The organism is Xenorhabdus sp. TS4, from assembly GCF_014467265.1.
Taxonomy (GTDB): Bacteria; Pseudomonadota; Gammaproteobacteria; order Enterobacterales; family Enterobacteriaceae; genus Xenorhabdus; species Xenorhabdus ehlersii.
In genome coordinates, this window is sequence record NZ_NKHQ01000004.1 from 1 (window position 1) to 57671 (window position 57671).

Genomic DNA, 57671 nt, shown 5'->3' on the forward strand with positions numbered 1-57671 from the left:
TAAACGCACGACAAGCGGGGCAGGTTACATCAATCTTTGCCATTTGAATGTTCTCCAAATAGAAAGATTATACATGATCAATAAATTGATATCACAACCTGCTGTTCGAATGACTAATGCCACTCCGCGGCATCATTTAACGCCCACGTAATGGGGGGCGGGGTGGACAAAAGAAGCGCCTGGTAAATGTAGTCCCATGATTTCTATCACCATTTGGTTGGAATTGGCGGTGCCGTAAAAAGAGCAGGTTCTTACACTGTGATAGGAGGCTGCTTCAGCTTCCAGTAGCGTTTGGCGGTCAACTTTACCTTCAACATAAAGCTGGCGAATACGAACTTTTTCTTTGTTTGGCAGCCCACTGGTCATTGGCCCAGCGGGAACAAAACAAATCAGCTTTTTAGCCGGGATCTTAGCAAAAATTACTTAATTCCACCGTATTCTCGGCTAATTGCTTTTGCTGCCCGCATAACAAGAGCACCAAGTTCAGTTACTCGATCATTAGAGATACGTGATACTGGGCCGGAGATGGAAATAGCGGCAAAGGCTTCATGATGTTCATCATAGATACAGGCAGCAATACAGCGCAATCCTAACGCATGTTCTTCATCATCAAATGAAAAACCTTGCTTGCGGATCTGTTGGAGATTTTCTGTTAATGCTGCGGCGGTGGTACAGGTATGTTGGGTATAAGCGTGCATCCCTTTTTTATGTAGCAATTGGAGGAGTTTTTGTTCAGATAGGGTAGACAATAAAGCTTTTCCAGCGCCGGAAGCGTGCATCGGTAGCTTACCGCCAATAGGCGCGGACATTCTCATCAGCGCATTACACTGCACTTGATCGACAATCACGGCTTCATATTCATCAAGATTTAGGATGGCTAGGTTGACGGTTTCACCGGAATCTTCCATTAATTGACGTAATATTGGATGAACCAGCACCATCAGATTACGGCTCTGTAAGAAACTACTACCAACGACAAAAGCATGGGAAGCGATCACCCATAACCCTAAATCACCTATCTGGCGGACAAAACCATGTTGCTGCAAGGTGGTCAAAAGACGGTGAGTAGTGGAGTTGGGTAGACCGGCTTGTATCGCCAGATCAGTCAAGGTAACACCAACAGGCGAATCGGAAATATATTCCAAAAGTGTCAGCCCTCGGCTTAAAGATTGAACCTGACCGTTTGCAGCGGTACTGTTTGTCGTCATCTTAGTCTTTTTTGTGCGTTTGCTAGCAACGGCTGTGCTCATAAGATTCCCTCTGAGTAATAGTCTGTTTGCAGCAATAGGAGCTGCGATAGACACAAAATGGAATTTATTTTCGTTTTCTTATTATGGCTGATAAAGAGGGGAAAAACACATCCGATGTGTTGTGGGTTGCTTAACTATCCTCTTTGCAAGATCAAGAAAACCCGCTTCTTATACGGGTTTTCTGGCACGATGTTTGACTTTATTTTGTTATTCTTCGAACAAACTCTGATGCAATGTCTGAATGACTTGTTCCGCATCGTTACCAGGAACGAGCAGACAGACATTATGGCTGCTTGCACCACAGCTAATCATACGAATATTAAATGGTTCCAACACGCCAAAAATCCCTTTTCCCAAGCCTTTTGCCCGTGAAAGTTCATTACCGATAATCGCCACCAAAGCCATATCTTCTTCGACTTCCACACGGCACAATTTAGAAAGTTCAGTTAGTAACGCATTGGTCAGCAGGTTGCCATTAGTGCTGGTGGAACCTTTGGTATCCAGCGTCAGGGCGATACTGACTTCTGATGTGGTAATCAAATCTACTGAAATATTGTGGCGTGACAGTAGGGTAAAAACTTCTGCCAGAAAGCCCCTGGCATGTAGCATTTTTAGGCTATGTAATGTCAGTAAAGTTTGTTTGCGGCGCAAGGCCAATGCACGAAACAGTGGGGGATTTCCTGTTTTATCACAGACTACTGTACCGCCTGCCTGTGGTTCTTTGCTGGAGCCGACAAATACCGGAATACCACAGCGAACAGCCGGTAGTAGTGTGGCAGGATGGAGGATTTTGGCACCGAAGGTTGCCATTTCTGCTGCTTCATCAAAAGCAATTTTATTGATGCGTTTGGCTGTAGGAACAATACGGGGATCAGTAGTGTAGATGCCTGGAACATCTGTCCAGATATCCACACGCTGTAAACCAAGTGCTTCACCCAGTAAGGCTGCGGTATAATCACTGCCACCTCGCCCCAGCGTAGTTGTACGACCTTTTTCTTCTCTGCCAATAAACCCCTGAGTGATGACGATTGTATCGTTCAGGCGAGGATGAAGGTGTTCCATTGTCAAAGTATGGATCTGGAGTATATTTGGCTCTGCCCGCCCAAAGTTATCATTGGTTCGCATGATCCGACGAATATCAAACCATTCGGCGCCCATATTGCGTTGACGTAGCAACTCTACAAACAATAAGGTGGACATGACTTCGCCATGGCTAACCAATTCATCTGTTAATGCTTCTGAAGTAGCGAGCGATGCTGCTTCTGACAGCATCTCAATATTTTCCAGCAGACGATCAATTTCCTCACGGATCACATCGGCTTCATTCAATCGGTCAATAATGGCGTATTGAATGTCACGGATCTGTTTTAGGTAGTTCTCCCGTTTGTCACTCTCGCAGCCAGCTGCTAATGCAACCAGCAAATTGGTTACGCCCGCGGACGCTGACAGAACGATCACACGGACATTTGTGTCCGCCAAAATAATGTCGGCGCAATTATTCATGGCATCAAAATCTGCCACACTAGTACCACCAAATTTTGCTACTACATACTGCGAGTTAGGAGATGAAACAGCACACATGGATGATAACCTTTTGTTCGGAGAATAGTTCAGAGAATAGGCTTTTAGAAATATCGGGTTAGGCGTACGGAGTCAATGTTTGACGATGAAGCATAAATAATTTTCATGATGGAAAGGAAATTATCGTTTTTGCCTATCTCAACAATTAAGACTGGAAATCATGAACTATTTTGACCAATATCAGTAATTACAAGGAAAAGGAGATTAATCACAGAATTAAGCCGTTACAATCTGTGCATTCCTATTGTTATTGACAGTTGATAGAGAGCATTATTCATGAAAAGCATCAACCCCAGCCAGACCGAAGCCTGGAAAGCATTGCAACAGCATTTTGAGCAAATGAAAAATGTGCATTTGCGGGATCTGTTTGAACAGGATAAAAAACGATTTACGGCATTTTCTGCGACATTTGATCAGCAAATTCTGGTGGATTACGCCAAAAACCGCATTACCGCAGAAACACTGGAGAAATTACAAGCATTGGCGCAAGAAACTGATTTAGCCAGCGCAATTCGCAGTATGTTCTCTGGTGAGAAAATCAATCGTACTGAAGATCGTGCGGTGCTGCATATTGCCCTACGTAACCGTAGTAATACCCCGATTATGGTGGATGGGGAAGATGTGATGCCGCAAGTCAATGCGGTGCTGGCGAAAATGAAATCATTCAGTGAACGTATCATCGGTGGCGAGTGGAGAGGCTATACAGGCAAAGCCATTACAGATGTCGTCAATATTGGCATTGGTGGCTCTGATCTTGGCCCTTATATGGTGACTGAGGCACTGAAAGCGTATAAGAATCACCTGAATATGCATTTTGTTTCTAATGTTGATGGAACCCACATTGCCGAAACGCTAAAGAACTTGGATCCAGAAACTACCTTGTTCTTGGTTGCTTCTAAGACGTTTACTACGCAAGAAACGATGACTAACGCGCATTCTGCCCGTCATTGGTTCCTGCAAAGTGCTATTGATGAAGCGCATATCGCGAAACATTTTGCGGCATTATCTACCAATGAACATGAAGTGAAAAAATTTGGTATCGATACCCAAAACATGTTTGAGTTTTGGGATTGGGTAGGGGGACGCTATTCGCTCTGGTCTGCAATTGGCTTATCTATTGCGCTTTCCATTGGTTATGAAAATTTCGAACAGCTGCTGAGCGGCGCTCATGCAATGGATAAACATTTTGAGCAAACTACCTTCGAGCAGAACATACCTGTTTTGCTGGCACTGATCGGCATCTGGTACAACAATTTCTTTGGTGCAGAAACTGAAGCGATTCTGCCCTATGATCAATACATGCACCGTTTTGCAGCCTACTTCCAACAAGGCAACATGGAATCAAATGGTAAGTACGTCGATCGTGATGGCAATCCGGTAAATTACCAGACAGGACCGATTATCTGGGGTGAGCCTGGCACCAATGGTCAACATGCGTTCTACCAGCTTATCCATCAGGGAACTAAATTGATCCCGTGTGATTTTATTGCACCAGCAATGAGCCATAATCCAGTGAGCGATCACCATAGCAAACTGCTCTCCAACTTCTTTGCACAAACGGAAGCATTGGCATTTGGTAAAACACAGGCTCAAGTGGAAGCTGAATTTGCACAAGCAGGAAAAAATGCTGAAGACGTGGCGAATGTTGTGCCATTCAAAGTGTTTGAAGGTAATCGCCCGACCAACTCCATTTTATTACGTGAAATTACCCCATTCAGTCTGGGAGCATTAATTGCGATGTATGAACATAAAATCTTTGTTCAAGGCGCCATTCTGAATATCTTCTCATTTGATCAGTGGGGCGTAGAATTGGGCAAACAATTGGCGAACCGCATCCTGCCTGAACTGCACGACGCAGAAGCTGTAACTAGCCATGACAGCTCCACAAATGGCCTGATTAATCAATTCAAAGCGTGGCGTTAATCTGAACTTTCATATTATCTAATCTTTTCTCACCTTAATAACTGTTGTTATTAAGGTGAGTTTTTTTGTGATTTACATAATTTGTTATCAACTTTTAATTTTATTGGTCTGCAACATGATATCCTCACTCCCCATTCGTTGTGCTGTCGGGGAAATTGATATTCCCCGCAATGGGAAAATGATATGGCAGATGACACAATATTAAATTCAACCCCCATCCACTGGTTATCATCAAATGAGACTGACCTTCTGCCTGAATCTGTTTTAGGTTGGCTGATGGAAGTAGGCTCAATGACACGTCGCTTTGAACAACATTGTCAGCAGGTATCGGTTGCTCCTTTCCGGGAAGGTTTTATCACTCTGGCAGAGTTAAATGATGAAAGTGAGCACTTACCTGTAAGTGAAAAATATTGGTTACGTGAAATTGTCTTGTATGGGGATAATATCCCGTGGCTTTTGGGACATACAGTTATTCCTGGGGAAACACTCACTGGCCCAGATAGAAAATTGGTTGATGTAGGCACTGTTCCACTTGGACGTTATCTTTTTAGTGGTAATAATTTAACACGGGATTATATTCAAATAGGCCGACAGGGGGATCGTTGGGCACGCCGTTCTTTATTGAGGTTGTCGGGTAAGCCACTGCTGCTCACAGAGGTTTTTTTACTGAATTCACCTGTATATAAATAGAATTAAGATCAACAGAACTAAAGGGGAGAAATAGATTGAAGGTCAGTATGACGCGGGATAAATGGCATGCTTATTGCCGTTTAATGCGTATCGATAAACCCATTGGCACATTATTACTATTATGGCCAACATATTGGGCATTGTGGATTGCCGCAAAAGGTATGCCAGATTTGCACATAGGGTTAGTATTTACTCTCGGTGTGTTTTTTATGCGTGCTGCGGGATGTTGCATTAATGATTTCGCAGACAGAAAATTTGATGGGTATGTAGAACGGACAAAATCTCGTCCTCTTCCCAGTGGCGATATTACCGAAAAAGAAAGCAAAATCTTGTTTGCCACACTGATACTCATTTCTTTCGCACTGGTTCTGACACTGAATAAAATGACGATTGCATTGTCAGTCGTTGGGCTGGCACTGGCGTGGGTTTACCCTTTTGTCAAGCGCGTTAGTCACTTGCCACAAGTTGTGTTAGGTGCTGCTTACGGCTGGTCAATTCCTATGGCGTTTGCCGCAGTCAGTGAATCTTTACCTTTAGAATGCTGGCTATTATTTTTAGCCAACATCATTTGGTCTGTAATTTATGATACGCAGTATGCAATGGTTGATCGTGACGATGACTTGAAAATCGGGGTGAAATCGACAGCCGTACTTTTCGGACGTTTTGATAAACTAATCATTGGCATTCTGCAATTCATCATGCTGGGCATTTTGGTTTTAGTTGGCGGGATGGTGAATCTGGGGGGAATATATTATTGGACGGTATTATTGGCAACAGCACTATTCGTTTATCAGCATAAATTGCTCACAAATAGGGAAAGGTCTGGCTGTTTTCAAGCGTTTATGAACAACAACTATGTCGGTTTAGTTCTATTCCTCGGCGTTTTTTTTAGCTATGTCTAATAGGGTGTAGCTTTAATATAACGGGCGGTAATCCGCCCGTTAATTTCTGACCTGTTTGGTGTCGTTATTGCTGTTCTTGTGTTACCTGTGCAGGTTCATTTTGTTCTGGTGGCATACTAACACTTTCAATCGTCAAGCGAATTTCAGGTGACATCAGCTCACTCAATACATGATAGAGTTCCTGGGCACTGGTTGTAATCATATCGCCGCTGTCTTGAATATAACTTTCTTCGCGCAGCGTATTGACCGAACAAGCAAAAACTGCCTTGTCGAAGAACTCCGGCGCATTGATGCCATGCAGAACTGACAGACGTTGTGCCAGCATCCGGCTCTCTTTTTCCAGTACACCACGGCTGATTTCAGGTGTGGCATTCAACAAAGAGAGTGTAATGGCATAACGTTGCAGCGTTTCCCTGATGCCAGCTGCCAGCAATTGCAGTGGGCGAATACGCGCAGGATTTAGCACCAGCATTCCTTGCTCTTTGTTGCAGATAAGGCCTTGGCGTGCCAGCTCATCAATCAAGGTATTGACGACGTCAGGGAGTGTTTCTTTGCTGTAACGCATGAAAAGTTCCTGCTTGATCAGCGGATAAATCAACGCTACCTGTCTGAGCAATTCACTGCGACTAATGCGGCGGTGATGCATAATAATACTGGTAATCAGGGATGGCAGGATCAATAAGTGCTGGATATTATTACGATAATAAGTCATCAATACCGCGCTTTCACGTGGCAGGATAATAATATCTCCCAGACTATCTTTCTCGACTTCAAACTTATTCATCATAAGAGCATGATCTAACAACTCTTCTGCGGTTTGGTTTGGCACTGTGATATCGTCAGTGTAAGGCACATTACGCAGTAATTGCAGATAGCAATCCAACTGCTCAATAAGTTGTTCACGAGTAAGTGCTCGCTGACGTGATGACAACAATGCTGTAGTGCATAAATTAATAGCATTAGCGGCGGCAGCATTATTGATATTGACCATAATATTGTCAGCCAGTTTACTGACTGTTGGCGTCAGCCATGTTGGACGCTGAGATTCTATTGGATCAATGGAATCACGCCACTCTGGTACATGCTGATTCAGGTATTGTGTCAACGGGATCGGTTCACCAAAATTCACGTAACCTTGTCCCAGATTACGTAATTTGCGCAACCCTCGAACCATCTGGAAAAAGCCTTCTTTTTCCTTGGTTGCACCGCGCAGCTCTTTGGCATATGTTGCCACTTCCATCACATGTTCATAACCGATATAGATCGGCACAATCGTGATTGGACGAGATTCTCCCCGCAGCATAGCTTGCAAGGTCATGGAGAGCGTCCCCGTTTTGGGATCAAGCAAACGACCAGTACGGGAGCGTCCTCCTTCGACAAAGTATTCAACCGAATAACCGCGGGTAAACAACTCACCGAGGTATTCACGAAAGATGGTTGAATAGAGCTTATTGCCTTTAAACGTACGGCGGATAAAGAACGCACCAAGACGACGGAATATCGGACCAGCAGGCCAGAAATTCAGGTTAATGCCCGCAGCAATGTGTGGTGGAACCAGCCCTTGGTGATAGAGCACATAAGAGAGCAGAAGATAGTCCATATGGCTGCGATGGCATGGAACATAAACCAGTTCATGACCATCCTGTGCCAACTGGCGAACTCGTTCGGCGTTATGAACATTGATGCCTTGATACAAACGGTTCCAGGTCCAACTTAAAACCCGATCGGTCAAGCGTACGGTTTCATAGGAGAAATTTGCAGCAATCTCTTCCAACATATTGATGGCGTTCTGCTTTGCCTTTTCGGGAGAGATTTTCTTGCTACGGGCTTCATCAGCAATCGCTTTTTCTATTGCTTTTGATGTCAGTAACTTGTTGAACAGATCCTGTCTGGCAGGCAAACGAGGCCCAACCGCCGCAAGACGCTGGCGGGAATAGTGCATCCGAGCCACACGGGCGAGTTTATTGGCGATGATATTATCTGTACCATGCTCGTCGGCCATACGGCGTAAAGACACAGGTGTGGAGAAACGGACAAAACTATCCCGTCCAAGCCATAAGATCGCAAAAAACTTCTGCACGCCATTTAGCAAGCGTAATTGTGGGGTTGTATGCCCTTCTTGCCCTTCGCGTCCTGGGGAACGGCCAAACATGACGGAAACGGGCACCATCTGGATATCCAGATCGGGATTATTGTGATGCAAGTCCAGATAAGAGTGGAAAATTCTCACAGATTCATGTTTTGGCGCATAACAACGGAACACACGTGGACCATTATCGATAAAGACACAACTGGGAAGCTGTGTATCACCAATTTCCAAAGGGTTCAACGGATCGGGCAGATCTTGCGCCAGACATTGTTGACGTAGAGTCAATAAGTCTGTTTTTGATCGATACGGCAGTATATACAAAATAGGCCGAGTCGTATCAAGACGCAGTTCTGCAATAGGATCCGTAGGGATTAGTTTACTTTTTACTAATAATTTTAGTGGTAAATTCAATAACTTATAATATATTTTACGCCAACCTGACATAACTGCTTTAAGCCTCTTGTTAGCAATGCATCGCAAGGATACCAGAAACAAGTTTTGAGATCTGTGTAAATAAGACAATAATAAGAGCTAAAAGTTATATATCCATACAATCATGAAGTTCATTAAAGAAATTTTTATGGCAAATCAATCAACAGGTTTAAGCCGTATCATTAAAGCGGCTGGGTATTCGGTGAAAGGAATCAAGGCTGCATGGCAAAATGAAGCGGCATTTCGGCAGGAAGCAATTGCTGCCATACTTGCGATCATTATTGCATTTTCTTTAGATTTTGGCTTACATGAGAGACTCCTCCTGATTGGCTCTGTTATGCTGGTGGTCATTGTCGAAATCCTCAATAGTGCCATAGAAGCAGTCGTGGATCGCGTCGGTAGTGAATATCATGAATTATCAGGTCGAGCGAAAGATATGGGGTCTGCAGCTGTGTTGCTTACCATACTTTTGGCGTTGTTTATTTGGGGAATGATCTTTTGGTCGCATTTTATGCACTGAGGTAGTGTGTGTTTTCATCAGATACGTTATTTAGCTGCTTTTACATGCTGACAGGTTCCCAATTCGACTTTACCTGTATATACTCACAGTCTGACTGTATAAACAAACAGGGGGCGAAATGAAAGCATTAACTGCCAGGCAGCAGCAAGTCTATGACTTGGTGCGTGATCATATTTCGCAAACGGGTATGCCACCAACACGTGCTGAAATTGCAGCGCGACTTGGTTTTCGTTCACCTAACGCAGCAGAAGAGCATTTAAAGGCACTTGCGCGTAAAGGGGTGATAGAGATTATCTCTGGTGCGTCCAGAGGTATCCGTTTGCTGCTTGAAGAAGATGAAGGGGCAGGATTGCCGTTGATCGGTCGTGTTGCTGCTGGGGAACCACTACTGGCTCAGGAACACATCGAAAGTCACTATAAGGTTGATCCTGAATTATTCAAACCAAGCGCTGACTTTCTGTTACGTGTCAGTGGGATGTCCATGAAAGACATTGGGATTATGGACGGAGATTTACTGGCTGTACATAAAACACAGGATGTTCATAATGGGCAAGTCATTGTGGCGCGCATTGAAGATGAAGTCACAGTAAAACGCTTCAAACAAACAGGAAATAAAATTGAACTGATTGCTGAAAATCCGGAATTTAAACCCATTGTTGTTGATTTGAGCGAGCAGAATTTCACTATTGAAGGATTGGCAGTCGGCGTTATTCGTAGCGGGGACTGGTTCTGATTGTAAAGGCGGATAATTGCAGTTTGCCATTCTGGGGCGGTCATTTTTCCCAGAACCCGTTAAACTTAAGTTTAACGGGAACTTGAAAAATATAAGATTATATTAGCTATGACCGCCTCATTGCCCAATTTGGCTTCGAGTGTTTTTTCTTATTTCTTTTTATTTTCTTCAACCGAATGATTGTGCTGGCATATATCGCGCTCTGTACAGGATTCAATCTCATGGCAGGAAGAACACATGCCATGCACTTCTATCACGCTATTTCGCAAATGAAATCCCGTACCTTGCGCTAACTGTTGAATAGCTGATTCAATATCCTTTGCATCCTTTTCGGTTACTGAACCACAAAATTCACAGATAAACATTGCCGAAGTATGGTATGGCTCTTCAAAATGATGGCAAAGCACATAGCTATTTGTAGATTCTATTTTGTGAATAAAACCTTGTTCAAGCAGAAACTCCAATCCACGATAAACGGTTGGAGGCTTGGCTTGTGGCTCGACTTCACGCAATAAATCCAGCAAATCATAAGCGCTTATCGCGCTAGGCTGTTCAGTGATTAAACGAAGAATTTCAAGGCGTTGAGGTGTCAAACGAACCCCTCTTGACAGGCAGATTGTTTCAGCCTGTGCCAGTAACTTTTTTTGATTGATAGTTTTCATTACACCTCTCACACCTAACACGATGCTAATGACTTTAATGTTATCATGTTTTTTAACCTGAGAGTGGGATCGATATGATGTTCAGTTCTCGTCTGATGTGTAACATACCTGTGAAGAAAAGTGGTTAACTTGTCATGATGGGATACTTGAAAATAAAATTAATCCGTGGATAAGAACAATAAAATGGGCTGAAAAACGGAGAAAATAAAACTGAAAATATTGGATAATATCTGAGGGTTTAAGTTAATTTATCTGGATAATTATATTGAAAATTAAAATTATATGTTGTTTGAATATGTCACTCTTCATAATTAACACTGTAAATAGTATTCTCCATTACTAATATTAGGCATGGTTTATAATGATTAATAATAAAAGCAGTTTATTCTAATGGTTCTACTTAGGAAAGAAAAAGATTTTAACATTAAAGAATTCAAAATACATCTTACTTAATTAATGGATTAAAAATGAAAGAATTATTGCAAAACCACCCGAATAATAGAAGGTTTCCTGTTAATGGTTTTCGGATAATCAAAAATATCCTCAAGGAAAGAAAAAGTGTGACATTTCTTAAGCCTATTCAGGCAGTTGGTTTAAGTGCTCTTTATATTGCAACACTTTTGTTAGGGATATTATCGACCGGAATAACGATACTGATCTTTGATGATAATAACGTATCTTCAAAGGGATATATACTTTGGGCTAGCTTGATTGGCTTGAGCTTACTTGGTATATATCTCTCCACTTACAGTTTCCAACGCATCAAAAATCTCCCTATTACCGAACAGAAACGTTATTACTTACAGGCAAAGTATTCTGTTTTGCCGGAAGAAAAGCGTCAGGCATTGCGTTTGCATATCGTTAGTTGTTATTACGATGGTTTTTGGACAGAAACATTAGAACATTACCCTTTAAAAAGCCGTGTTTCTCGCGATAATTACCAATACCGTATCTTGCCCTTATCTGATGCAGAGCCTCATCAGTCTCAAGTCTATACAGATTGGGGAATACTTAATGAAAAAGATTATTGGAAAGTACTGCATGACTTATGGGCAGGAATGCACTCAGAGCGTTTTGCGGTTGATGCGGTTTTTACCGATGGAGAAATGTTTAAGGTACTTGGCAGTTTAATTGAAGAGCCAGAGGAATATGTACAGCAATGTTCTCGCTCAATTAATGAACGTCCGCCCGTTTTACTTTGGGGATTTGATCTCTGGCGAGCGATTGTTTTGAGCCGAAATTGTTTTGCTGCGGGCTATATTAGTGAAGAAACGGCGTGGAAAAATATACTAAAAACAGCCGATTATGTTTATGAAATTTTTGGCAGCTTCGATGAATTCCACACGAATTATCGGTTAGGTAATGCCTATTGGAGCCGGAATTTTGACACAGCGAAAGGACGCCTGAAAGCGTTTTGGTTTTATAAGGAACATTGTGACTGGCCGATGGCTCAATTACCTTGGCCAAACCCGAAAGGTATCTTTATGGAACAATATATGAAAGATGGTTTTGCTAATGCGGTCAATTCCATATTGCGCGATCAACAAATGGAAGATTCACTCGACGACGAAGTCATGGATGAGGATAGTAGCCATACTGCAATTCGTGTATTGCATTAATAACATGTAGGGATAGGTATGTATACTATATGGCACAAAGGAACGATTTAAAAAAATAATATGAGTACAAACATGGCAATATATGAATTAACACAGGATAGGTTAATAGAAGTTGAAATGACTTCATTTGAGGCAGAGAAGCTGAAAGAACGACAAGACATTCAGCGTCTTTTAAAATCACAAATTGGAGCCATTAGTCCAGATACATTAGTGATTGCAGAAGAATATAGTCATTTTGTTGGTTCTAATCGCCGCCTTGATTTACTTGGTATCGATAAGTCTGCCAATCTCGTCGTCATAGAGCTTAAGCGGGATGACGATGGTGGTCATATGGAACTTCAGGCGATTCGGTACGCAGCTATGGTTTCGAATCTAACGTGGGAGCAGGCTGTTAGTGCCTACAGGGAATTTTTGAGTCAAACGGGACAGGATATTGATGCTGAAAGTTCGTTGTTGGATTTTCTGGCCTGGGACTCTCCACAGCATAGTGATTTTGCTAAAGAAACACGTATCGTTTTAGCTGCTTTTGGTTTTTCTAAAGAGATTACGACATCGGTTTTGTGGATGAATGATATAGGAATGGATATAACTTGTGTTCGTCTTCAACCTTTTCGAGTAAATGAAAAACTTTTATTGAATGTTGAGCAAATTATTCCTCTTCCCGAAGCGGTAGATTACCAGATAAAGGTACGCCATAAAAATCGGGAAAAGAGAGTTGTTAGCAATGAAAAAGATCACTCATCACTTAATCTGTATGTTAATGGAATACCTTACCAGCAAGGATTCCGTAAGTCAGATATTGGTTTTTATACAGTTAAAGCACTTGAGGAGCATCAATTAATTGATGAGTCTGGTTTTAGCTATCTCCGAAATAATAAAGCTTGTTCGTTTCAATTGCTGAAAAAATATGAAGAAATTAAAGGAACTGGAGATAAATACAAAAAATATCGCACTCAGTTAGAGCCTGAGTTTGATTATCAAGGTGAGGGGTACTACATCGCTCGAAATTGGAGCCTTTCTAGTACAAATCGATTTATTAATGAAATTCAAGAGAAATTCTCGTCACTACACTTTGAATGGAGCTAATTCAAGTATTCATTTTTGGTTGAGTTTGAAGCGATCCTTTTCGCTCTGTATAATCGCTCGCCTTGGATAATTTGGGGGGAGTTTGTGCTCCCCCCTTAATATCTCCTAATGGCTGAATAAGCCGAAATAAACCAGAATATAAAGTGGCGATATCGGCGCTATCTTTTTGATTTTTAAACGAGGTTTGTGATATGCACCCATCATCCCGCTTCTCCGTTGCGCCCATGCTCGACTGGACTGACCGCCATTGTCGTTACTTTCATCGTTTATTGAGTAAGGAAGCGCTGCTTTACACGGAAATGGTTACAACGGGGGCGATTATTCATGGCAAAGGGGATTATCTGGCCTATAACGAGCAAGAGCATCCATTGGCACTGCAATTGGGGGGCAGTGATCCTCAGGCATTAGCACAGTGTGCTAGGATCGTGCAGGAAAGAGGCTATAATGAGATCAATCTGAATGTGGGTTGTCCTTCTGATCGTGTGCAGAATGGCCGTTTTGGTGCTTGCCTGATGGGAGAAGCAGCGCTGGTAGCTGATTGTATTAAAGCAATGCAGGATATAGTGGATATTCCTGTTACCGTTAAAACCCGCATCGGAATTGATGAACAGGATAGCTACGAGTTTCTGTGTGATTTCATTGATACTGTCGTGAAAAACAGCGATTGCGATAATTTTATTATCCATGCACGTAAAGCGTGGCTGTCTGGTTTAAGCCCGAAAGAAAACCGTGAAATTCCACCTTTAGATTACCCGCGAGTCTATCAATTGAAACGGGATTTCCCTCAATTGACGCTTTCAATTAATGGCGGCATTAAATCACTGGAAGAAGCCAAACAACATTTGCAGTATATGGATGGTGTGATGGTTGGGCGAGAGGCCTACCAAAATCCATCTATTCTGGCACATGTAGATCATGAATTGTTCGACCAAACAGTTCCAGTGACCAATACGGTTGAGGCCGTTAAAGCGTTTTATCCTTATATCGAACAAGAACTATCCAAAGGCACTTATTTAGGGCATATCACCCGCCATATTTTAGGCATTTTCCAGGGGATACCTGGGGCACGTCAGTGGCGTCGTCATTTAAGTGAAAACGCCCATAAGCAGGGCGCTGATATTATGGTTGTTGAAAAAGCGTTGAAAATGGTGACAGAGCGGATGTAAATCCGCTCAGGAATTTTGTCTGAAATTATGGAATCAATAAGTTGGAACCGTGGGTTGCACGGTTTTCCAGCGTCTGGTGTGCTCTTACTGCTTCTCTCAATGGAAATTTCTGGTTTTCTGGTACATCCACATTGATTTTGCCGCTGGCAATTAAAGCAAACAATGTCTTGCTGGCTTCTGCCAACTCTTCGCGGGTGGTGATATAGTCATTAAGAGAAGGGCGGGTGAGAAACAGTGAACCTTTCTGATTGAGGATACCCAAATTTACTCCAGTTACCGGCCCTGAAGCGTTACCAAAACTGACCATCAAACCTTGTCGTTTCAGGCAATCCAGTGAATCCAGCCATGTCTCTTTACCAACAGAATCGTATACGACACCAACTTTTTCTCCGCCAGTAATAGCCAGGACACGTTCCACAATATTCTCGCGACGATAGTTGATGGTTTGCCATGCTCCTGCTGCTTTGGCGAGTGCCGCTTTTTCGTCTGAACCTACTGTGCCAATCAATTTCGCACCCAATGCTTTTGCCCATTGGCAGGCAATCAAACCAACACCACCAGCGGCAGCATGAAATAGAATTGTTTCTCCTGCCAGGAGCTTATGTGTTAAATTGAACAGATAATAAACAGTCAGACCTTTTAAAAATGACGCAGCAGCTTGTTCGAACGAGATCTCATCCGGCAACAGCGCTAATTTACTTTCAGAAACGTTGTGTATTTCACTGTAAGCACCTAAGGCTGACTGGGCATAAACCACACGATCACCGACTTTAATTGATGTCACATTGGAGCCAACTTTAGTGACAATGCCTGCGGCTTCTGTTCCCAAGCCACAGGGCAGGCTGGCGGGTGGATATAAGCCACTGCGTATGTAGGTATCGATATAATTAATGCCGATAGCTTTGTTTGCGACTTGTACTTCATCGGGAGCAAGGTCAGCAGGTGTAAATTCACAATATCGGAGTACTTCTGGGCCGCCAATAGCGGATAATTCGATGTGTTTTGCCATGGTAACTCTCTCATTATGTTAGAAATATTGGGAACAGCCTCGCACGTTTGCAATGAAATAGCTGTAAATAGCGTTAATGTATCTGAAATCATTACAGACTATATATAATTACTCAAGGCTGTTTTCATGGCGTATACTGATACCCTATTTCGTTTTTTGTTTAGTGGATTGATGCGATATACATGGCTGGAAAAAAACCAACTAACAACAGTATGGCTGAACCAAAAGATCGCCAAGTGGAAGGGCTGAAACTTCCACCACACTCTTTGGAAGCAGAGCAATCCGTGTTAGGCGGTTTGATGCTGGATAATGAACGTTGGGATAGTGTATCCGAACGGGTTACCAGCAATGACTTTTTTAGCCGACCACACAGGCGTATTTTCTCTGAAATGCAGCGTTTGCTCGAAACAGGCAAACCTATCGACCTGATCACATTATCGGAATCTCTTGAACAGAATGGCGAACTCGATAATGTCGGAGGGTTTGCCTATCTTGCTGAATTGTCGAAAAATACCCCAAGTGCCGCGAATATCAATGCTTATGCTGATATTGTCCGAGAACGTGCGGTAGTACGCGATATGATCGCGGTAGCCAATGAAATTGCCGATGCAGGATATGATCCACAAGGGCGAACCAGCGAAGAGCTGTTGGATTTGGCTGAATCACGTGTATTCCAGATCGCAGAAAATCGGGCAAATAAAGACGAGGGCCCGAAAGGCATTGAACAGATCTTGGAAGAAACCGTTGAACGAATTGAGCAACTCTATCAGCGCCCGCATGATGGCGTAACAGGCGTTTCTACCGGCTATCAAGATCTGGATAAGAAAACAGCAGGATTGCAAAAATCAGATTTAGTTATCGTAGCGGCGCGTCCTTCAATGGGTAAAACGACTTTTGCGATGAACCTGTGTGAAAACGCGGCAATGATGCAGGATAAGCCTGTTTTGATTTTCAGCCTTGAGATGCCAGGCAATCAGATTATGATGCGTATGCTGGCGTCCCTGTCCCGCGTAGACCAAACACGTATTCGTACTGGTCAGCTTGATGATGAGGATTGGGCTCGAATTTCCAGCACGATGGGAATTTTGCTGGAAAAACGCAATATGTATATCGATGACTCATCCGGTTTGACGCCAACAGAAGTACGTTCCCGTGCGCGACGAGTTTTCCGCGAACACGGTGGGCTCAGTTTGATTATGATCGACTACCTGCAATTGATGCGAGTACCTTCTTTATCTGACAACCGAACACTGGAAATAGCGGAAATATCCCGCTCACTGAAAGCACTGGCAAAAGAACTTCAGGTGCCGGTTGTTGCGCTCTCCCAGCTTAACCGTAGTTTGGAACAGCGAGCCGATAAGCGTCCGGTTAACTCTGATCTGCGTGAATCAGGCTCTATCGAACAGGATGCTGATTTGATCATGTTTATCTATCGTGACGAGGTTTATCACGATAATAGTGAACTGAAAGGAGTGGCGGAAATCATTCTTGGTAAACAGCGTAACGGCCCTATAGGCACAGTAAGGCTGACATTTAATGGTCAATGGTCACGATTCGATAATTATGCTGGGCCGAGTTACAGTGACGAATAAATCCAAGTGCCTATCGTTCGTGTTCAAATGACTTCAATAATCAGCATCGAAGATAGGCTGTTATTATCAAACCTGACTGAAAAATTATAAAAAGGGGATGGAATGAAAGCGGCAACTGCTGTTATCGACCGCCGCGCTCTGCGACACAATTTGCAACAGGTGAGAGTACAAGCTCCTGATAGTAAACTAATTGCAGTTGTGAAAGCAAACGCCTATGGACATGGTTTATTAGAAACTGCGTACACAATGGAAGATGCTGATTGCTTTGGTGTCGCTCGTATTGGGGAAGCGTTTGCCCTGCGCAGTGGCGGGATCGTCAAGCCAATCTTGCTATTAGAAGGTTTTTTTGAAGCGGCGGATCTCCCCGTTTTAGTCGTCAATCATATTGAAACCGTGGTGCATAGCATTGAGCAGCTTGAAATATTGGAGCAGGCGGATTTGTCCCATCCGATTAAAGTGTGGATGAAACTCGATACAGGAATGCACCGTCTGGGTATCAGGATCGATGAAGCAGATGCATTTTATCAACGTCTGAGCCGCTGTCGTAATGTTGAGCAACCCGTTAATATCATCAGTCATTTTAGCCGTGCAGATGAGCCTACAATTGAAACGACCCAGCAACAAATTGAGCGCTTTATGGCATTTATTGTGGATAAAGCTGGCGAGAAATCCATCTCTGCATCAGGGGGGATTTTATTATGGCCAAAGGCGCATTTGGACTGGGTTCGTCCCGGCATCATGATGTATGGTGCTTCACCAATGGCAGATAAAACCGCTGCCGATTTTAATTTACTCCCTGCTATGACACTCAAATCCAGCTTAATCGCCGTACGTAAACACAAAGCGGGGGAAGCGGTAGGATATGGAGGTACGTGGAGCAGTGAACGAGACACATGTCTTGGCGTTGTGGCAATGGGATATGGTGATGGCTATCCCCGCAGTGCACCTGTCGGTACGCCAGTATTTATCAATGGTCGGGAAGTGCCACTTGTTGGTCGTGTATCTATGGATATGATTACTGTGGATCTGGGACCAACATGCCAGGATAAAGTTGGGGATGAAGTTATCCTTTGGGGGAATGCCCTGCCAGTTGAAAAAATTGCGGAGCATTCGGGGATCAGCGCATATGAGCTGATTACGAAACTGACCTCACGTGTTGCGATGGAATATCTAGACGAATAATCAGGGTAAGTTATATTGTCTTTTATCTCATCTTTTGTATCACTTGTAGCAGGGAATATAACGTCATGTTTCAAAATGTTGATGCGTACGCGGGCGATCCTATCCTGTCGTTAATGGAAGAATTTAAAAACGATCCCCGCACAGAAAAAATTAATTTGGGCATCGGGCTGTATTACGATGAACAGGGAATAACCCCAAAATTGCAGGCTGTTGCAACTGCTGAAGAACAAATGAAGGCTTTGCCACAGTCTGCTTCTCTTTACCTCCCAATGGAAGGATTGCTTGCCTATCGCACGGCAGTTCAGGAATTGCTGTTTGGCAAAGAGCACTCACTGTTAAATCAGCAACGTATTGCCACCATTCAAACATTGGGTGGCTCCGGCGCATTAAAAGTAGGGGCTGATTTTTTACACCGTTATTTCCCTGATTCTGAAGTATGGTGCAGTGATCCGACGTGGGAAAATCATGCCGCTATTTTTGCCGGAGCAGGCATCAAAGTGAATTATTACCCTTATTTTGATGATAAAACCAAAGGGGTAAAATTTGACGAAATGCTGGCAACATTCAAGCAATTACCAACAAAAAGTATTATTTTGATGCATCCTTGTTGCCATAACCCAACGGGTTCTGATCTCACCAATGACCAATGGGATCAGGTGGTTCAGGTTGCGAAAGAGCGGGAATTGCTTCCTTTCCTTGATATCGCTTATCAGGGATTTGCCGATGGCATGGAAGAAGATGCTTACGCAATCCGTGCAATGGCAAATGCGGGGCTGCCTTGTTTGGTCAGCAACTCATTCTCGAAAATTTTCTCGCTGTATGGTGAGCGCGTTGGTGGTTTATCGGTTATCTGTGATGATGCAAAAGTAACTGAGTGTGTCTTGGGACAATTGAAAGCAGCGGTGCGCCGCATTTACTCCAGCCCTCCAAATTTTGGGGCGCAGATTGTTGCTAGGGTGTTAAGTAACCCCGAATTAAAAAACCAATGGTTGGATGAGGTTGAACGGATGCGCTTGCGTATTCTGGAAATGCGGACAGTATTGGTAAATGCCCTACAACAGGCACTGCCAGAGAAGAACTTTGATCATTTACTGAAACAGCGTGGAATGTTCAGTTATACCGGATTCAGTCAGGCACAAGTTGATAGATTACGTGAAGAATTTGGTGTCTATCTGGTCGGTTCTGGCCGCGTTTGCATGGCTGGCGTGAATTATCACAACGTGCAACGCATTGCGGAGGCGTTTGCTGCGGTGAGTCAGTAATTTTATTGCCTGCACGCAAAGAAAATTAGAAAAACGATTGATAATTACAATTGTTAACCATTCCAAGCCGTTCAGTGAGCGGCTTTATAGAATATCTCGTATAATGAGATGAAGTGGTCTGCCATATTACAGTTATGGCTACTGTAGCCAAAAATAGAAGATTTTTATTGGTTATTTGTGGTCCAAGCCTGTTCGTTGTGTCAATTTATTACAGATTCATATACAGTAGCCACCTGAAATTTTAATACTTTCCTGTGACTTCAATATTAAACTCAATCGAATATCTAACTTAACTTTTTCCCATGAAAAGGTTAACTGAATGGAAATAAATAAAATGTAATACCAACTCTTGAACTCTTTCATCAGTTATTCAGATGAATATTAATCTGTAAAAGCACTATTGTTTTTATTGGGATAATTATCAAAAGAGTTAACGCATTATGGATATGCAATCAAGAAAGTATGGTAGAACGTTCCATTACCCGTTCTCGCCAGGCACGACTAGTGATGATCGTATTAATCATCATTGGTGGCACGATATGAAAAAAATTAAGCAGCTTATTTATACCGAAAAGTTGGATGGTGAGAATAATTGTTTGAATCGCTATGGTGTATTTGCCCGTTCACATGCTGCACCAACACAATCGGCATGGACCCAACAAATTCGTCAGCGTTGGCAGTTGCTTAAAGATGATTTAGGTGATATCGAGATCTTTGGTGAAAATCTTTATGCCATTCACTCCATTGAATATCGCCATCTTGAAGAATATTTCTTTGTGTTTGCTGTGCGTATTAAAGATTATTGGCTCAGTTGGGAAGACGTTAAATTTTATGCTGCATTATTCGATTTTCCGACTGTGCCTGAAATCAATCTTCCTGAAATACAGAACAAATCGGCATTTATGCAAAATATTATTGAAACGGCAAAGCAGGGGAGTTGCTTTTCTTCGTGGGATACACAAACAGGGAAGCCATGCACAATGGAAGGCATTGTCAGCCGAGATGCAGGCGAGTATTTGGTGACTGATTTTCCGCATCATGTTTTTAAATATGTACGAAAAAATCACGTCAAGACGAATATTCATTGGAAGCGGCATTGGCAAAGGGCACCTTTATATTTCGAGCATCTTTCTGGTTCAGATAGATATAGTGAAAAAGGAGAAAGGGAATGAATTGGGTATTCAGCCACCATAAATCATGGGATTATTTATCTTCAGCTTTCTCTTTTATCACTGATATGGAGGGGGTTCAACAAGATCCTATTCATCATGCCGAAGGTGATGTTGCGATCCACACTCAAATGGTATTGACTGCATTGGCGCAATTGCCTGAATATTCATTATTGGTTCCAGAAGAACAGGAAATTCTTTGGGCGGCAGCATTGTTACACGATGTAGAGAAACGCAATACGACGCGGGTAAATTGGGATGGGCGCATTATTTCTCCGGGACACGCGCGCAAGGGAGAGTTAACAACCAGGCAAATTCTGTTTCAGCAAATACCAACGCCATTTGCAATACGGGAACAGATAGCTGCGCTTGTACGTTTTCATGGCTTACCATTGTGGTTAATGGAAAAGCCTAACCCACAAAAGGTATTATTGGCAGCATCATTACGTGTCGATACTTATTTACTCGCCTTATTGGCAAAAGCGGATGTATTGGGACGCATATGCCATGATGTACAGGAATTGTTGGGACGTATTGAACTATTTGAACTTTACTGCCGTGAACAAGGCTGCTGGAGGGAGGCACGGGTATTTTCTTCCAGCGATGCTCGTTTCCATTATTTTTCTACGGAGAGTGAACAACCCAATTATCAGCCTTATGATAACTATGGCAGTCAGGTAACTTTGTTGTGTGGATTACCGGGCATGGGTAAAGACCATTTTATCCAGCGGCATGGTGAAGGCATGCCCGTGATTAGCTTGGATATGATTCGTCGCAAGCACCAAATTAGCCCGGAAGATAAGAGTGCCAATGGTTGGGTTGTACAGCAAGCAAAGCAGCAAGCCAGAAATAAGTTACGTGGTGGGCAAGATTTTGTTTGGAATGCTACAAATTTGACAAGGCAGATGCGCCAGCAACTGATCAAATTGTTTGTGAGTTATGATGCCAGAGTTAGGCTTGTTTATATTGAACAAGACTATCAACTCTGGCGGCAACAGAATCGCAATCGTCAATATGCTGTACCGGATAAAGTGATGGATCGGATGCTTAGTAAGTTGGAGGTTCCGACACCTGAAGAGGCGCATGAAGTCTGCTATTTCGTTGATTCGAAGATGTTAAATCGATAACTGCGGAATATGTTGCTGGGGATTTTGGTGAAAAGAAGCTGATTGAAAACATTCAGTTGAAAAAAACAGAAGGCGGCTGGAATATATGCGGCCTTCTGTTTTAATGGTTCAATATAAATAAAGATCACTTTTGCAATAACTGATAGAACGCTGGGTTGTCATCACATTGCCCGCCACCACATTCTAGTATGGTGGAAACCAGATTGGCTGCAATCAAAAATGCGAACAATCCCATGACAATTTTACCTAATGTTGGTGGTGTGTATCTTGCTGAATCAACATTGCCTGCTTTCAGAGGCATGAGAGCTGCGATGGCAATAATAGTCAGAATAGATAGAATTGCAGCCCAGGTATAAAAATGCAGGCCGAAGAAAGTTGAACCATATCCCATATCTCCCGGCATGATATGGAGAGAAACCTGACGCATGGCAATGAAACCAGTCACAATACAGCCAAGCAGTGAAAGGCTATAATGGGCATTTTTTATGCCGAAATAAATATTAAACAAAAATCCAAAACCAATCATGATAATGCCTGCTCGCTGCAATAAACATAATGGGCAAGGAAGTTCAAAGCGTGCTAATTGATAATAAAATGCGACTATCAAAACCACACTAATACCGAACAGGCCCAGAATATTTAAGGCCATTGCAAGGTTAATATTACGCGGTGCTGACATTGTATTATTCATTACGATCCCCTATTAGAAAGAAAGGTTCAATGCATCAGTTGCATGATATTTAAACCAAAATACCGTGATGATGAATAAAGCAAACCAAAGGGTATACGTCAGCTTTTTCTTACCGGTAATGACGGTGATGATGATAACAAGCGCAATTAAGAACGGTAAAAACATATACATGTTTAATCTCCATTATAAGTTTAAAGCATATGTAATGCTATTATGGCATTAATGCTCCGGCAATGTGAGCATCAATAATATTAGATCAACAATACAATACTAATTCACGAAAGATTGTTTCACCTGATTTGACTGTAAGAAAAGGCTTTATTGCCCGTAGTAAATTGAATTTGATTAATAATTGGCTAGAGAATAAATAATAAACTCCCCACGGTGTGAGGAGAATTATAGATAATTTAGTTTTAAAATTAATAAATTAATCTCGTTCAAGTATTGGTTTCAAAAAACGAGCAGTGTGAGATTTATCACATTGAATGACTTCTTCTGGAGTTCCTGATACCAATATTTCACCGCCACCGTTACCACCTTCAGGGCCAAGGTCGACAATCCAGTCAGCGGTTTTAATTACATCCAGATTATGTTCGATGACGACAATAGTATTTCCTTGATCCCGCAATTGGTGCAGAACGGACAGTAGTTGCTGAATATCGGCGAAATGCAGGCCGGTTGTTGGCTCATCAAGGATATACAGTGTCTGGCCTGTACCCCGTTTAGATAATTCCCGTGCCAGTTTTACCCGTTGAGCTTCCCCGCCAGAAAGTGTCGTTGCAGATTGCCCCAGACGAATATAGGAAAGACCGACATCTATCAAAGTTTGCAACTTACGGGAAAGAGCAGGAACGGCATCAAAAAACTCACGAGCCTCTTCGATGGTCATATTCAGCACTTCATTAATATTCTTGCCCTTATATTTGATTTCCAGCGTTTCGCGATTGTAACGCTTGCCCTTACATTGATCGCAAGGCACATAAACATCAGGCAAGAAATGCATCTCAACTTTAATGACCCCATCGCCCTGACAGGCTTCGCAACGTCCGCCCTTGACGTTGAAGCTGAAACGCCCCGGTGTATAACCACGGGCACGGGACTCAGGAACGCCAGAGAATAACTCTCTGACAGGCGTAAATATACCAGTATAAGTGGCAGGATTTGAGCGCGGGGTTCTGCCAATCGGGCTTTGGTCGATATCGATCACTTTGTCAAAGTGCTCAAGACCCTGGATATCGATATAAGGAGCCGGATTAATATTTGTTGCTCCATTTAACTGACGCTGTGCAATAGGGAACAACGTATCATTGATCAACGTTGATTTGCCGGAACCAGAAACCCCTGTGATGCAAGTAAACAGGCCAACAGGTAAATTTAATGTCACCTTTTTCAAGTTATTGCCTTTTGCACCAATCAATTTCAGCATTTTATCTGGATTAGCAGGCACGCGCTGCTCTGGAATAGCAATTTTACGTTCACCACTGAGGAATTTTCCTGTGAGCGATTTTGGGCTTTCCATGATAGCGGTAATCGTTCCTTCGGCAACAATCTCGCCACCATGTACGCCCGCTCCTGGCCCGATATCAATAATATGGTCAGCCGCACGGATAGCATCTTCGTCATGTTCGACAACGATAACTGTGTTGCCCAAATTGCGCAGGTGCAGCAATGTTTCCAGCAAACGCTCATTATCCCTTTGATGCAGGCCAATGGAAGGCTCATCCAGCACATACATCACACCGACAAGACCTGCACCAATCTGGCTCGCCAAACGGATACGCTGGGCTTCCCCACCTGAAAGAGTTTCTGCCGAACGGGAGAGTGTCAGGTAATTTAATCCAACATTAACCAAGAATTTCAGGCGGTCACGGATCTCTTTCAGGACTTTTTCGGCAATTTGGGCGCGTTGTCCACTCAGTTTTATATTTTGGAAAAACGCCATCGCATGACCGATGCTGAAATCCGAAATTTGTGGCAGCGTAGTATCTTCGATAAAGACATAACGTGCTTCCTTACGCAATCGTGTTCCGTCGCAGGAAATGCAAGATCGATTGCTGATATATTTTGCCAACTCTTCCCGTACTGCGGTGGATTCTGTCTCTTTATAGCGGCGTTCCATATTATGCAGCACACCTTCGAACGGATGGTGACGAACCGTCACATCACCACGATCATTGGTATATTTAAATTCGATTGATTCTTTACCTGAACCGTATAAAACCACTTTCTGAATGGTTGGGGTTAATTGATTAAACGGTGTTTCGATATCGAATTTGTAGTGTTCTGCCAGTGATCTCAGCATCTGGAAGTAATAGAAATTACGGCGATCCCAACCACGGATCGCACCTCCGGCAAGGGAGATACCTTCATTCTGGACAACTCGTTCCGGGTCAAAAAATTGCTGAACCCCTAATCCATCACAAGTAGGGCAAGCACCAGCGGGATTGTTGAAGGAAAAAAGACGAGGTTCCAACTCGCTCATACTATAGCCACAGATTGGACAGGCAAAATTGGCGGAGAAAACCAGTTCTTCGGCCTGTGTATCATCCATATTGGCAATGACGGCAGTACCACCGGAAAGCGCCAATGCAGTTTCGAATGATTCCGCTAATCGCTGGGTGAGGTCAGTACGCACTTTAAAACGGTCGATGACGACTTCGATAGTGTGTTTTTTCTGTAATTCGAGTTTTGGTGGATCGGAAAGGTCACACACTTCACCATCAATACGGGCGCGGATATAGCCTTGTGCAGCGAGATTATCCAGCAGTTTGGTATGTTCGCCCTTACGTTCGTTGACGACGGGAGCCAGTAACATCAGACGTTGGCCTTCTGGCAGCGCCAAGACGTTATCTACCATCTGGCTGATCGTTTGCGCCGCCAGCGTGATATTGTGGTCAGGACAGCGTGGTTCACCTACTCGTGCAAATAGCAGACGGAGATAATCGTGAATTTCAGTTATCGTTCCCACCGTAGAGCGTGGGTTATGGGAAGTAGACTTTTGTTCAATGGAAATGGCTGGGGATAGCCCCTCAATATGATCGACATCCGGTTTTTCCATCAGCGACAAAAATTGGCGTGCATAGGCTGAGAGGGATTCAACATAGCGACGTTGCCCTTCCGCATACAGGGTATCGAAAGCTAAAGATGACTTACCGGAGCCAGATAGCCCAGTAATGACTATCAGCTTGTCACGGGGAATTATTAAATTGATATTCTTAAGATTATGGGTGCGGGCGCCCCGAACTTCGATGTTATCCATATCTACTTCCCAGATTATTGATAGAGCAAAACTCATAAACGCGTTATTATTGCACAAACATTGCTGAACGGATATACAGTATTTAATAGGCAATCGTGTTGTAATCATGACAATGTAAAGTACGATGCGCTTCGCAAAGTATAATATAACGGCTCTCTGTTTAAACTTATCCCTCGCATGGTAAACTACTTTGCTTATAATTAGAGAAATCCGTTTTTAGCAAAATTCATTTCATCAGGAGTATTTCCAATGGCCAGCAGAGGCATAAACAAAGTTATTTTAGTGGGTAATTTGGGACAGGACCCAGAAGTTCGCTATATGCCGAATGGCGGTGCAGTTACCAACATTACTCTGGCAACGTCTGAGAGCTGGCGTGATAAGCAAACCGGTGAGATGAGAGAAAAAACTGAATGGCATCGTGTCGTGTTTTTCGGCAAATTGGCAGAAGTCGCCGGTGAGTATCTGCGCAAAGGTTCCCAAGTTTATATTGAAGGTTCTTTGCAGACCCGCAAATGGCAGGATCAGAACGGTCAGGATCGTTACACCACGGAAATTGTAGTCAATCCTATCGGTGGGGTAATGCAGATGCTGGGCAGCCGCAGTGGCGCAGCCCAGGATGCGCCAACACAAGGCGGTTGGGGGCAACCACAGCAGCCGCAAGCTTCTCAGCAATTCAGTGGCGGTGCTCCATCTCGTCCAGCGCAGTCTCCTATGCCACAGAGCAATGAACCACCAATGGATTTCGATGATGATATTCCATTCTGAGTGGACTGAAAAAGCGGCTTGATATCTGGTCAGAGCTAGTCGTTATTTTGCAATCTGTAGTCGTTTAAATTTGATCTGGCAATTGTTCGTTTTGTTTCAGTGATTGTCAGATCAAGTCTGAGTCAATACACATAGATTCGTTAGTACACAATCGTGCAGCAAACTTACTGTGAGCTGGAGTTCTTGCTGGCGATTTAGCCAATCTTCTTCATACCCTCGCAAATAGGTCTCCCGCGCATCGGTTAAAACTGTGGCCTGTATAGCTGGAAGACGAGCAGCCGCCCAATCGGCAGCAATATCCTTAGGGACAAACTCTCCAGTCACTAATGTCCGCCACATACGCGCCAGCGTTAGCAGAACATTGCGTTCATCTCCCTGTAGCGTCTCAATTAAATTCGGCAGGATATCCTTAATAGCTCGGTGAATGTCTGATTTCGGAACAGCTGGTAGAAGACTGCTTGCGTTAGGGCCGACCAGAGGTATTGCTTCCTGTCGTGATTGAGCCAACACCAAGGTAAGTTCTGGATCACAAACCGGCTTGGGAATTTCTCCCACCTCATATTCGTGACGTAGCCACTCGCCGTAAATGAATTCACTCCGGGCAGGGTAAAGCGATGCGGCGAGATCGGCGCGCAATAAAACAATCAGTTCAACAGGGCGACGTCCATCAGGATCAGAAGGATATCGGCCCGATATCATCATTAAATCGGCAGCAAGACATTTCCGAACCTCAGGTGTCATCGGTTGGTCAATGATCACAAGCAAATCTACGTCGCTGTGGGGGCGAAGGCCACCAACCACAGCCGAACCATGAAGGTAGACAGCTACGAGCGATTCCGCTAATCGCTTCTGGACGATCAACAACGCCTTATCTGCTTCGGAAGGAATAGCCACTAAACAGCTCACTCATCTTGGATAATGTTTCTGAGGATATTATCTCTTCATGCGGTTCCGTCAACTAGGTTTCCGAATACCAGAAAAACCTTACTCATAAAATACTCATGCTAAATATTGCTCAAAATTATTACCAGAAAATCAAACAAACAACTAGCATGAGCGAATATAAATATTTCGGATTTATTTACCCAATTGCTTTGCCCAGCAATTGGCGAATATAAGATCCCGCACCCAATAATCCCGGTTTATCATGGGTAATCAGATACACAGGAATATCTTTTAAATAGTCTGTAAATCTGCCTTTGTTTTCAAACCCTTGTCGGAAACCTGATTTTTGGAAGAAATCAAAGAAACGTGGGACGATCCCACCTGCAATGTAAACACCGCCAAATGCACCAATATTCAGCGCTAAATTCCCACCAAAACGTCCTAACGCGGTACAGAAAAGTTCTAACGCCTGTTTGCAGATAGGACAATTTCCATTCAGCGCACGGTCAGAAATATCGCGAGGGGTAAGATCTTCGGCGATTTGACCGTTGAGTTTTATCAGGGAACGATAAATATTCACCAAACCAGGGCCGGAAAGGACCCGTTCGGCGGAGACATGACCATATTCTTCGCGTAGTACGCTCAACATATGATCTTCTTCCGTACTATCTGGCGCGAATTCTACGTGACCACCTTCACCAGGTAAGCTCATCCATTGGCTGCCTGTATGAACAAGATGCGCGACTCCTAACCCAGTTCCTGCACCGTAAACCGCAATAGGGCGTTTAGCCTGAGGTTGCTTTCCACCAATCTGAATTACATCATCTGCTCCCAGAACCGGAATGGCGAGGGAAACGGCAGTAAAATCGTTAATCACCTCAAAACGTTCCCATCCCAGCGATGCTTTCATTTGGCTAACAGAAAAACGCCAACTGTGGTTGGTCATACTGATCACATCATCCGTCACCGGACAGGCAATAGCGATACAGCCATATTTGACTTCACAGTTCTGCTGTTTTAAATATTGGCGGATAACAATTTCGAGCGATTCATAATGCGCGCAGGGATAGAATTCGACCGCGCTCAATAGCCCGGTATCTACATCACATAATGCCAGACGTGCATTTGTACCGCCGATATCACCTACCAGAGCATAAGTTGTCATGGTTTATCTCCTTAATTCTTACAGAAATCCTAATGAACCAGTCAAAAGTCGAATTGAGGGGATTTTACACAAGGTCAGGCCTAAAGGCCGCATAAAAATGTGTTGATATGGTGCAGGAGTTAGATAATTTTTCATCGGACGTATATCCTTTAGCTTTCGAGTTACTGTTTTATTGGTTGTGTGCTTTCACCCTGTCAATGATGCGATATGACTGGGGAATTGTTCCTTTGACACTGAATTGTAACTTGAAAGCCTTGGGTGATAGATAATGGATATTGTTGATATGGTTTATATCAATGACATCGCAGATTTGCACAAAATATAGACGATTGCAATATTTCCTACGGCAAAACATTCTTGTCCTCAATCAGTAGTACCACCAGAAAGTTGTGCAAAAACTGTTTAAGGCACATTATACATATCTTCGTCATTATTGAGTAAATATGCATCAATGTTAACCAATTACCCTGTGAATATACAGAATACAGAGCATGAGTTTTATCATCTTCGATATGATTATTGCTTGATTCTTATCCCTGATTCACTGGATAATCGTCCGCCTCAAATTTTCTCACAGTTTCTTTACTCAAAGAGACAAACGATTGCGCAAACGAATGGCTGAACAAATGAACACGGCATTGATTTTTATTATCTTGTGACGTAATCGTTTTCGTTTGAAGAGGTGAAGAAATAGAACGAGCGCTTTTTAAAGCGATATATTTAACAGAAGCAGGGGAAAAACATGTCTGGTATGCAGGCACCAACTCAATGCAAACTCGATAGGTATTTTAAGATTACTGAACGCGGATCGACGGTACGTCAGGAAGTTCTCGCTGGTTTAACGACATTTTTGGCAATGGTCTATTCCGTTATTGTGGTACCAGGGATGCTTGGGCAAGCCGGATTTCCTCATACCGCCGTGTTTATTTCTGTTTGTCTGGTGACCGGTATCGGTTCGTTATTGATGGGGTTGTGGGTTAATTTGCCAATGGCTATTGGTTGTGCGATCTCGTTGACTGCATTTACCGCATTTAGCCTGGTATTAGGGCAACAGGTAAGCATTCCCGTGGCTCTCGGTGCGGTTTTTCTGATGGGATGTTTGTTTACGTTAATTTCAGTAACGGGTGTGCGAGCGTGGATTTTGCGTAATATGCCAATGGGTATCGCACATGGAACAGGTATTGGCATCGGGTTGTTTTTATTGTTGATTGCAGCCAATGGCGTTGGTTTGGTGGTTAAGAACCCAAACGCTGGCTTGCCTGTGTCCTTTGGTTCATTGACGTCATTTCCCGTGGTGATGACGTTATTGGGGCTGGCGGGAATTATCGGTCTGGAACGGAAGAAGGTGCCGGGAGGTATCTTGCTGATGATTATCGCAATTTCTATTATCGGCTTGATTTTTGATCCAGCCGTTAAATATCAAGGATTCTTTAAATTTCCTACACTGGGGGAAGATGGCCTGTCCCTGATGTTCAGTATGGATATTATGGGAGCCTTACAGCCTATTGTATTACCCAGTGTTTTGGCGTTGGTAATGACAGCGATATTTGATGCGACGGGGACGATCCGGGCTGTGGCGGGACAAGCAAATTTATTGGATAAGAGAGGCCAGATTATCAATGGCGGCAAGGCACTGACAGCAGATTCTGTCAGTAGTATTTTTGCTGGGGTTATTGGTTCTTCCCCCGCAGCGGTTTATATTGAGTCTGCCGCAGGAACCGCTGCTGGTGGTAAAACGGGTTTAACGGCTTCCGTTGTCGGTATTTTATTCCTGTTGATTTTATTTCTGTCTCCGCTGTCGTATTTAGTTCCTGGCTATGCTACGGCTCCTGCCTTGATGTATGTCGGATTACTGATGCTGAGTAATGTGCGAAAGCTGAATTTTGATGATTTTGTTGATGCAATGTCAGGTTTACTGTGTGCTGTATTTATTGTGCTAACTTGTAATATCGTCACAGGCATTATGCTGGGTTTCAGTGCACTGGTTGTTGGGCGTATTTTTTCGGGTGAATGGCGTAAATTGAATATTGGTACGGTTATACTTGCCATTGTATTAGTGGTATTTTATGCCGGCAATTGGGCCATCTAATTAAAATAGGATGTGCAAACAATTGGAGTTTGCACATCCCTTCTATATCCCTCTATTCCATTATTAGCCATATTGTGACTGCCAGGCACATTCTAAAATCTGCTAATTTTTCAACACACACTCAAACCGATAAGCATAAAATAGAAAAATGAATCAATGCTTATTGATTCACAATGTGATTGCTTTTTGATTTTATTTAATAACTGTAATATTTATGGTTATTAGCGCTATTATTAACAGTAAAAAACAGTCACAATCTTTCCACTGACGGATTTTTGGCAATTTGTAAGGGTAACATGGAAATATTCTTTACTATCTTGATCTTGATTTTGGTGGTGTCAGTTTCTGGTGTTCTTACTAAAATGATTCCGTTCCGTATCCCCTTGCCGATAGTGCAAATAGCAATGGGAGCGTTGCTGGCTTGGCCTCATTTTGGTTTACACGTTACTTTCGATCCTGAACTATTCCTCGTATTACTTATCCCTCCTTTATTATTTGTTGATGGTTGGAAAACACCGACTAGAGAGTTTTTCCAGCATGGGCGTGAAATCGTCATTTTAGTTTTAGTATTGGTATTAGTGACGGTTATTGGCATTGGTTATTTGATCTATTGGTTATTACCGAGTATCCCACTTATTGCTGCTTTTGCACTGGCGGCGGTATTATCCCCAACAGATGCGGTGGCATTGTCATCAATTGTTGGAAAAGGGCGTATTCCTAAGAATATGATGAGCGTGCTGGAAGGGGAAGCATTAATGAATGATGCTTCGGGTCTGGTGGCTCTGAAATTTGCCGTGGCAATTGCCATGGGCACGATGGTCTTTACTGTCACTGGCGCAACGGTGGAGTTTTTCAAGGTTGCGATTGGTGGTTTGTTGTCGGGTATTGCTATCACATGGTTATACAGTAAATCACTGAGATTGATGAGTCGCTGGAGTGGGGATGATCCTGCAACTCAAATCATGTTTATGATGCTGTTACCGTTTGCTTCTTATATGATTGCTGAACATATCGGTGTATCAGGGATTCTGGCTGCGGTTGCTGCAGGTATGACTATCAGTAAGGCAGGAGTGATCCGCAATGCACCACTGGATATGCGTCTGCGTGCCGATAATGTATGGGGAATGCTGGCTTTTGTCTTTAATGGCCTGGTGTTTATCATGCTGGGGCTGCAATTGCCGGGCATTTGGGAAACATCGGTAGCTCAAGCTGAGCTTGACCCAAATGTTGAAACCTGGATGCTGTTCGCTGCTGTTGGCATCATTTACGTTGCACTGGTATTACTGCGATTCAGTTGGTTATGGCTGATGAAAAATACCAGCAAAATGCTGATAAAGAAAAAACCGCTTCACTTTGCCTCTTATACGACCCGTGAGTTATGGTTGGCTTCATTTGCGGGGGTTCGTGGGGCAATTACGCTGGCAGGTGCATTGTCGGTGCCATTGTTTTTGCCAGATGGTGATCCATTCCCCGCACGTTATCAGTTGATTTTCATTTCTGCGGGTGTGATTTTGTTCTCCCTTTTTGTTGGGGTTATCGCTTTGCCTTTGCTGCTGCGTGGTATGAAAGTCGGTGATAAGCTGGCAGATCTTAATGAAATCAGAATGGCAAAATCGGCAATGGCTGAAGTTGCTATTGTCAGTATGAATAAGATGGAAGAGCGTCTGTCGGCCAGCACTGAAGAAAAACTGGATGCAGAAGTTATTAGTGAAATTGCTTCTCGCGTTACCGGTTATTTACGGCGCCGTACTGCGGGGACGGATGAAATCGAGCATAACCTGATGGTTGAAGATTTGGAACGTCGCTTCCGTTTGACGGCATTAAGGGCTGAACGAGGAGAGTTATATCACCTGCGTGCAACCCGTAAAATTAGTAATGAAACACTACAAACGTTGCTGCATGATCTTGATTTGCTAGAAGCGCTTTTAGTGGAGAAAGATCAATAAAAGGTAAAAGACCAATAAATTATGTGGCTGTTAACGATCACAACATTTTTGTGGGCCGCCTCATTTAGCCTGATTGGCGCTTATCTCGCTGGTCAGGTTGATAGCTGGTTTTCAGTTCTTGTCAGGGTAATGTTGGCAGCAATGGTTTTTTTACCATTTTTGCGCTGGCGTGGATTATCTCTGAAAGTTATTTCACTGTATATGGCCGTGGGTGCCTGTCAGCTTGGTGTGATGTATTTGTTTGTATTTCATGCCTATCATTACCTGACTGTGGCAGAATTTTTGCTGTTTACCATCATGACGCCGCTCTATGTCACATTAGTTTATGATCTGATGGGGCGCCAGCGATTACGCTGGGGTTATGCCTTGAGTTCTTTATTGGCAGTGGTTGGTGCAGCGATTATTCGCTATGACCGATTGAGTGAATCTTTCTGGATTGGCTTGCTGTTAGTGCAATTGGCAAATATTTTCTTTGCGATTGGTCAGGTCGGTTATAAGCGTTTGATGGAGATTCATCCGATCCCGCAACGAGTGGCATTTTCATGGTTCTACCTAGGCGCTTGTGTTGTTGCCATCATCGGCTGGCTAATGTTTGGTGATTCACAAAAATTGCCAACAACTCAGCTACAGTGGGGCGTTTTGATTTGGCTGGGTGTTGGGGCGTCGGGGATTGGCTACTTTATGTGGAACTATGGTGCCACCCAAGTGGATGCCGGAACACTGGCAATTATGAATAATATGTTGGTTCCGGCGGGGTTATTGGTCAATTTTGCAATTTGGCAGCAGCATCCTAATTGGCTGAGCTTTACCATTGGAGGCAGCCTGATTGTTGCGTCACTTTGGGTGCATCGCCGTTGGATACTGAAACCCGTTTCACAAACGGCAAATTGTCCACCGCGTGCTGGCGCGCAGAACGAATAAAGGTATCAATAGCGGGTTGGTGCTGCTCCCCTTCTCGGTTGGCAGCGTACAATCTGCTCCATAATCCCTCTCCCAATGTTTGGGTTACAATTAACCCTTGTCTTTCGAATGTTTCCACCGCCCAGTGTGGTAACGCGGCAATACCCAATCGGGCGGCAACCATCTGGATCAGCAATAGCGTATTGTCGACAGTTTTTAATGTTGGGGTAATATCCGCAGGCTGGAGAAAACGTCGCCAGATATCCATCCGTTGGCGTTGGACCGGATAAATCAGCAAAGTTTCAGCGGCGAGATCTTGTGGACGGATATCGCGTTTATTTGCCAGTGGATGATCCGGCGCGATCACCAACTTCACTTCATAATCAAACAGCGGCGTATAGTGCAGATTACTGTCTGCAATAATGTCAGATGTCAGGACAATATCCAGCTCGCGTTTTTGCAGTGCAGGTTGAGGATCAAATGTCACGCCAGATTTAAAGTCCACATTAACCTGCGGCCAACTTTCACGAAAACGCTTAAGTGCTGGTGTCAGCCATTGAATACAGCTATGGCACTCAATGGCAATGCGTAAGTTTGTCTCTTCCGGCTCATGGCATTGACGTAAGGAAGCTGTCACCAAAGGTAAGACTTGCTCTGCCAACTTTAATAACACTTCTCCTTGAGGCGTTAACTTCAAGGGTTGGCTTTTACGAATGAATAACTTAAATCCCAGCCGATGTTCTAATTCACTGAACTGATGAGAAAGGGCAGATTGTGTCTGATGCAAATAATTTGCTGCTGCTGCGAGTGAGCCACAATGGTTCAGTGCTTGTAGTGTTTTTAAGTGTTTTAGTTCGATCATGAAAAACCTTCAAGATGATAATGAATAATTTGCGCTTGTGGTTTATACACTACCTGTTGATTATAGAAGTGTAAACATCTAGACGGCTAAAAATTTACGGGTGACGACATGACAGTTTTGAATCATACATTAGGTTTTCCACGTATCGGATTGAAAAGAGAACTAAAAAAGGCGCAAGAAAACTATTGGGCAGGCAAAATTTCTCAACAGGAATTGCTGGAGACAGGCCGAGAATTGCGTGCACATCACTGGCAACAACAAAAAGAAGCGGGCGTTGATTTAGTCCCCGTTGGTGATTTTGCCTGGTATGACCAAGTATTGACTACAAGCCTGTTACTGGGCAATGTTCCACCGCGTCATCAAAATGAAGATGGCAATATTGATCTGGATACCCTGTTCCGTATCGCTCGTGGTCGGGCACCAACAGGTACACCTGCGGCTGCTTCGGAAATGACGAAATGGTTCAACACAAATTATCACTATATTGTGCCTGAATTTCAGGAAGGGCAGGAATTTAAGTTGGGTTGGACCCAATTATTGGACGAAGTTGATGAAGCTTTGGCACAGGGGCACAACGTAAAACCTGTTCTTTTGGGACCTGTGACCTATTTATGGCTCGGTAAGGTGAAAGGCAAAGTTTTTGATCGCTTGTCTCTATTAAAAGATATCCTGCCGGTATACCAGCAAGTTCTGGCAGAACTGGCAAAACGTGGCATTGAATGGGTACAGATTGATGAACCGGCTCTGGTACTGGAATTACCAGAAGAATGGCTGGCGGCATTCTCAACGGCTTATCAAGCACTTGAGGGACAGGTGAAATTGTTGCTGACGACCTATTTCGATAGCATCGGTCACAATCTGGAGATAATTAAATCGCTGCCAGTGCAAGGATTGCATGTTGATTTGGTTGTAGGAAGGGATTCTCTTGAGAATTTGGATAACTCTCTGCCGGAAGATTGGTTGCTTTCATTGGGAGTAATTAATGGCCGCAATGTTTGGCGAGCTGATTTGAGTGAGAAATATCAGCTTGTTGCACCATTGGTTGGTAAGAGAAATGTGTGGATCGGCACTTCCTGTTCATTGCTTCATAGCCCCATTGATCTGAATGATGAAACAGGGTTGGATGAAGAAGTGAAAAGCTGGTTTGCCTTTGCATTGCAAAAATGTGCGGAACTTTCTTTGTTATCACAAGCATTGAATGCGCCAGAAAGCAATAAACAGGCTGAGCTGGATGCTTATAGTGCCCCAATTCGCGCTCGTCGCAGTTCCACAAGGGTGAATAATCCAGCGGTTGCTGGGCGCATTGCGGCAATTAAGCCACAGGATAGTGAACGTAATCAGGTATATCCTGAACGTGCTAAGCTCCAGCGTCAACGTTATAACTTACCGCTGTGGCCAACAACAACCATAGGTTCATTCCCGCAAACAACGGAAATTCGTAGCCTGCGTCTCGATTTCAAAAAGGGTCGGGTGGATAGTACGCACTACCGAGCCAATATCAGTGAGCATATCAAACAGGCGATCCAAGAGCAGGAGCGTTTAGGGCTGGATGTATTGGTACATGGTGAAGCTGAACGTAACGACATGGTGGAATATTTCGGTGAACACTTTGACGGTTATGTCTTTACTCAAAATGGTTGGGTGCAGAGTTATGGCTCCCGTTGCGTGAAACCACCGGTAATCATTGGCGATATTAGCCGTCCAGAGGCGATAACGGTAAACTGGGCGACATACGCGCAATCTTTGACTGATAAGCCAGTCAAAGGCATGTTGACGGGGCCTGTGACCATTCTCTGTTGGTCATTCCCAAGGGAAGATATCAGCCGTGAAACCATCGCTAAACAGATCGCACTGGCTTTGCGTGATGAAGTTGATGATTTGCAGAAGGCAGGCATTGGTATTATCCAGATTGATGAACCTGCATTGCGTGAAGGCTTGCCATTGCGCAGAGAAGAGTGGCAGGAATATCTGGAATGGGCGGTGGATGCTTTTAAATTGAGCGCAGCAATTGCGAAAGATGATACCCAAATCCACACTCATATGTGTTATTGCGAGTTCAATGACATCATGCCGTCAATTGCAGCACTGGATGCGGATGTGATCACTATTGAAACCTCACGCTCGGATATGGAATTGCTGGATTCGTTTGAAGATTTCGCATATCCGAATGAGATAGGGCCTGGTGTGTATGACATTCACTCACCAAACGTCCCTAGTGTTGAATGGATTGAGGCGTTGCTACGCAAAGCGGCTGATCGTATTCCAGTCGAGCGTTTGTGGGTGAACCCTGACTGTGGCTTGAAAACTCGCGGTTGGACGGAAACCAGACAAGCGTTGGCAAACATGGTTGAAGCGGCAAAACGCTTGCGCTCTTCATTAAACAGTTAACTTAAAGTTTAATCGATCAGTTTAAGTTTAAATGAGCTGAAAATACCCGCCACAGTTAGTGCAATGTGGCGGGTGAAAAAGAAGTTTATTTCCCTGGCAGGTTAATTTTCAACAGATCCGTGCCAACAGATTTTAAATTTAGAGTTTCTAAATAGCTGTTCTCATAATAGTCAGGCGATTTTCATTTTTCATCTCAACTATCCTCTCTCATTGTCACTGCCCTGATTCATAAAAAATAATTATTTTCTCCCTTATGCAATGCATTTTTGTGGATTGTTTTATAAAACAGATGCTATCTAAAATTTTCCTTGGAAAAATATCGATTTCTGATAGCGAAAAGCATAACAAATATGGCATGTTCCAATTTATCCATTTTTAATGAGGTTTTGTGATGGAGTTTTATATTCCAATTATTGGGTTGGGAGTGGCGGTATTTACGCTGGTTTTTCTGGTCTTGCGGACTCGCGTTCATGTCCTTATTGCTATGCTAATTGCGGCAATAATCGCCGGAATATCAGGCGGCTTGACTATAGGTAATGTCGTTGAGGTGATCACCAAAGGATTTGGTTCAACATTAGGCAACATCGGTATCGTGATTGGATTGGGATGCATGATGGGGAGAATATTAGAAGTATCGGGAGCAACAGAACAGATCGCTTATAGCCTGATTAAATGGTTAGGTAAAAGGCGCGAAGAGTGGGCTTTGGCGATTACCGGTTATATTGTCAGTATCCCCATATTTGTGAATTCAGCTTTTGTGATCCTCTATCCGCTGGTGAAGGCATTGGCGAAGAAAGGTAAACGCAATGTATTGTCCCTTGGGGTTGCTCTGGCGGGAGGGTTAGTGGTGACTCACCATATCGTTCCTCCAACACCTGGGCCGCTTGGTGTCGCCGGAATATTCGGGGTGAGTATCGGCCAAATGATGCTGGCTGGTATGATACTGGCAGTGCCCTGTGTCATAGGGATTACCTGCTATGCAAAGTGGTTGGAGATTAAATATCCTGAATATCAACTTGGTGATACAGAAAAAAATGCAGAAAATTTGCCACAAGTACATCAGCGTTATATGGAAGAAAAAGAGCAAAAATCACTTCCAAGCCTATTTCTTTCTCTTTTACCCATCGTCGTGCCAATTGTCCTGATTTTTATTGGTGTAATTAGTGGAATGATACTGAGAACTGATGAGTTTGCTGGTCAGGAGAACGCTGTCTATTTTCAGATTTTTGATTTTCTAGGATCACCCATTATTGCGCTAGCAATCAGTGTATTACTGGCGGTTTATACCTTAATGCCAAACGTCAGTAAGCATGAAGTGATAGAACATCTGGAAACAGGGTTAAAAACTGTAGGCATTATTTTGTTGGTGTCAGGAGCGGGAGGAGCATTAGGCGCAGTGTTGAACGAAGGCTCAACAGGGACGATATTAGCGCATTATATTGCCAGCCTGCCCATAACACCGGTTTTGATCCCATTTATCATTGCAACGCTCATACGCATAATTCAAGGCTCTGGTACAGTGGCAATGATAACTGCGGCTTCTATTTCTGCGCCGGTTATCAAGCAGATACCGGATGTTAATATGTTGGTGGCGGCTCAAGCTGCGATGATGGGTACACTGTTTTTCAGTTACTTCAATGACTGTTTTTTCTGGGTGGTTAACCGGATGATGGGCATTAAAAGTGCGAGGCAGCAGATTATCGTCTGGTCGATTCCCACCACAATTGCATGGGGGATCGGATTGTGTGGTGTACTGCTTCTTAATCTCGTCATGTAACTTTTTATGTGAATGGCTTATGTGAATGGTGATAGTACTCTGTAGAGAGCATTATCTTTTAAATGTGATTTTTATCACAAATTTATGTATGTGTTTCTTTCTTATGTTAATTAAAGATGATTTCAATCACTAAAAAATGTCAGAGTATTGACTAAATTTAGGTATTCATATTTTGAATCATGTCCGTTGAGGAGTCTGATATGTCTGATGTGTTTCACTTAGGTATCACCAAAAGCGACCTGCAAGGCGCAACTCTCGCGATTGTACCCGGCGATCCTAACCGTGTTGAGAAAATTGCGCGACTGATGGATAACCCAGTACATTTGGCTTCCCACCGTGAATTTACAACCTGGCGTGCAGAAATTAACGGAAAGGCTGTGGTTGTCTGCTCTACAGGTATTGGAGGCCCCTCAACGTCGATTGCTGTAGAAGAACTGGCACAGTTAGGAGTACGTACTTTCCTGCGTATCGGAACAACTGGGGCAATTCAGCCACATATTAATGTAGGGGATATATTGGTTACGACGGCCGCAGTTCGCTTGGACGGTGCCAGTTTGCACTTTGCCCCAATGGAGTTCCCTGCGGTTGCTGATTTTGAGTGTACAAATGCCTTGTATGAAGCCGCAAAAGCATCTGGTTCTGCTACCCATGTTGGTATTACTGCATCTTCCGATACCTTCTATCCGGGCCAGGAACGTTACGATACTTATTCTGGCCGTGTCGTTCGGCGTTTCCAGGGTTCGATGAAAGAATGGCAAGAAATGGGCGTAATGAACTTTGAGATGGAATCAGCAACATTGCTAACCATGTGTGCAAGTCAGGGATTGCGTGCTGGTATGGTGGCGGGTGTGATTGTTAACCGTACCCAACAGGAAATCCCAGATGCAGAATTACTGAAGAAAACAGAAAGCAATACGCTGGGGATAGTTGTGGAGGCTGCCCGTCGCCTGCTGTAATGCCTTTCATTGAGGGTCAGAACATTCTGGCCCTATCGTTTGTGCGATCTTTTCTTCCCTTCATGTCAAAATTTGCTAATGTCATAGCATTTTGTACTAATAGATAGTTTGTTCTATTAACTATTTTTTAATCGCAACAAGAGTGACTATGACCACAACATTTCTATCTCATCCTTCACTACTTCCTTTGAATGGCGGCATTAATTTTCGTGATTTAGGTAATAAGACACTGAACAACGGCGCCAAGATTAAACCAGGATTGTTATTTCGTTCCGGTTCACTGGATAGGCTGACAGAAAACGATCAGGCTTTTTTAGTGGATCAAAACCTTTTGCAGATCATTGATTATCGTGATAGCAGCGAAGTTATGGATAAACCAGATCGAGTATGGAATGGGGCGCATTATCACCATGCTCCTGCCAACCCTCTTTCCAAAGAAGTGGATGCTAATCTGGATAAGTTAGACAAGGAAATATTGGAGCAATTCGACGCGAAAACATTTATGTCTCGCTTATATGAATTGTTACCCATTAACAATCCAGCATATAAGACGTTAGCGACATTATTGCTGCGACCAGAGAAAGGTGGCATTGTGCAACATTGTGCGGTTGGTAAAGACAGGACAGGAGTGGGCTCTGCACTGGTTTTATTCGCATTGGGTGCTGATCTGGATACGGTGATGGAAGATTATTTGTTGACCAATGTCACGTTAGCTCCATACCGAGACTATTTATTGAGTGAACATGCAAAAATTATGCGTGAAAGTGTGGTCGAAAAATTTGCCTATGTTTATTCAGTGAGGGAAGAGTTTTTACTGACTGCACTCGATAGCATTAACCAGCATTATGGCAGTGTAGATATTTGGCTGGAAAAAGATATCGGACTCAATATCGCTGCGCGCGAAAAACTACAAGCTTATTTTCTTGAATAAAAATATCAGGTTAGCATTGGGCGGATTGTTCAGGGCTAATCTATACCATCCCACTGATAACACAGGAAAGATTAATGTGAGTCTGCATGAAATTATCGAACTGGTCATAAACTTCGTAAAAGCCCATGAAGTTTGGGCAATTCCCATCATTTTCCTACTGGCATTTGGTGAATCGTTGGCATTTATTTCCCTATTGTTACCAGCAACAATCATTTTGTTGGGATTAGGAGCATTGATTGGTGAAAGTGGGTTAACCTTCTGGCCAATATGGATAGCCGCAGCAGCCGGCGCTTTCTTTGGTGATTGGCTTTCTTACTGGTTTGGTTTCCATTACAAAGAAGATGTCGGCAAGATGTGGCCGCTTTCTCGCCATCCTCAAACGTTGGTTCGCGGACATCGTTTCTTTGAACGATGGGGCGTATGGGGCGTTTTCATTGGGCGTTTTTTTGGTCCGTTGAGAGCAGTTGTACCGCTGGTGGCCGGAATTTGTGCCATGCCAAAACGTCATTTTCAGCTTGCTAACTTAGCTTCTGCATTGATTTGGGCATTCGGTATCTTAGCACCAGGGGCATTTGGTCTGCGTTGGTTGGCAGAGTGGATGGGGTAATTGCGAGCTGCTTTGCAAACTGAAAGAAAGCCATTAAATACTCTGGACATCTATACAGCATCTATTTAACTTACATTGAGGCGAGTGACTCAGAAAAGTTGACTGAAATTTATCGGTAATAGTGCCAATAAAGAATAGGGTTAACAAAGAATGGGGTTAAAAATAATAGAGTTAGTGAGGGTGTATAGGTGGATATTCAGTGGTTATACATGCTGATCGGTGGCTTAGGTGGATTGCTGGGCGGAGGGATCTTCGTCTGGCTTTCTGTTCAGCAGAGAATTCAGCAGAAAGAGCAGGAACTGCGTGAGTTATATAGCCAACTGGCTGTTAGTCATGAAAAGCTGGAGCAATCCCACTATTGGCGCACTGAATGCGATCAACTAAACCAGGAGTTACGGGCTCAACGCGAAATTAACAGTGTGCAGGAAGCTGAGTTGCGGGAGTTGAGCACGCGGCTTGAAGAAACCAGACTGGCTGCGGAGGAAAAGCAGCGTTTATTGATCAACAGTGAGCAGCGATTAAGTACCCAATTTGAAAATCTTGCCAATCGTATCTTTGAGCAGAATCAACGCCGTACCGATGAATATCATTGCCAAAATCTCAATAATCTTCTGATGCCATTTCGTGAACAACTTGAGGGATTTCGCCGTCAGGTACAAGACAGTTTTGGACAAGAAGCCCGTGAGCGCCATACTTTGACTCATGAAATTCGTAATCTTCAGCAACTCAATGCACAGATGGCAAAAGATGCCGTCAATCTTACCAAAGCCCTGAAAGGAGACAATAAAATGTAGGGAAATTGGGGAGAGATGGTATTGGCTCGAATTTTGGAAGCGTCTGGTTTGCGTGAGGGATATGAATTCGATACACAGGTCAATATTAAGGCTGAAAACAGCGAGCGTTTTCAACCTGATGTGATCGTGCATCTGCCGCAGGGAAAAGATGTCATTATTGATGCCAAAACGTCCCTGGTTGCTTATGAACGTTATTTTAATAGTGATAGCGAAGAACAACAGACGCAAGCATTACATGAACATATCAACTCCATCAGAGGGCATATTCGTGGCCTGAGCCGAAAAGATTATCAACAATTACCCGGATTGCGATCACTGGACTATGTTTTGATGTTTATTCCTGTGGAACCCGCTTATTTGGTGGCACTCAATCAGGCGCCAGAATTACTTGATGAAGCATTGAAACATAATATTATGCTGGTTAGTCCATCAACTTTGCTGGTTGCTGTTCGTACTATCAATAACTTGTGGCGTTATGAATATCAAAGTCAAAATGCACGTTTGATAGCTGATAAGGCCGCCAGAATGTATGACAAAATGCGGTTGTTTGTGGATGATATGCAAGGATTGGGGCACAGTCTCAATAAAGCACAGGCGAGTTACCATTTCGCAATGAAAAAGCTTGTTGAGGGCAGAGGTAATTTAATTAGTCAGGCCGAAGCATTTCGTGATTTAGGCGTGGATGTAAAGCGTCCTATTGATTCACAGTTGATTGATAAATCTTTCCAATCGTTGCAGGTGAATGAGTGAAGTCTGAATAGGGTTTTGTTGGAAAGGCTGGTACACTGACTATAAATTTTTTTTGAATAAAAAGCGGACAAATAACATGGCAGATCAATCAAAAGAAACCACTGATTTTGGTTTCCGCACCGTAGCCAAAGAACAAAAAAAAGAGATGGTGGCAGAGGTATTTCACTCTGTGGCCTCGAAATATGACTTAATGAATGACTTAATGTCATTTGGCATTCACCGTATCTGGAAACGTTTCACTATTGAGTCAAGTGGTGTTCGCCGTGGTCATAAGGTGCTTGATCTCGCTGGTGGGACAGGTGATCTAACCGCAAAATTCTCCCGAATGGTGGGGGAAAAAGGTCAAGTTGTTCTGGCGGATATCAATGACTCAATGTTGAAAGTTGGACGCGAAAAATTACGTGATATCGGTATCGTAGGCAATGTCAGTTATGTTCAAGCCAATGCCGAAGAACTGCCTTTCCCGGATAACCACTTTGACTGTATTACCATTTCCTTTGGCTTGCGTAATGTCACGGATAAAGAAAAAGCGCTACGTTCCATGTATCGGGTACTTAAGCCAGGTGGACGTTTGTTGGTGCTGGAGTTTTCCAAACCTGTACTGGCACCAGTAAGTAAGATTTATGATGTTTATTCATTCCATGTTCTGCCCCGAATCGGTCAGATGGTTGTGAATGATGCGGACAGTTACCGTTATCTGACAGAATCCATCCGTATGCACCCTGATCAGGAAACCTTGAAGGGCATGATGGAAGATGCGGGCTTTGACCAGGTTTACTACACCAACATGACGGGTGGGATTGTTGCACTGCACAAAGGATTCAAATTCTAAGATGGAAACACCTTCATCAAGCCATAGTATGAGTTCTGCGGCATCAAATGATAAGGTGTTGTTTCCGGTAGTAACGGCCTTTCTGGAAACAACCCTGAATCATCTGTTATATCGCGAAGCTGTATTAAAACCTGCCCGCTTGAGACTGGCAGGTAAAATACTGTCCATTAAACTGCAAGAAATCGAAACACCCTTGATACTGATATTCAGTGAGAAACGAGTGGATGTTTTGAGCCAATGGTCAGAACCTGCGGATTGCTCGATGAAAGCAACGTTCCCTGCATTACTCAAGCTACAGGATCGCCAGTGCCTTTCAACCCTGATTAATAGCGGTGAAATTGTCATTGAAGGGGACATGCAGGTGATTCAACAATGGTCTGCTTTGCTGGATATGTCAGAGTGGGACCCTGCGCATTACCTTTCTCCTTATGTTGGTGATATTGTCGCGGAAGGTATTACCCGGATGATGAAGAAAAGTTTTGAATTTGCCAACAATACCATTGCAAGGAAGAAAACGTATTTCACCGAATCATTGACGGAAGAATGGGAAATGGTTCCCAGTGCGTTGGAAGTGGCTTATTTCAGTGAAGAAGTTAATGCCGTTGCCAATCAGATGAACCAACTCGAAAAACGGTTGGCGGCACTGGAGGAAAAACATGACACCCAGTGAAATTAGACGACTTTACTTTATCATCCGAGTTTTTCTTTCTTACGGATTGGATGAACTCATCCCTAATATTCGCTTGACATGGCCGTTGCGTTTTGGGCGTTATTTCCTGTTTTGGATACCTAACAAGCATAAGGATAAACCTCTCGGCGAACGTTTGCGTTTAGCATTACAAGAACTCGGCCCCGTGTGGATCAAATTTGGCCAAATGCTCTCCACGCGTCGTGACTTGTTCCCGCCTGCGATTGCAGATCAACTTTCGATGTTACAAGATCGGGTGGTTCCCTTTGATGGTGCAGTGGCACGAAAATCGATTGAAACGGCTTTAGAGGGAACGCTGGAAACGTGGTTTGAGAATTTTGATCCACAACCACTGGCTTCCGCTTCTATCGCTCAGGTACATACTGCTCGGTTGAAGGAGAATGGCAGAGAAGTTGTCCTAAAGGTGATCCGCCCGGATATTCTGCCGGTAATTAAAGCTGACGTGCGGTTAATGTATCGCCTGGCAAATTTGGTTCCCCTTTTACCTGATGGTCGTCGTCTTCGTCCGCGTGAAGTTGTAAGAGAATATGAGAAAACCCTGCTTGATGAGCTAAATTTATTGCGTGAAACTGCAAACGCGATTCAATTGCGGCGTAATTTTGAAGATAGTTCAATGCTCTACGTGCCGGAAGTCTATCCTGACTATTGCCGGGAAAATGTTTTGGTGATGGAGCGAATTTATGGCATTCCCGTGTCAGATGTCGCGGCTTTAGAGGCGCAGAACACCAATATGAAAGTGTTGGCTGAGCGTGGAGTTCAGGTATTTTTCACCCAAGTATTTCGCGATAGTTTTTTCCACGCGGATATGCATCCCGGTAATATTTTCGTCAGTTATGACAAACCGGAAGATCCTACTTATATCGGCATCGATTACGGCATTGTTGGCTCTTTGAATAAAGATGATAAACGCTATCTGGCTGAAAATTTCATTGCTTTTTTCAATCGTGATTATCGTCGGGTCGCTGAACTGCATGTTGATTCTGGCTGGGTGCCGGCAGATACCAATGTGGAAGATTTCGAATTTGCCATCCGTACCGTTTGTGAACCGATTTTTGAAAAACCATTGGCTGAAATTTCATTTGGGCATGTTCTGCTAAACCTTTTTAATACCGCTCGTCGTTTTAATATGACAGTGCAGCCCCAGTTGGTTCTGCTGCAAAAAACGCTGTTGTATGTTGAAGGATTGGGGCGCCAACTTTATCCTCAGCTTGACCTGTGGAAAACAGCAAAACCTTTTCTGGAAGATTGGCTACATGATCAGGTTGGGCTTCCCGCAATTGTGCGTGCCTTTAAAGAAAAGGCGCCTTATTGGGCGGAAAAGTTACCAGAGCTTCCAGAGCTGGTATATGGCACGCTCCAGCAGCACCGACGTTTGCAGAGCAGCATTGATCAAATATCGCAACAATTTAGGGAACAACAGCTCAGACAGCGCAAATTTCTTTATTTGTTGGGGATTGGTGCAACTCTCTTTATCTGTGGTAGTTTGTTTTTCATCATAGATCAGAAACATCTGGCGTGGGGGATGATAGGGAGCGGAATTGCATCATGGGGATTAGGCTGGCGTCATTTAAGCAAACATCAATAATTCAGTAATGATGAATATTAAATGAAGGTAATTTTGCCACTATCCTTGATATAATTGCATTATTTTCGAACATAAAGTTCGTCGTTTATAATTAAATCACTAGTAATATTCTGATGAATAGAGGTAGGTCAGTATGGGTGGTATAAGTATTTGGCAATTGCTCATCATTGCCGTCATTGTTGTACTGTTGTTTGGTACTAATAAGCTTCGTACCTTGGGTTCAGACTTGGGTGAATCAATAAAGGGTTTTAAAAAGGCAATGAGTGATGATGAAAAGCCACAACAGCCGGAAAAAATGAGTCAGGATGCCGAGTTCGAAACTAAAAACCTCACTGAAAAGTCCACGGCTGCGCAATCTGAAAAATCAGAGAGTAAAAGTAAAGACAAAGAGCAGGTATAAACCGTGTTTGACATTGGTTTTAGTGAGCTACTGTTAGTGATGATCATTGGCTTGGTTGTTTTGGGGCCGGAACGTTTGCCTATTGCGGTTAAAACAGTGGCTGGATGGATTCGAGTATTGCGCTCGTTGGCGGCTAATGTCCAGAATGAACTTGCTCAGGAATTAAAATTGCAAGAGCTTCAGGACACCCTGAAAAAAATGGAAGAAAAAGCCGACCTGCAATCACTTTCGCCAGAACTGAAAGCATCAATGGAGGAGTTGAAGGAAGCGGCTGAATCATTGAAAAATACCTATCAGTTGAAACCGGATGAAATGAGGGATTTGGAGGAAGACGAAACGCATTTTCATTCTTCTGGGTCTCAATCGGTTGTAAGGCATTCAAATTCAGAACAGGCTAGTTCGGAACCAGTCATTGCAGAGCGATCGAGCCTAAGACCAGAGCAACAGAAAAGAAAATCTCCTGAACAAGCAAATGGCGAACACTGAAACATGTCTGTGGATAATACCCAACCTCTTATCAGTCACCTGATTGAACTGCGTAAGCGGATTTTAAATAGCCTAATTACCGTGCTGATAGTGTTTCTGGCATTGGTTTATTTTTCCAATGACATTTATCGGCTTATTGCAGCACCTTTAATGGAGCAATTACCTAAAGGTGCAAATATGATTGCAACAGATGTTGCATCACCTTTTTTTACACCAATTAAACTGACCATTATAGTGTCTATCTTTGTTTCGGCACCGATGATCCTTTATCAAGTATGGGCCTTTATTGCACCGGCACTGTATAAGCACGAACGCCGTTTGATTATGCCCTTATTGTTTTCCAGTAGCATATTGTTTTATCTGGGAATGGCATTCGCATATTTTGTCGTTTTTCCCATTGCGTTTGGTTTCTTTATCAATACTGTGCCGGCCGGGGTAGTGATCTCGACGGATATCAGCAATTATCTAAGCTTTGTCATGGCGCTATTTATGGCTTTTGGCGTTTCATTCGAAATACCCATTGCCATTATTTTGCTGTGTTGGAGTGGGGTTGTAACGCCAGAATCACTAAAGAGAAAACGTCCTTATATTTTAGTTGGGGCGTTTGTGGTTGGGATGTTGTTAACACCACCTGATGTTTTCTCCCAGACTCTGTTAGCGGTTCCCATGTATTTGTTATTTGAACTGGGAATTTTGCTTTCGCATTTCTATGTTGGCAAATGGGGACGCCGTAATTTAATTAATCCGGAAGATAAATCAGACAGTGATATTGGTGACAATTTTAAAAAATAATCTGACGCCGAGCATTCATAATTATCGCGAACTAATTGATAGTGTTAACATCATTATCATGAAGTGATGACTATTAACCCAGCGCTTTATCGCTGGGTTTTACATTAGGAGAACAATATGAGCTATGTATTTCCGGGGGCATTTCCCGGTCGTCGTATGCGCCGTATGCGCCGTCATGATTTTTCCCGCCGCTTAGTTGCTGAAAATCAACTTACTGTTAATGACCTGATCTATCCCGTATTTGTTATGGAAGGAACGAATCAGCGTCAGGAAGTCCCTTCAATGCCAGGAGTGTATCGTCTGACAATCGATCTTTTGCTGAAAGAAGCAGAAGAGATTGCCCGACTGGGTATTCCTGTTTTGTCTCTGTTTCCAGTCATTGAAGCAGACAAGAAATCGTTGGATGCGAAAGAAGCCTATAATTCAGACGGCTTGATTCAGCGCTCTGTTCGTGCTCTGAAAAATGCAGTTCCTGAATTGGGTCTTTTGACGGATGTAGCACTCGATCCATTTACTACCCACGGGCAAGATGGTGTTATTGATCAGGATGGCTATGTTATCAATGACATTACCAAAGATATTCTGGTTAAGCAGGCATTGTCCCATGCTGAAGCTGGGGCTGAGATTGTTGCCCCAAGCGATATGATGGATGGCCGCATTGGTGCTATTCGCGGGCAGCTTGAGATGGATGGTTATGTTAATACCCAAATTATGGCCTATTCTGCCAAATACGCCTCTTGTTACTATGGGCCATTTAGGGATGCTATTGGTTCCAGCGGTAACTTGAAAAGTGGCAATAAGATGACCTATCAAATGGACCCTGCAAACAGTGATGAAGCGTTGCAGGAAATTGCACAGGATTTGCAAGAAGGTGCAGATAGCGTCATGGTTAAACCCGGTATGCCGTATTTGGACGTGATACGGCAGGTGAAAGATACTTTCGGTGTGCCGACATTTGCTTATCAGGTTTCTGGCGAATATGCCATGCATATGGCAGCTATTCAAAATGGTTGGTTGAAAGAGCAGCCAGCGATTATGGAATCGCTATTGTGCTTCAAACGAGCGGGAGCCGATGGTGTTCTGACCTATTTTGCTAAGCGTGTAGCGCAGTGGCTGCATGAACAAAGATACTGATTATTGTAATAACCTGGGGATATAAAGGCGGGCAACTTTAACTTTGCCCGTTTTCTGATTAAATTTTGATGAAATATTTATTATCTAAAACTTTAGAAACTTCTTTATTAAGAATATTCAGCAAGAGAATGGAACGGGTTTCTCCATCCGGTTCGTTATAAATTGCTTGAATGCCTTCGAAAATTCCCTCAGTGATCAATACAGTATCACCAGTAATTGGGGTTTCAGGTGCAATATATTCTTGCTCAGTAACAGACATTAATTCATCAATTAATGTTTGTGGAACAATGGCGGGATAAGTGCTGAATCGAACGAAATTATTGACGCCACGTGTTGAGTTAACGGTCGTAGTATGAATAACTTCGGGATCAAAGTGAACAAACAGGTAATTGGGAAACAAAGGTTCAGTAACGATGGTTCGTTTACCTCGAATGATTTTTTCAATTTTGGCTGTAGGTGTTAAGCAAATCACGTCCTGTCGCTCTAAGTTCTCTAGTGCCCGAGAGACTTGCCCACGTTTACAGTAAAGAAGATACCAATTTCCCATAATATTTCGACTCCATTACATAGAATGTTTAGCATAACAAAACCAGTGCTAAAGGGTCATCAGTAAAGATAGAAGTTATTTAAAGTGTAAGCCGTATTTTTTTATATTCTATCGTGTTTATTTTCAGTAAAAGTCTATGTATTAATTATTGCACTAAATCCATTGCTTTTTAGCAGGTTATGAGTTTTCCTTGTAACCCTCATGGGAGGGATTATAATGGCTTTCCCTCCTTGAAAATCGGCACGAATGAACAATATGAAATATCGCGATCTAAGAGACTTTCTTTCTTTGTTGGAACAATCAGGTGAATTAAAACGAATTCGTATAGAAGTTGATCCATACCTGGAAATGACTGAAATCGCAGATCGTACTCTTCGTGCCGGTGGCCCTGCCTTATTATTTGAAAATCCTAAGGGATATTCGATGCCTGTGTTGTGCAATTTGTTTGGCACACCTAAACGCGTTGCCATGGGAATGGGGCAGGATGATGTGAAGGCATTGCATGATGTTGGGAAGCTATTGGCTTTCCTTAAAGAGCCTGAGCCACCAAAAGGCTTTCGTGATTTGGTCGATAAATTGCCTAAATTCAAACAAGTTTTGAATATGCCAACCAAACGCCTTAGCTCTGCGCCTTGTCAGGAACAGATTTGGGCAGGGGATGAAGTGGATCTTACCCGTATTCCAGTCATGCATTGTTGGCCAGAAGATGCCGCCCCTTTGATTACCTGGGGGTTGACGGTGACTAAAGGGCCTAATAAAGAGCGCCAGAACTTGGGTATCTACCGCCAACAGGTATTGGGAAAAAACAAACTGATTATGCGTTGGTTATCACATCGTGGGGGTGCGCTTGATTTTCAGGAGTGGTGTCAGGCACATCCGGGGGAACGTTTCCCTGTATCCGTTGCATTGGGTGCCGATCCTGCCACGATATTGGGGGCGGTTACCCCAATTCCTGATACTTTGTCTGAATATGCGTTTGCGGGATTATTGCGTGGGCATAAAACGGAAGTCGTTAAATGTATATCTAATGATCTGGAAGTGCCTGCCAGTGCTGAAATTATCCTTGAGGGCTATATTGAGCTGGGTGAAATGGCACCGGAAGGGCCATATGGTGATCATACCGGCTATTACAATGAAGTAGATACGTTCCCGGTATTTACGGTAACCCATATTACCCAACGCAGTGATGCTATCTATCATTCCACTTACACTGGGCGTCCGCCGGATGAACCTGCGGTGCTAGGGGTTGCGTTGAATGAAGTCTTGGTGCCAATATTGCAAAAACAATTTCCTGAAATTGTGGATTTTTACTTGCCGCCAGAGGGCTGCTCTTATCGACTCGCGGTCGTTACAATGAAAAAACAGTATGCAGGCCATGCCAAGCGAGTAATGATGGGAGTTTGGTCATATCTGAGACAATTTATGTACACAAAATTTGTTATCGTTTGTGATGATGATATCAATGCGCGAGATTGGAATGATGTCATCTGGGCGATAACAACGCGAATGGACCCGCAGAGAGATACTGTCTTAATGGAAAATACACCCATTGACTATCTCGATTTTGCATCGCCTGTTTCTGGGTTAGGCTCAAAAATGGGGTTAGATGCAACGAACAAATGGCCAGGAGAGACACAAAGGGAATGGGGACGCCCGATAGTGATGAGCGATGAGATTCGGGCCCGTGTCGATGAAATTTGGGATCAATTAGATATTTTGAAGCGATAAGAGGGAACGCATGACAATATTAAGTTGTAAAGTAACATCGGTTGACTCCATTACAGATACAGTTTATCGGGTTCGTTTATTACCTGATTCGCCTTTTTCTTTCCGTGCAGGGCAATATTTAATGGTGATTATGGATGAAAGGGATAAGCGTCCTTTCTCTATGGCATCACCACCATCAGAAAAACAGATAATTGAGTTGCATATTGGTGCTTCTGAGCTAAATCTCTATGCGATGGCGGTAATGGATAGAATTCTGGATCAGAAAGTCATTGATATTGATATTCCGCATGGTCAGGCCTGGTTTCGTGAAGACAGCAAAAACCCGATGTTATTGATTGCCGGTGGAACGGGATTCTCATATACGCGATCTATCTTATTGGCTGCATTGGAAAAAAATCCTAATCGTGAAATTTCCATCTATTGGGGTGGACGAGAGTTGCAACACCTTTATGATTTGGCGGAGTTGCAATCATTGAGTGAGCACTATCCTAATTTGACCGTTGTACCTGTGGTTGAACAAGTTGATGAACACTGGCGCGGAAGAACGGGCACAGTTCTGAGTGCAGTTTTGGAAGATTTTGGCAGTTTGGCAAACCATGATATTTACATTGCTGGCCGTTTTGAGATGGCTAAAATTGCCCGTGAACGGTTCTGTAGTGAGCGTGATGCATCTATCGAACACATGTATGGGGATGCATTTGAGTTTATTTGAGCCATTTGCCGATAAAAGATAAGACGACAAAAATAAAAAAACCCGCCCCTGACAGGCGGGAAACTACGGCAACAACGTACTAGAGTGATGCAATAGACAAGACAGACAAGGGAAAACGTTAATTTTTAAAAGCCATAAATTTCAATTGTCAGCTATGTTTTATAGCCAGGTTTTCATGGCTATACTCTTTCAATAATCGTGGCTATACCTTGGCCTAACCCGATGCACATGGTTGATAGCCCGAACTGAACATCTTTACGTTCCATCAAGTTAAGCAGGGTGGTTGTAATGCGAGTACCAGAGCATCCCAATGGGTGACCGAGAGCAATAGCGCCCCCATTCAGGTTTATTCTGTCATCCATACTATCCAGCAGATTCAACCCTTTTATGCAAGCCAAGGATTGTGCAGCGAATGCTTCGTTTAGTTCCATGACGCCAATATCCGCAAGACTTAATCCGGCTTTTTTCAAAGCCATTTGTGTGGCCGGCACAGGCCCATAACCCATGATAGAAGGGTCACAACCAACAACCGCCGTTGAGCGGATACGAGCACGAGGTTTTAATCCTAACGCTTTAGCTTTGCTTTCGCTCATGATCAGCATGGCAGAGGCGCCATCGGAAAGTGCTGATGAGTTCCCCGCTGTCACACTGCCAGTGACTGGATCAAAAACAGGACGCAGCGCAGCCAAATCTTTTAGGTTAGTTTCTGGGCGGATTACTTCATCAAAATCGACGAGTTTCATATTCCCATCAGCATCATGCCCATATATGGGGACAATTTCACTGGCGAAAGCCTTGGATTCAGTCGCTTCTGCTGCACGTCGATGAGAACGTAGGGCAAACTCATCTTGCATTGCGCGACTAATATTGTGCATTTTAGCCAGCATTTCTGCCGTCAATCCCATAACACCCGCTGCCTTGGCAACGTTACGGCTTAATTTGGGATGAAAATCGACACCGTGTGTCATGGGCACATGTCCCATATGTTCAACACCGCCGACCATAACAATATTGGCATCACCAGTCATAATCATGCGGGCACCGTCGTGCAGGGATTGCATTGAAGAACCGCAGAGGCGGTTAACGGTTACCGCAGGGACTGAATGAGGAATACCTGCCAGTAAGGCAGAGTTACGGGCAATATTGAACCCTTGTTCCAGTGTTTGTTGCACGCATCCCCAAGAGATATCATCAATATCTTCAGGCTTAACGGTAGGATTGCGCTTGAGTATTGACTTCATCAGATGTGCGGAGAGATCTTCGGCACGGACCTGACGGAATACACCACCTTTTGAGCGCCCCATTGGGGTACGGATACCATCAATAATAACTACGTTTTCCATGTTTTCAGACCTCACGCTTTTTCACCTGGATTAACAGCAAGTTCTGCGGGTGCAGGGTAGTAACTTTCATTGCTTTCGGATTTTGCTTTCAGGCCAGCAGGGATGTGATAGAGTGCGCCCAAGTGAGCATAGCTTTCTGCCATCTTCACGTAGGCTGTGGTTCCCATGGTATCCAGGTAACGGAACACACCACCGTGGAATGGGGGGAAACCCAGGCCATATACCAGTGCCATATCTGCTTCTGCTGGACTGGCAATGACACCTTCTTCTAAGCAGCGAACAACTTCGTTAATCATTGGGATCATGGTTCTGGCAATGATCTCTTCACCAGAGAAAGTATGTTTCGGTTTGCTGATACTTGCCAGTAATTGATCGGTAGTTTCATCCAGCTCTTTCTTCGGTTTGCCTTTTTTATCTTGGGTATATTTATAGAAACCAACGCCATTTTTCTGACCATAACGCTGATTTTCAAATAGCACATCAATGGCATCCCGATAATCACGGCTCATGCGGTCAGGGAAACCCTGAGCCATGACAGCTTGTGCATGGTGAGCGGTGTCAATACCGACAACATCAATGAGATAAGCAGGACCCATTGGCCAACCAAATTCTTTTTCCATGATTTTGTCGATTTGGCGGAAATCACCACCATCACGCAGCAACATGCCAAAACCAGCCAGATAAGGGAACAATACGCGGTTTACAAAGAAACCGGGGCAGTCGTTAACAACGATCGGTGTTTTACCCATTTTACTGGCATACGCGACAACGCTTGCAATAGTCTTATCTGAGGTTTTTTCTCCACGAATGATTTCAACCAACGGCATACGATGTACTGGATTGAAGAAATGCATACCACAGAAGTTTTCCGGGCGTTTTAGTGATTTTGCTAATTCAGTGATTGGGATAGTGGAGGTATTGGAAGCCAGAATACAGTCATCGCTGATATGTGATTCTGTTTCTGCTAAAACCGCAGCTTTAATCTTAGGATTTTCAACTACAGCTTCAACAACAATTTGGGATTTCTCAATACCAGCATAATTCAGGGTTGGATGAATGGATGCCAGAATTTTAGCCATCTTCATAGCATTTAAGCGTCCACGCTCAAATTGTTTATTCAGCAATTTGGCCGCTTCATTGATACCTAAATCCAGCGCTTTTTGACTAATATCTTTCATCAAGACAGGAATACCCTTGCGCGCTAATTGATAGGCAATACCTCCACCCATGATCCCGGCACCCAGTACAGTCGCATGTTCAGGCGTTGTAACGATTTGCAGGTGTTTCTTCGCCAGCCCTTTAACATATTGCTCATTCAGGAAGATGCCGACTAAAGCACGAGCGACAGAGGTGTGCGCTAATGATACAAAACTGGCGGATTCCAGTTTTAAGGCTTCATCGCGACCCAGTGTAGCGGCTTTTTCAATGGTTTTTACCGCAGTGATTGGCGCTGGATAATGAGGGCCAGCAACCTTCATTACCATACCTTTTGCTACGGTGAAACTCATGGTACGTTCGATTTCATTGAGAGTCAGAGGCATCAGTTTAGGCTGACGGGCGGCTTGCCAATCCAAGTCTCCTCGAATAGCTTGTTCCAGAACTGAAACGGCAGAATCAACCAGTTTTTCGGCAGAAACTACGGCATCAACCAGGCCATTTTTCAGCGCTTCTTCAGCACCAATATCTTTTCCTGCGGAAATGATTTCGAGAGCATTGTCTGTACCAATCAAACGTGGCAGGCGAACAGAACCGCCAAATCCCGGCATAATGCCCAGTTTAGTTTCTGGCAATCCGATGCGAAGATCTGGGGATGCGATACGAAAATCTGTTGAAAGTACCAATTCACACCCACCACCAAGGGCGTAGCCATTGATAGCGGAGATAGTCGGAACAGGGAGATCTTCTATGCGGTTAAAGATATTGTTAGCGAGATCCAGCAATTCGTGCAGTTTTTCTGCTGGCGCACTGAATAACGATAAAAATTCTGTAATGTCTGCGCCAACAATAAAGGCTTGTTTTTCAGAGCGTAACAGCAACCCTTTTAAATTAGTCTCTTGCTCAAGGGTGGAAACGGCTTTATCCAGTGAAGTAACCGTTTTTGTATCTAATTTGTTAATTGCAGCCGGTGCATTGAAAATGAGTTCAGCAATGCCATCTTTCAGCCATTTTACTTGAATAGTTTCACTTAGGTAGAGCATGTCATTCTCCTCAATGAGTGCATACCATCTGGTATGACCAGATGCAGTTGATTGTGATTACTGTGTTAATTTAATGCAAACTGATGATTAATTTTTTGTAGGGCGGATCACAGGTAAGATTTATGGCAGGGAGCAATATATTTTGTTAGTGCTTTGAAAAATATAAATATATCTGCTTAGTTTTAGAAAAGGTGTTTTTCACGTGATAGCTCCCACAATAATGAATTGTGGTAATATTTAAGCTCCTGCCAAAAAATCAAAAGGCTAATTAAGATGGAAAAGTTAGCATCTCTGTACCAAGAACATATTAAAACCTTACAAAAACGTGCCCGAGAAATCTTAGAACGAACTCAGCTTGACGCCATGCTTATTCACTCAGGTGAATCATTACGGGTTTTTCTCGATGACAGCCATTATCCGTTTAAGGTCAATGCACACTTTAAGGCTTGGGTACCTGTGACCAAAGTGCCTAATTGCTGGTTGTGGATTGATGGAGTCAATAAACCTAAGCTCTGGTTTTATTCACCAGTAGATTACTGGCATAGCGTAGAACCCTTGCCCAATGGCTATTGGACTGACGAAATAGAAATGATTCATTTGGCGAAATCTGAAGATATCAATATAAAACTGAATGGATTAGCAAAACAGAATACAGCTTATATTGGTGAACAAACTGAGTGTGCTAAATCTTTGGGTATTCTTGATCACAATATCAACCCAAAAGCGGTTTTGGATTATTTGAATTATCATCGTTCATATAAAACAGATTATGAATTGGCTTGTATGCGTATGGCCCAGAAAACGGCCGTTAATGGTCATCTGGCAGCCTATGATGCATTTTTGTCCGGTGTGAGCGAATTCGAAATCAATATGTTCTATTTGATGGCAACAGGGCACCGTGATACCGATGTCCCTTATGATAATATTGTTGCCTTGAATGAAAATACGGCTGTTTTGCACTACAGCAAATTACAGCAGACGATTCCTTCGGAAATACGCAGTTTTTTGATTGATGCTGGAGCGGAATATCATGGTTATGCAGCGGATATCACTAGAACCTATGTAGCAAAACCTCATAACGATTTTGCCTCACTGATAAAGGATCTGAATGAAGAACAACAGGCGCTCATTGGCACAATTAAAACGGGAGTTCGATATACCGACTACCATATTAATATGCATCAACGTATAGCCAGCATACTGAAAAAACATGATATTGTTCATGGGATCAGTGATGAAGGTATGGTTGAGACAGGATTGACGACACCATTTTTCCCACACGGACTCGGTCATCCTTTAGGTTTGCAGGTGCATGACGCGGCCGGGTTTATGCAAGATGATAGAGGAACCCATCTGGCAGCCCCGGAGATGCATCCTTATTTGCGCTGTACCCGTATTCTGGAGCCAAGAATGGTTTTGACCATTGAGCCTGGGATCTATTTCATTGAAACTTTATTAGCGCAGTGGCGTGAAAGCGAATATCGTCAACATTTCGATTGGAAAAAAATTGATATGTTGAAAACTTATGGTGGTATTCGTATTGAAGATAACATCGTTATTCACGATGGAAAAATTGAAAATATGACCAGAGAATTACAATTATCGTAATGAAGCCTTATTTAATTCCTGCGGCTTCAGTCAGCTTTACTGAAGAAATAAAAAAGAGTCGTTTCATTACCCTGCTGGAGCACACCAGCGGGGTAGATGAGGCTAAGTTATTTATCCAAAGCATCAAAGAGCAGTATCCTGATGCTCGGCATCATTGCTGGGCTTTTGTGGCAGGGGCGCCGGATGATTCCCAACAGTTAGGGTTTTCTGATGATGGCGAACCTACCGGAACCGCTGGCAAGCCGATGATTGCTCAGTTAATAGGAAGTGGTCTGGGGGAAATTACCGCTGTATCTGTTCGCTATTTTGGTGGCATAAAACTTGGTACGGGTGGTTTGGTAAAAGCCTATGGTAATGGGGTACAGCAAGCTCTGAAGCTGTTGCAAACCGAATACAAAGTACCGCAGAAGTTATACCAGTTACAGTGTGAATACTCGCATATTTCAATGGTAGAACAGTTGCTACACCAATTCTCTGGGCAAGTGATCGCCAGTGATTATGCTGAAAATGTCACGTTGCAAGTCTCGCTGCCAGCTACCCTTGTTGGTGAGATAGGTGATAAATTACGGGACTTGAGCCGTGGTGCTTTGTTTTTAACGCCAAAATCATAACTATTCTTCATACCGGATTTCTAAGGAACCAGCCGAATGCATTTTCGCGCCATAACCCGTATTGTTGGACTACTTGTCATTCTTTTCTCTGTCACAATGATTATTCCGGGATTGGTGGCATTGATTTATCGTGATGGTGCAGGCAGGGCATTCAGCCAGACATTCATCTTTGCTCTCGTCATTGGTTTAATATTGTGGGTACCTAATCGCGAACAAAAATCTGAGCT

General features: G+C 43.4%; 48 protein-coding genes and 2 pseudogenes (1 of these 50 running past the window's edge). 35 read left to right on the forward strand and 15 right to left on the reverse strand.

The features are described 5' to 3' along the window. Positions 1 to 159 precede the first annotated feature (159 nt). The 3 genes and pseudogenes from Xets_RS03315 to lysC form a co-directional block, all read right to left on the reverse strand. A pseudogene (locus tag Xets_RS03315) lies at positions 160 to 387 on the reverse strand (dihydroxy-acid dehydratase); the annotation flags it as partial. A 32-nt stretch (positions 388 to 419) separates the two neighbouring features. Next, positions 420 to 1250 (reverse strand): glyoxylate bypass operon transcriptional repressor IclR, encoded by an 831-nt coding sequence (gene iclR / locus Xets_RS03320; protein ID WP_187651143.1) that lies wholly within the window; start codon positions 1248 to 1250, stop codon positions 420 to 422. Between the two features lie 207 nt (positions 1251 to 1457). Then, a complete protein-coding gene (gene lysC / locus Xets_RS03325) occupies positions 1458 to 2831 on the reverse strand; it encodes a lysine-sensitive aspartokinase 3 (RefSeq protein WP_099131478.1) in 1374 nt (457 codons plus the stop codon). Between the two features lie 276 nt (positions 2832 to 3107). On the opposite strand from lysC, the gene pgi reads away from it, so the two are divergent. From pgi to ubiA, 3 genes are all read left to right on the forward strand, one after another. Further along, positions 3108 to 4754, forward strand: a complete 1647-nt coding sequence (pgi, locus tag Xets_RS03330; protein WP_099131479.1) for a glucose-6-phosphate isomerase — start codon at positions 3108 to 3110, stop codon at positions 4752 to 4754. Between the two features lie 183 nt (positions 4755 to 4937). Continuing rightward, complete coding sequence (ubiC, locus tag Xets_RS03335) at positions 4938 to 5444, forward strand: chorismate lyase (protein WP_099131480.1); 507 nt, start codon at positions 4938 to 4940, stop codon at positions 5442 to 5444. Positions 5445 to 5491: 47 nt separating this feature from the next. Continuing rightward, positions 5492 to 6346 (forward strand): 4-hydroxybenzoate octaprenyltransferase, encoded by an 855-nt coding sequence (ubiA, locus tag Xets_RS03340; protein ID WP_099131481.1) that lies wholly within the window; start codon positions 5492 to 5494, stop codon positions 6344 to 6346. A gap of 64 nt (positions 6347 to 6410) precedes the next feature. Here the strand turns inward: ubiA and plsB are convergent, their stop codons facing one another. Then, the gene (gene plsB / locus Xets_RS03345) at positions 6411 to 8879 is read right to left on the reverse strand and encodes a glycerol-3-phosphate 1-O-acyltransferase PlsB (RefSeq protein ID WP_099131482.1); all 2469 of its coding nucleotides are present in this window, start codon (positions 8877 to 8879) and stop codon (positions 6411 to 6413) included. 136 nt (positions 8880 to 9015) lie between these two features. Between plsB and Xets_RS03350 the strand changes: the two genes are divergently transcribed. Further along, positions 9016 to 9387 carry a diacylglycerol kinase gene (locus tag Xets_RS03350; protein WP_099131483.1) on the forward strand — a complete coding sequence of 124 codons (372 nt, stop codon included), beginning with the start codon at positions 9016 to 9018 and terminating at the stop codon, positions 9385 to 9387. 118 nt (positions 9388 to 9505) lie between these two features. Next, positions 9506 to 10120: a transcriptional repressor LexA gene (gene lexA / locus Xets_RS03355; RefSeq protein ID WP_099131484.1), complete on the forward strand. Its 615-nt coding sequence runs from the start codon at positions 9506 to 9508 to the stop codon at positions 10118 to 10120. Between the two features lie 149 nt (positions 10121 to 10269). Here lexA and zur read toward each other — a convergent pair whose 3' ends face one another. Beyond that, positions 10270 to 10782 carry a zinc uptake transcriptional repressor Zur gene (gene zur / locus Xets_RS03360; RefSeq protein WP_099131485.1) on the reverse strand — a complete coding sequence of 171 codons (513 nt, stop codon included), beginning with the start codon at positions 10780 to 10782 and terminating at the stop codon, positions 10270 to 10272. A gap of 560 nt (positions 10783 to 11342) precedes the next feature. Between zur and Xets_RS03365 the strand changes: the two genes are divergently transcribed. From Xets_RS03365 to dusA, 3 genes are all read left to right on the forward strand, one after another. Then, positions 11343 to 12401 carry a DUF1266 domain-containing protein gene (locus Xets_RS03365; RefSeq protein ID WP_244208843.1) on the forward strand — a complete coding sequence of 353 codons (1059 nt, stop codon included), beginning with the start codon at positions 11343 to 11345 and terminating at the stop codon, positions 12399 to 12401. A gap of 72 nt (positions 12402 to 12473) precedes the next feature. Then, positions 12474 to 13487 (forward strand): hypothetical protein, encoded by a 1014-nt coding sequence (locus tag Xets_RS03370; protein ID WP_099131487.1) that lies wholly within the window; start codon positions 12474 to 12476, stop codon positions 13485 to 13487. Between the two features lie 191 nt (positions 13488 to 13678). Then, positions 13679 to 14653, forward strand: a complete 975-nt coding sequence (gene dusA / locus Xets_RS03375) for a tRNA dihydrouridine(20/20a) synthase DusA (protein WP_187651144.1) — start codon at positions 13679 to 13681, stop codon at positions 14651 to 14653. Between the two features lie 25 nt (positions 14654 to 14678). Here the strand turns inward: dusA and Xets_RS03380 are convergent, their stop codons facing one another. Then, positions 14679 to 15662, reverse strand: a complete 984-nt coding sequence (locus tag Xets_RS03380; protein WP_187651145.1) for a quinone oxidoreductase — start codon at positions 15660 to 15662, stop codon at positions 14679 to 14681. A 182-nt stretch (positions 15663 to 15844) separates the two neighbouring features. Between Xets_RS03380 and dnaB the strand changes: the two genes are divergently transcribed. The 5 genes from dnaB (at position 15845) to Xets_RS03405 (ending at position 21994) form a co-directional block, all read left to right on the forward strand. Next, positions 15845 to 17254 (forward strand): replicative DNA helicase, encoded by a 1410-nt coding sequence (dnaB, locus tag Xets_RS03385; protein WP_099131490.1) that lies wholly within the window; start codon positions 15845 to 15847, stop codon positions 17252 to 17254. Positions 17255 to 17356: 102 nt separating this feature from the next. Next, positions 17357 to 18436: an alanine racemase gene (gene alr, locus Xets_RS03390; RefSeq protein ID WP_099131491.1), complete on the forward strand. Its 1080-nt coding sequence runs from the start codon at positions 17357 to 17359 to the stop codon at positions 18434 to 18436. A gap of 65 nt (positions 18437 to 18501) precedes the next feature. Beyond that, the gene (locus Xets_RS03395; RefSeq protein ID WP_187651146.1) at positions 18502 to 19698 is read left to right on the forward strand and encodes an amino acid aminotransferase; all 1197 of its coding nucleotides are present in this window, start codon (positions 18502 to 18504) and stop codon (positions 19696 to 19698) included. 440 nt (positions 19699 to 20138) lie between these two features. Beyond that, on the forward strand, positions 20139 to 20870 hold the full coding sequence (locus Xets_RS03400) for an RNA ligase family protein (RefSeq protein ID WP_187651147.1): 732 nt from the start codon (positions 20139 to 20141) through the stop codon (positions 20868 to 20870). Continuing rightward, the gene (locus Xets_RS03405; protein WP_099131494.1) at positions 20867 to 21994 is read left to right on the forward strand and encodes an AAA family ATPase; all 1128 of its coding nucleotides are present in this window, start codon (positions 20867 to 20869) and stop codon (positions 21992 to 21994) included. Before Xets_RS03400 ends, Xets_RS03405 begins: the two co-directional genes overlap by 4 nt. Before the next feature lie 124 nt (positions 21995 to 22118). On the opposite strand, the gene Xets_RS03410 is transcribed toward Xets_RS03405, so the two are convergent. The 3 genes from Xets_RS03410 to uvrA all read right to left on the reverse strand — a co-directional run bounded on the left by Xets_RS03410 (position 22119) and on the right by uvrA (position 25944). Further along, a complete protein-coding gene (locus Xets_RS03410; protein ID WP_099131495.1) occupies positions 22119 to 22685 on the reverse strand; it encodes a disulfide bond formation protein B in 567 nt (188 codons plus the stop codon). A gap of 12 nt (positions 22686 to 22697) precedes the next feature. After that, positions 22698 to 22856, reverse strand: a complete 159-nt coding sequence (locus Xets_RS03415; protein WP_167450638.1) for a DUF5993 family protein — start codon at positions 22854 to 22856, stop codon at positions 22698 to 22700. Between the two features lie 256 nt (positions 22857 to 23112). Beyond that, positions 23113 to 25944, reverse strand: a complete 2832-nt coding sequence (uvrA, locus tag Xets_RS03420) for an excinuclease ABC subunit UvrA (protein ID WP_187651148.1) — start codon at positions 25942 to 25944, stop codon at positions 23113 to 23115. A gap of 249 nt (positions 25945 to 26193) precedes the next feature. On the opposite strand from uvrA, the gene Xets_RS03425 reads away from it, so the two are divergent. Next, complete coding sequence (locus Xets_RS03425; protein WP_187651149.1) at positions 26194 to 26709, forward strand: single-stranded DNA-binding protein; 516 nt, start codon at positions 26194 to 26196, stop codon at positions 26707 to 26709. 111 nt (positions 26710 to 26820) lie between these two features. Here the strand turns inward: Xets_RS03425 and Xets_RS03430 are convergent, their stop codons facing one another. Together Xets_RS03430 and glk are read right to left on the reverse strand one after the other, a co-directional pair. Beyond that, positions 26821 to 27603, reverse strand: a complete 783-nt coding sequence (locus tag Xets_RS03430) for an aminoglycoside adenylyltransferase family protein (RefSeq protein ID WP_208638618.1) — start codon at positions 27601 to 27603, stop codon at positions 26821 to 26823. A gap of 187 nt (positions 27604 to 27790) precedes the next feature. Beyond that, a complete protein-coding gene (gene glk / locus Xets_RS03435; protein ID WP_099131499.1) occupies positions 27791 to 28759 on the reverse strand; it encodes a glucokinase in 969 nt (322 codons plus the stop codon). Between the two features lie 742 nt (positions 28760 to 29501). Here glk and Xets_RS03440 point away from each other — a divergent pair. From Xets_RS03440 to Xets_RS03450, 3 genes are all read left to right on the forward strand, one after another. Next, positions 29502 to 30848, forward strand: a complete 1347-nt coding sequence (locus Xets_RS03440) for an NCS2 family permease (RefSeq protein WP_187651150.1) — start codon at positions 29502 to 29504, stop codon at positions 30846 to 30848. A 296-nt stretch (positions 30849 to 31144) separates the two neighbouring features. After that, complete coding sequence (locus Xets_RS03445; RefSeq protein ID WP_099131501.1) at positions 31145 to 32794, forward strand: Na+/H+ antiporter; 1650 nt, start codon at positions 31145 to 31147, stop codon at positions 32792 to 32794. Between the two features lie 21 nt (positions 32795 to 32815). Then, positions 32816 to 33715, forward strand: coding sequence for a carboxylate/amino acid/amine transporter (locus Xets_RS03450; protein ID WP_099131502.1), 900 nt, complete (start codon positions 32816 to 32818; stop codon positions 33713 to 33715). Here the strand turns inward: Xets_RS03450 and metR are convergent. Next, positions 33600 to 34556, reverse strand: a complete 957-nt coding sequence (gene metR / locus Xets_RS03455; protein ID WP_120211394.1) for an HTH-type transcriptional regulator MetR — start codon at positions 34554 to 34556, stop codon at positions 33600 to 33602. The two genes, Xets_RS03450 and metR, sit on opposite strands and share 116 nt — an antisense overlap. Positions 34557 to 34664: 108 nt before the next feature. On the opposite strand from metR, the gene metE reads away from it, so the two are divergent. The 13 genes and pseudogenes from metE to hemB all read left to right on the forward strand — a co-directional run bounded on the left by metE (position 34665) and on the right by hemB (position 48697). After that, positions 34665 to 36944 (forward strand): 5-methyltetrahydropteroyltriglutamate--homocysteine S-methyltransferase, encoded by a 2280-nt coding sequence (metE, locus tag Xets_RS03460; protein ID WP_187651151.1) that lies wholly within the window; start codon positions 34665 to 34667, stop codon positions 36942 to 36944. 391 nt (positions 36945 to 37335) lie between these two features. Continuing rightward, entirely contained in the window at positions 37336 to 38721 is a 1386-nt protein-coding gene (locus tag Xets_RS03465) for a GntP family permease (RefSeq protein WP_099131504.1), read from the forward strand. A gap of 200 nt (positions 38722 to 38921) precedes the next feature. After that, positions 38922 to 39677, forward strand: a complete 756-nt coding sequence (gene udp, locus Xets_RS03470) for a uridine phosphorylase (protein WP_187651152.1) — start codon at positions 38922 to 38924, stop codon at positions 39675 to 39677. Positions 39678 to 39825: 148 nt separating this feature from the next. After that, positions 39826 to 40608, forward strand: a complete 783-nt coding sequence (locus tag Xets_RS03475; protein ID WP_099131506.1) for a tyrosine-protein phosphatase — start codon at positions 39826 to 39828, stop codon at positions 40606 to 40608. Positions 40609 to 40684: 76 nt separating this feature from the next. Further along, complete coding sequence (locus tag Xets_RS03480) at positions 40685 to 41215, forward strand: DedA family protein (RefSeq protein ID WP_099131507.1); 531 nt, start codon at positions 40685 to 40687, stop codon at positions 41213 to 41215. A 188-nt stretch (positions 41216 to 41403) separates the two neighbouring features. Then, a pseudogene (gene rmuC / locus Xets_RS03485) lies at positions 41404 to 42759 on the forward strand (DNA recombination protein RmuC). A 76-nt stretch (positions 42760 to 42835) separates the two neighbouring features. Beyond that, a complete protein-coding gene (gene ubiE / locus Xets_RS03490) occupies positions 42836 to 43591 on the forward strand; it encodes a bifunctional demethylmenaquinone methyltransferase/2-methoxy-6-polyprenyl-1,4-benzoquinol methylase UbiE (RefSeq protein WP_099131509.1) in 756 nt (251 codons plus the stop codon). A 1-nt stretch (position 43592) separates the two neighbouring features. Next, positions 43593 to 44261: an SCP2 domain-containing protein gene (locus Xets_RS03495; RefSeq protein WP_099131510.1), complete on the forward strand. Its 669-nt coding sequence runs from the start codon at positions 43593 to 43595 to the stop codon at positions 44259 to 44261. Beyond that, positions 44248 to 45885, forward strand: coding sequence for a ubiquinone biosynthesis regulatory protein kinase UbiB (gene ubiB, locus Xets_RS03500; RefSeq protein WP_099131511.1), 1638 nt, complete (start codon positions 44248 to 44250; stop codon positions 45883 to 45885). Before Xets_RS03495 ends, ubiB begins: the two co-directional genes overlap by 14 nt. A gap of 133 nt (positions 45886 to 46018) precedes the next feature. After that, a complete protein-coding gene (gene tatA / locus Xets_RS03505) occupies positions 46019 to 46285 on the forward strand; it encodes a Sec-independent protein translocase subunit TatA (protein ID WP_099131512.1) in 267 nt (88 codons plus the stop codon). A 3-nt stretch (positions 46286 to 46288) separates the two neighbouring features. Continuing rightward, positions 46289 to 46771 (forward strand): Sec-independent protein translocase protein TatB, encoded by a 483-nt coding sequence (gene tatB, locus Xets_RS03510; protein WP_099131513.1) that lies wholly within the window; start codon positions 46289 to 46291, stop codon positions 46769 to 46771. Between the two features lie 3 nt (positions 46772 to 46774). Beyond that, complete coding sequence (tatC, locus tag Xets_RS03515) at positions 46775 to 47563, forward strand: Sec-independent protein translocase subunit TatC (RefSeq protein WP_187651153.1); 789 nt, start codon at positions 46775 to 46777, stop codon at positions 47561 to 47563. Positions 47564 to 47680: 117 nt separating this feature from the next. Further along, complete coding sequence (gene hemB / locus Xets_RS03520; protein ID WP_099131515.1) at positions 47681 to 48697, forward strand: porphobilinogen synthase; 1017 nt, start codon at positions 47681 to 47683, stop codon at positions 48695 to 48697. A gap of 58 nt (positions 48698 to 48755) precedes the next feature. Here the strand turns inward: hemB and rfaH are convergent, their stop codons facing one another. After that, positions 48756 to 49244, reverse strand: coding sequence for a transcription/translation regulatory transformer protein RfaH (gene rfaH / locus Xets_RS03525; protein ID WP_099131516.1), 489 nt, complete (start codon positions 49242 to 49244; stop codon positions 48756 to 48758). Positions 49245 to 49499: 255 nt separating this feature from the next. Between rfaH and ubiD the strand changes: the two genes are divergently transcribed. Together ubiD and fre are read left to right on the forward strand one after the other, a co-directional pair. Continuing rightward, the gene (gene ubiD / locus Xets_RS03530; RefSeq protein ID WP_099131701.1) at positions 49500 to 50972 is read left to right on the forward strand and encodes a 4-hydroxy-3-polyprenylbenzoate decarboxylase; all 1473 of its coding nucleotides are present in this window, start codon (positions 49500 to 49502) and stop codon (positions 50970 to 50972) included. A gap of 10 nt (positions 50973 to 50982) precedes the next feature. After that, positions 50983 to 51684: an NAD(P)H-flavin reductase gene (gene fre / locus Xets_RS03535; RefSeq protein ID WP_099131517.1), complete on the forward strand. Its 702-nt coding sequence runs from the start codon at positions 50983 to 50985 to the stop codon at positions 51682 to 51684. A 179-nt stretch (positions 51685 to 51863) separates the two neighbouring features. On the opposite strand, the gene fadA is transcribed toward fre, so the two are convergent. Both fadA and fadB read right to left on the reverse strand, forming a co-directional pair. After that, positions 51864 to 53027 carry an acetyl-CoA C-acyltransferase FadA gene (gene fadA, locus Xets_RS03540; RefSeq protein ID WP_099131702.1) on the reverse strand — a complete coding sequence of 388 codons (1164 nt, stop codon included), beginning with the start codon at positions 53025 to 53027 and terminating at the stop codon, positions 51864 to 51866. An 11-nt stretch (positions 53028 to 53038) separates the two neighbouring features. Continuing rightward, positions 53039 to 55225, reverse strand: coding sequence for a fatty acid oxidation complex subunit alpha FadB (fadB, locus tag Xets_RS03545; RefSeq protein ID WP_187651154.1), 2187 nt, complete (start codon positions 55223 to 55225; stop codon positions 53039 to 53041). A 273-nt stretch (positions 55226 to 55498) separates the two neighbouring features. Between fadB and pepQ the strand changes: the two genes are divergently transcribed. The 3 genes in view from pepQ to trkH are tightly spaced (at most 36 nt apart) and all read left to right on the forward strand, a layout consistent with a single transcriptional unit that may run on beyond the window. Further along, entirely contained in the window at positions 55499 to 56833 is a 1335-nt protein-coding gene (pepQ, locus tag Xets_RS03550) for a Xaa-Pro dipeptidase (RefSeq protein ID WP_099131519.1), read from the forward strand. Next, positions 56833 to 57444, forward strand: a complete 612-nt coding sequence (locus Xets_RS03555; protein WP_099131520.1) for an IMPACT family protein — start codon at positions 56833 to 56835, stop codon at positions 57442 to 57444. The genes pepQ and Xets_RS03555 overlap by 1 nt, the downstream gene beginning before the upstream one ends. Positions 57445 to 57480: 36 nt before the next feature. Beyond that, positions 57481 to 57671: the 5' end (the start) of a Trk system potassium transporter TrkH gene (gene trkH / locus Xets_RS03560; RefSeq protein WP_099131521.1), read on the forward strand. The gene runs 1261 nt beyond the window's last position; 191 of the gene's 1452 nt are visible here — the first part of the coding sequence; its start codon is at positions 57481 to 57483; its stop codon lies off the right edge, out of view.

Coding starts and splice junctions, on each gene's coding strand:
- iclR (WP_187651143.1), bottom strand. CDS start 1,250: ATGAGCACAGCCGTTGCTAGCAAACGCACAAAAAAGACTAAGATGACG.
- lysC (WP_099131478.1), bottom strand. CDS start 2,831: ATGTGTGCTGTTTCATCTCCTAACTCGCAGTATGTAGTAGCAAAATTT.
- pgi (WP_099131479.1), top strand. CDS start 3,108: ATGAAAAGCATCAACCCCAGCCAGACCGAAGCCTGGAAAGCATTGCAA.
- ubiC (WP_099131480.1), top strand. CDS start 4,938: ATGGCAGATGACACAATATTAAATTCAACCCCCATCCACTGGTTATCA.
- ubiA (WP_099131481.1), top strand. CDS start 5,492: ATGACGCGGGATAAATGGCATGCTTATTGCCGTTTAATGCGTATCGAT.
- plsB (WP_099131482.1), bottom strand. CDS start 8,879: ATGTCAGGTTGGCGTAAAATATATTATAAGTTATTGAATTTACCACTA.
- Xets_RS03350 (WP_099131483.1), top strand. CDS start 9,016: ATGGCAAATCAATCAACAGGTTTAAGCCGTATCATTAAAGCGGCTGGG.
- lexA (WP_099131484.1), top strand. CDS start 9,506: ATGAAAGCATTAACTGCCAGGCAGCAGCAAGTCTATGACTTGGTGCGT.
- zur (WP_099131485.1), bottom strand. CDS start 10,782: ATGAAAACTATCAATCAAAAAAAGTTACTGGCACAGGCTGAAACAATC.
- Xets_RS03370 (WP_099131487.1), top strand. CDS start 12,474: ATGGCAATATATGAATTAACACAGGATAGGTTAATAGAAGTTGAAATG.
- dusA (WP_187651144.1), top strand. CDS start 13,679: ATGCACCCATCATCCCGCTTCTCCGTTGCGCCCATGCTCGACTGGACT.
- Xets_RS03380 (WP_187651145.1), bottom strand. CDS start 15,662: ATGGCAAAACACATCGAATTATCCGCTATTGGCGGCCCAGAAGTACTC.
- dnaB (WP_099131490.1), top strand. CDS start 15,845: ATGGCTGGAAAAAAACCAACTAACAACAGTATGGCTGAACCAAAAGAT.
- alr (WP_099131491.1), top strand. CDS start 17,357: ATGAAAGCGGCAACTGCTGTTATCGACCGCCGCGCTCTGCGACACAAT.
- Xets_RS03395 (WP_187651146.1), top strand. CDS start 18,502: ATGTTTCAAAATGTTGATGCGTACGCGGGCGATCCTATCCTGTCGTTA.
- Xets_RS03400 (WP_187651147.1), top strand. CDS start 20,139: ATGGATATGCAATCAAGAAAGTATGGTAGAACGTTCCATTACCCGTTC.
- Xets_RS03405 (WP_099131494.1), top strand. CDS start 20,867: ATGAATTGGGTATTCAGCCACCATAAATCATGGGATTATTTATCTTCA.
- Xets_RS03410 (WP_099131495.1), bottom strand. CDS start 22,685: ATGAATAATACAATGTCAGCACCGCGTAATATTAACCTTGCAATGGCC.
- Xets_RS03415 (WP_167450638.1), bottom strand. CDS start 22,856: ATGTATATGTTTTTACCGTTCTTAATTGCGCTTGTTATCATCATCACC.
- uvrA (WP_187651148.1), bottom strand. CDS start 25,944: ATGGATAACATCGAAGTTCGGGGCGCCCGCACCCATAATCTTAAGAAT.
- Xets_RS03425 (WP_187651149.1), top strand. CDS start 26,194: ATGGCCAGCAGAGGCATAAACAAAGTTATTTTAGTGGGTAATTTGGGA.
- glk (WP_099131499.1), bottom strand. CDS start 28,759: ATGACAACTTATGCTCTGGTAGGTGATATCGGCGGTACAAATGCACGT.
- Xets_RS03440 (WP_187651150.1), top strand. CDS start 29,502: ATGTCTGGTATGCAGGCACCAACTCAATGCAAACTCGATAGGTATTTT.
- Xets_RS03445 (WP_099131501.1), top strand. CDS start 31,145: ATGGAAATATTCTTTACTATCTTGATCTTGATTTTGGTGGTGTCAGTT.
- Xets_RS03450 (WP_099131502.1), top strand. CDS start 32,816: ATGTGGCTGTTAACGATCACAACATTTTTGTGGGCCGCCTCATTTAGC.
- metR (WP_120211394.1), bottom strand. CDS start 34,556: ATGATCGAACTAAAACACTTAAAAACACTACAAGCACTGAACCATTGT.
- metE (WP_187651151.1), top strand. CDS start 34,665: ATGACAGTTTTGAATCATACATTAGGTTTTCCACGTATCGGATTGAAA.
- Xets_RS03465 (WP_099131504.1), top strand. CDS start 37,336: ATGGAGTTTTATATTCCAATTATTGGGTTGGGAGTGGCGGTATTTACG.
- udp (WP_187651152.1), top strand. CDS start 38,922: ATGTCTGATGTGTTTCACTTAGGTATCACCAAAAGCGACCTGCAAGGC.
- Xets_RS03475 (WP_099131506.1), top strand. CDS start 39,826: ATGACCACAACATTTCTATCTCATCCTTCACTACTTCCTTTGAATGGC.
- ubiE (WP_099131509.1), top strand. CDS start 42,836: ATGGCAGATCAATCAAAAGAAACCACTGATTTTGGTTTCCGCACCGTA.
- Xets_RS03495 (WP_099131510.1), top strand. CDS start 43,593: ATGGAAACACCTTCATCAAGCCATAGTATGAGTTCTGCGGCATCAAAT.
- ubiB (WP_099131511.1), top strand. CDS start 44,248: ATGACACCCAGTGAAATTAGACGACTTTACTTTATCATCCGAGTTTTT.
- tatA (WP_099131512.1), top strand. CDS start 46,019: ATGGGTGGTATAAGTATTTGGCAATTGCTCATCATTGCCGTCATTGTT.
- tatC (WP_187651153.1), top strand. CDS start 46,775: ATGTCTGTGGATAATACCCAACCTCTTATCAGTCACCTGATTGAACTG.
- hemB (WP_099131515.1), top strand. CDS start 47,681: ATGAGCTATGTATTTCCGGGGGCATTTCCCGGTCGTCGTATGCGCCGT.
- rfaH (WP_099131516.1), bottom strand. CDS start 49,244: ATGGGAAATTGGTATCTTCTTTACTGTAAACGTGGGCAAGTCTCTCGG.
- ubiD (WP_099131701.1), top strand. CDS start 49,500: ATGAAATATCGCGATCTAAGAGACTTTCTTTCTTTGTTGGAACAATCA.
- fre (WP_099131517.1), top strand. CDS start 50,983: ATGACAATATTAAGTTGTAAAGTAACATCGGTTGACTCCATTACAGAT.
- fadA (WP_099131702.1), bottom strand. CDS start 53,027: ATGGAAAACGTAGTTATTATTGATGGTATCCGTACCCCAATGGGGCGC.
- fadB (WP_187651154.1), bottom strand. CDS start 55,225: ATGCTCTACCTAAGTGAAACTATTCAAGTAAAATGGCTGAAAGATGGC.
- pepQ (WP_099131519.1), top strand. CDS start 55,499: ATGGAAAAGTTAGCATCTCTGTACCAAGAACATATTAAAACCTTACAA.
- Xets_RS03555 (WP_099131520.1), top strand. CDS start 56,833: ATGAAGCCTTATTTAATTCCTGCGGCTTCAGTCAGCTTTACTGAAGAA.